We start from the raw sequence: 55661 nt of genomic DNA, 5'->3' as shown, positions 1-55661 counted from the left end.
CCCGGCCGGACAGCGCGTAGGGGTCGGCGGAGAGGTGCGGCTCGGGCAGCTCCGGGCTGTCGTCCGCGACCGACACCCGCAGCGTGCGGGTGGCGAGGAGGACGACGACCACGGTGGGGGCGGGGCTGCCCCCGTGCTTCCAGGCGTTGACGAACAGCTCACAGAGGGCGAGTTCGGCGTCGTGGATGAGGTCGTCCGGCCAGCCGGCGGCGGACAGCGCGTGGCGCAGCGCCTCGCGGGCGGCGGACCAGTCGGGCGGGCTGAAGGCACACATGAGGGACCTCCGGATGAGGTTGAGCGGAGAGGGACTCGGCGTTCACCGGCGGATACGTCACCGTGAGCCAGGCCAGGACATGGCTGCTCTGCGGTGCGAGGGCAGCAGGCGCCTACTGCCCTGGAAACAGGCGTTACTGACGATCCGTCTGATCGACCTGAGAAGGACGATAGCCCACGTAAACTTAAATTTAGGTAGCCTCCGCGGAAGTTCCCTCTCTCGTGGGACCAATGGCCCCGCTCGCAGGCCACACGGCACACTGGTCTCACGAACGCTGAGAGGACGTCATGCCTGGCCGCCACAACCCGACCTTTCGTCAGCGCCGCCTGGGCGCCGAGCTGCGGCGGATGCGCGAGCAAGCCGGCCTCGGCGGCAGCCAGCTCGCCCGCGTACTCGGTGTGAGTGCCGCTCAGGTGACACAGATGGAGAACGGGAAGACCAGCGTCAGCGTGGATCGGCTCCACACGATCACGGCAGCCTGCGACTGCACCAACCAGCCACTCATCAACGCGCTCGCCGACATCATCACGTCACGCGGAAAGGGCTGGTGGGAGGAGTATCGCGACCTACTGCCCAGCACCTTCCTCGAATCCGCACAGCATGAGGATTTTGCCGCAGGGACGATCAGAGTCTGGACGTCGGCGTTCCTTCCGGGACTTCTCCAGACCAGCGACTACGTGAAAGGGGTATTCGGTCGGAGAATTCCCGGTCTCACTGTCGACGAGCTCGACCTGCACGCCACCTTTCGGACGCGGCGCAGAGACATGTTCCTCGGGAGCCCGCAGAAGAACCTTGAGACCTACCTCCACGAGTCTTGCCTCCTCACACGCTTCGGTGGCACCGAGGTGCTGCGGGCGCAACTCAGCTGCCTGGTCGAAGACTCCCTCCGGGACAATATAAGTATCCGCGTGATCCCTTTCAGTGCACACACGTACCCAGGCGCGATCGAGAACATCATCTACAGCTGCGGCGAAGTCCCCGAGCTTGACACGTTGGAAATGGACTAATCGCAAGGCCCCATCTTCTTCGATGCACCGAGCGAACTCGAAACCTATCGAGCCATCTTCGATCGCATCGAAAAGTCGGCACTCACCGAGGATGAGTCACGCGACCTGATCTACGCGACGATCCGAAACTTGAAGGATTGAGATGTTCCCGAGCAACTGGCAGAAGTCTTCCTTTAGCAGCGCCGGTGACAACTGCGTCGAAGTACGCACTGTGAACGGGCTGGTCGAGGTCCGCGAGTCCGACGACGGCGACATCACCATCCGCACCACCCCCGCCAGGTTCGCCGCCTTCCTCCAGGGCATCAAGGCCGGCGAGTTCGACCACCACACCTCCAACGCGTAGCGAATCGTTCCGGCGGCCCCTTGCTCCTCGCACGGGGCCGCCGCGACGTACGCGTGACCGTAGTTGGCCCCTGGTACGTGGAACGCGGCCCACCAGGGACACCCCGCGCTGCACCGCCGCATCGGCGTTACGGTGAATGAGACGGCAGGTGCGGGAAGCCCGTCCGATAGGTTCGATCACATCCCGTGGGAGGACGGGCCCGGACCTAGGCACGAGGGAACTCATGGCCACCATCCATCACACCACAATGACGCCCACCAAGCTGGAGCTGCTCACCGGCTGGCTGCCGAAGCAGAGCTGGTACGTGGGCGCCGCCGAAGCCCCGGAACCGGCGAGGGCCGGTGGGTTCCGCCTTGACGATCCGGAGGGTGCGGTCGGGATCGAGTTCATGGTCGTGGTGGACACCTCCGCACAGGAGCCGGTGGCGTACCTGGTGCCGATGGCCTACCGCGGTTCGGCGCTGGAGGGCGTCCCCGACGAGGCGTTGATCGGCACGTCCGAGCACGGCGTGCTCGGCACCCGGTGGATCTACGACGGCGCCCACGACCCGGTGGTGATGGCGCAGTTGCGCGCGCTCCTGCGCGGCGATGCGGTGCCGCAGCAGCAGAGCATGAGCGACACCCCCGACCCGACCGTCACCGTGCACGGAACGGGACCAGCCGACGGCATCGACGTTCGGCTCAACCGCGTCCTGCAGCCCACGGAGGCCGCACAGAGCTCGTCCGCAGCCCTTGTCGCGGGATGGTCCTGGCCGGACGGAACGGCCGCGCGGGGCGTATTCGCAACCCTCGCGCCCCGCTGACTCGGAACAGTCGACACCACGCGCCCCCTGGAGCGGGAAGTCGGACCCGCCGACTTCCCGCTCCCCAACCGAGCGCCCATGGCGCCCGCGGCGCTAGGGCCGAACGCGTCCCGGCACGGCGACCGGCGACCGGCGACCGGGCCGAGCAAGGCCCCCTCGCCCACCGCCTCCCGGCGGCCGCTGCGCTGCCGGATCTCCGCCGACCGGACGGGGCCAGGAGGCGCGGAGTCCGGCAGGGGTCCGCGGGCGATCAGTGGACGTCCCGGATCTGCCCTTCGGCCCACTCGGCCCACTCGCGGCGCATCGCGTTGAACCGCAGGCCGTACTCGAGCGCGATCCTGCTGTGGACGGCGAGGTCTCCGTCGCCCCGGCCGATCTCCTCTTCGGCGGCCTGCAGTCGTTGCTGGTGGCGTTCGGAGATCCGGGCCAGCCACCGCAGGTAGTCGCGTCCCTGGGCGGGGGTGAGCACGCCGAGGAAGAAGACCCGCAGCAGGAGGTCGCTGCGCGCATGTTGGGTGGGTGTCGTCTCGGTGAGCCAGTGCTGCAGTTCGGCCAGGCCCGCGTCGGTCAGGGCGTATTCCTTGCGGCCTCGCGGTCCGAGGGCGCTGACGGTGATCAGACCGCTGTCGTCCAGCCTGGTCAGTTCCGTGTAGACCTGGCTCTGGGTGGCCGGCCAGGCGAGGGCGAGCGAGCTCTCGAACTCTTTCAACAGGTCGTAGCCGCTGGCAGGTCGGTCCACCAGCAACCCCAACAAGGCGTGTCGAAGACTCATGCCCGCAGCCTACCTTCCACAATTGACAGGTCGTCAGAGGAGGCTCTACGTTGGGCCGTCGCCATGCCGATCCAGGGGGAGACTCACCATGACCTACGTCCTCACATTCCTGCCGTGGATCGTCTACGCCGTCCTGCCGTCCGACCACTGGCAGTGGGCCGCGCTGGCCGGCCTGGTCGTGGCCGTGGGAGTGATCGTCAAGCGGCGTTCGGCGGGAAGCGGCTTTGACGCGCTGATCATCGAGACCGGGTCGGCGGGCTTCTTCGCCGTGCTGGCCGCCGTGGCCTTCGCCGACCCCGACTCGGCCGTTCACGCGTACTCGGCCGCGCTGTCCTCCGGTGTTCTCGCCCTGATCGCCGGCGCCTCGCTGGCGATCGGCAAGCCGTTCACCCTCGGCATCGCCAAGCAGTCCACTCCGCGCGAGGTTTGGCATCAGCCGCTCTTCGTGCGCACCAACCGCGTCCTCACCGGCGTGTGGACCATCGCCTTCGCCGCGACCGCCGCCGTGCTGGCCGCCCTCGCCCACGCCGACCAGGGCCACTCGACCACCGCCACCCTGATCCAGGTCGCCGGCTTCGTGATCCCGATGGTGTTCACCAACCGCTACGTCGCCACCGTCCAGGAGCGGGCGCGACCGCAGGGCTAGACGATCACGATCGCCGCGCAGGGCAGGCCGGCGACTTTCGCCACCTCACACACCACGGCGGCCCCTCGCTCATCCGAGGGTGCCGTCGGTCGCTTCGAGGTCCTGATCACTCCGCCCCGCCGAGCACCGGCTCGGCGGGGCGGAGTACTGCGAAGTGGCTGGTGCGGGTGCGGGCTCCGGGTGGACCGCTGCCCTTCGAGAACCCCGACCAGCCGGACGGTGGGAATCTCAGCGACCGGCCTCCTTGACTACCTCCGCCGACGGGAAGGCGATTGGGTTGCGACACGGGTAGGCCGTGACGGCCCCCTTGGCAGCCTTCAACGCGATGTCCAGCCGGGCCTGGTGCAGCGAGTGCAGCGTCGGATCGGTGAGCCGGCCGTCCCCCCACACGTGGATCTCCACGTACGGGCGGTCCAGGTCGGCGGCCACCGGGTTCTCGCACCGGAACGCCAGGTGAACCGTACCGTCCTGCCACATCCACCCCTGGATGTCCTGGCCGAGGTCCAGCCTCCGCGGCACATGCCCGGTCACCGGAACGGCGGCCGGCCCGTAGTCCATGTTGTAGATGAGGTCGGTCATCAGCCTCACGCTCAGGCCCAGCGGCATGGAACGATCCCGCTGCACCAGGCACGTCTGGTCGTGCTCGCCCGCGCGGAGGCCGGCCCCGCCGCTCCCGTCGTCGGGCCCCTCCTCGTAACGCACACCGAACGTCCCGCTCGCCCTGTCCGTCAACGGCTTCAGGTCGTTCCGGTCGAGCAGTGACCAGCAGGCGGTCGCAGGCAGGGTCAGCGGCTCGCGCGCGGACCACCACCACAGTCCCCCGCCGGCCGCAGTGACGGCGGCGGCGGGCACGGCGGCGATCACCAGCCGGTGCCGGCGGTACCAGGCCATCCTGTGCCCGGCTCCGCCGGCCGGGGACGACGTCGACGCGTCAGCTCCTCACCGTCCCGGGGACGCTGTCCGGCAGCTTCACCGGGTTCGCGCACGGATAGCCGGCCACGACGTCCTTGGCGTACTTCAGCGCGATGTCGAGGACGGCCCGGTGGACCTTCTCCGACCTCGGATCGGTGACGTCCCCGGCCGCGACCCCGACTGCCACGTACGGCCGGCCCATGCGGGCGTTCTCCGGGTTGTCGCACCGGAATGCCAACCCCACCTGCCTCGACCCAGTCCACCCCTGCACGTCCGCGCCGAAGTCCAGCCTGCTCTCACCCTGGTGGGAAACCTCCGAACCCGCACCGTACTTGATCTTCATCGTAAGCTCGTCCATCGACCACACCTGGATCCACAGAAGGCCGTTCGCCGGATTCCTCTCAACCCTGCAATCCTGGTCGCCGCGGATCGGCTGAAGGTGCTCGTGGCTGCCGTCCGTCGAATTACGCTCGACGAACGTCCCGCGCAGGTCATCCGCCAACGGTGCGAGGTCGGCCCGGGTGAGCACCGACCAGCAAGCGCTGGCCGGCAGCTCCGCCGGTGCGTGGGCCGACCGCCACCACCCGAACCCGGCCCCGGCGAGCACCACTGCCGCGACCCCGCCAGCGAGCCACCGCCGCCGGATCCGCTTTCCCTCAGCCATTGACGGCCCGCGTGAAGAGCCCCGAGCTGTCGGCCGCGCCGGCCCTCACCTGGTTCGCGGCCGCCGTGGACAGGGCCTCGATCTGCTGCGGGTTCAACCCGGTCCCCTGCGCGGCCTGCTCCACCGCCGGCTTGGCGGCTTCGGCCGACCCGTTGAGTCCGGCGACGTCCGCGGCCGTGGCCGGGTCCGCGGTGTTCGCTTCGATGTGGTAGTTCGCGGCCAGCTGGTCGATGAAGTAGTTCACCGGACACGACGGTGCGGGCGCGCCGGACGCGGCGGCCGCGAGGTCCGGGAACTGCTTTCTTGCCGCTTCCGTCAGATTTCCGGAACTGTCGAAGAGCCACGGATAGATCCGCCGCTCGAAGTCGAGGTCAACCATGTGAAAAAATCCCCCCGCGAAGTGACCGTCGAAGGGACGGCCCATCCAACCAGCGGCCGTTCTCCGGAGTGGAGGAGAGACGGCCGCACCCCGTTGTGCATTGCTGCAGCCGGGCAAACCCTTCCACGGATGTCCGGTCCGCCGTAGGGAAGTTGAGCGAACTTTGAGGATCACCGTCCGATCGGTGCCGCCCGAGCCGGCGGGAGCCTGTCGGCGGCGCGCCGCTTCGTAGCCGGCTACCCAGGTCACGGGCCCTCGACCGGGGGGGAGCAGACAACCACGGCGGCCCCCCGCTCGACGGTGCGAGTGGGGGGCCGCCGGGTTGCCGGGCGCTGGCGTCAGCTCTCGCTGCTGCTCCGGCGCTTGCGGGCGACCAGGACGAGCGCGCCACCGATCAGCACGACGGCGCCGCCGGCCGCCGCGATGATCGGGGTGGAGTCGTTACCACCGGTCTGGGCGAGCGCCGGCCCGGGGGTCGCGGTGCTCGTCGCCGGGCTGGGCGTCTTGGGCGGAGTGGAGACCGCCGCCGTCGGGCTGGCGGTCGCGGTGGGCGAGGCCGTCCCGGTCGGGGTCGGGGTCGGGGTCGCCGTCTTGGTGGGCGTGGCGGTGGGCGTCGCCGTGGGAGTCGGCGTCGCCGTCTTGGTCGGCGTGGCCGTGGGGGTCGGCGTCGGGGTCTGGCAGACCTCGATCGTCTTGGTCTCGGTCTTGTTCCAGTCGTGGTTCTTCGGGTCCTCGGTGGTGGTGACCACAAAGGTCGCGGTGACCGGCTTGCTGTGCTCCTTGACCGGGTACGTCCCGTGGAACTCCTTGCCGAACTGCTTCTGGTCGAGCACCTTCTCGCCGTCGACGGTCAGGCTGACGGCGTTCTTCACGCCCGACGCGTCGCTGTAGTTGGTCAGGTCGATCACGATCTTGTCGCAGGTCGTGTGCCAGGTGGGCACGTGCGCCGAAGCGCTGGTGGCCATGGCAATCGGGAGCAGGACGGCTGCTGCCGCCGCGCTGGCCAGTGCCGCGCCCCTGATGCCGAGCTGCCGCTGCTGTCGCGCCATTTCGTTGTCCCCTCCGAACGGTCCTGTGCAGCAGGCATGTTGAGTGTTTGACGGTGGCCCGCTACGACTGTCCGGGGGACTCTACCGGCACTCCCGTCCCGCTCTACACCCCGCTGACGACCGGATTTCGTCTGTCCGTCCGGCCTCGGATGTGCATCGCCAGCCCATCACACCCGCGACCTCGGAGGACGCGGATTCGGCACACTTGAATGGACTTCGTCACACTGCCATGAAGAACGGCGCCCCCGGTGATCAGGTTCAATCACCGAGGGCGCCCGCTCAGTCGGTCGACGAACCTTCAGGCCTTCCTCGCCGCCCGGCGACGGGTGGCCACCACGATCGCGCCACCGGCGGCGATCACCACCGCCCCACCGATCGCCAGCGGGACGACCGGGCCGGAGCCGGTGTGCGCGAGATTCCCGCCACCGGTCGCGGTGGCCGTCGGGCCGGCCGAGGCGCCCGGCGCGGCCGCCGGGGCGGAGGCGGACGGGCTGCCGGAGGCACCCCGGCCCGGCCCGCCGCTCGCCGGCGTGGACGGGTGGACGGAGCCGCCCGGGGTCGCCGGGGCGGTCGGCACCACCGGGATGCCCGGCCTTCCCGGCATGGCGGAGCGCAGCTTGGCGAACTCGGCCTTGGAGTCGATCGGGGACGCACCCTGGCCGATCCTGCCCTGATGTGCCTCGATCACGGCACCCGCGGCCTTCGAGCCGTAGACGCCGTTGCCCTTCGCGACCTGGGTGTTGTGCCCGGTCACACGGCCGGCCACGACCAGCGCGTTGCCCCCGGGCAGCGCCGTGGACCAATCCGCACCCTTTCGGCCGGTCGGGCAATTGGTCAAGACCAATGACCACCATGCCCCAACAGTCCCGTTTGCGCCGGCGCTCTTGCCGGAGCGGCAACCGGAGCGACAGCCGGCGGGACAGCAGGAACGGCAGCCCTCCGGGGCCCGCGCGGCGCGCAGCCGCCCCGCCCCAAGATCGGCTGTAAGGCCGCCTACGATTGACCCCGTGCGTACCCCCTTCTCCCTGCTCGCCGAGCGCTGGCAGCCGTCCGCCGCCATGGTCAGGCGCGCCGCGCTCACCGCGCTGGTGATGAGCGTGGTCATCGTGGTCACCGGCGGCGCCGTCCGGCTCACCGCCTCCGGCCTCGGCTGCACCACCTGGCCCCGCTGTACCGACCAGAGCCTGACGCCGACGCCCGAAATGGGCTTCCACGGCATCGTCGAGTTCACCAACCGGATGCTCACCTACGTGCTGAGCGCCGCGGTCGGCTGGGCCATCCTGGCTGCCCGCTGCCACCGGCCGTGGCGGCGCGGCCTCACCAGGCTGGGCTGGGCGCAGTTCTGGCTGGTGATGAGCAACGCCGTGATCGGCGGCATCACCGTGCTGACCGGCCTCAACCCGTACACCGTCGCGGTGCACCTGGTCTCCGCGATGGCCCTGGTCTGGGTCGCGCTGCTGATGTGGGAGCGGTCGAAGGAGGGCGACGGCCCGCCGCAGCCGGCCGTGGCCCGTCCGATCGTGCAGCTCTCGTACGTCCTGGTCACCGTGATCGGCCTGCTGGTGGCGGCCGGGACGCTGGTGACCGGCGCCGGGCACCACCCGGGGACGCCCAGGGACAACAAGATCGTGCCGCGGATCCCGATCGACTACGACCGTCTGGCCCAGGTGCACGCCGACCTGGCGTTCGTCTCGGTCGGCCTGGCGGTCGCCGTCCTCTTCGTCTTCGCCGCGGTGAAGGCCCCGCCGGCCGCCCGTGCCCGGGCCCGCGAGCTGCTCGTGGTGCTGCTGCTCCAAGGCGTGCTCGGCTTCGTCCAGTACTTCACGGACGTCCCGGAGATCCTGGTCGGCCTGCACATGCTGGGCGCCACGCTCACCTGGATCGCCGTACTGCGCATCCCGCTCGCGCTGCGGGTCCGCACGGACGGGGACGCGCCCGCCGCGCCGCTGCCGGCCCGCGAGCCGCAGGCCGCCGCGGTCTGAGCCCGCACGCGAAGGGGCCCCGGGATCACCCGGGGCCCCTTCCGCATGTCCGGGACCGGCGTCAGCCGCCGATCTGGATTCCGGCCATCCGCTTCCACTCGTACGGGCCGGTCTTCACCTTCAGGCCCAGCTCGCCCTCGAAGTCGTCGTGCAGGGTGACCCCGGCCAGCTCGGCGGCCCGGCGGCCCACGGCGTAGCTCGGGGCGACCTGGTCGCCCCAGGTGCCGTCCGCGCCGACCACGACGATCCGGGTGGCCACGGCGCCGACGTACTCGACGACGGCGTCGGCGCTGCCGCCGTGCTGGCGGGCGAAGCTGGAGAGGTGCTTGGCGATGCGCTTGGCGCGGCGCTCAACGCGGGCGTCCGGCGCGGCGGGGGTGGCGGTCTCTGCGCTGCTCATGCCCGCATGCTACCCATCGGTAGCGGAGCTGGCGACGGGAGCGGGCTGTGCACCGGGCCACATACTGGAGGGGTGACCTTCCAAGGCTGGCCCGCTGAGGCCCTCGACTTCTACGAGCACCTGGAGGCCGACAACTCCAGGACCTTCTGGCAAGCCCACAAGGACCGGTACGAGCACGCCGTACGGGAGCCCATGGAGCAGCTGCTCGCCGAGCTGGAACCGGAGTTCGGGCCGGGCAAGATCTTCCGCCCCAACCGCGACGTCCGGTTCAGCGCCGACAAGTCCCCGTACAAGACGCACATCGGCGCCCACCTGACGGCCGGCGGGTACGTCCAGCTCTCCGCCGACGGCCTGGCCTGCGGCAACGGGCTCTACCGGCTCGCCCCCGACCAGCTGGAACGCTACCGCGCGGCCGTCGCCGAGGACGTGAGCGGCGCGGAGCTGGAGCGGGTGGCCGCCCGGGTCCGCAAGGCCGGCCCGGAGGTGGTCGGCCGGGACAGTCTGAAGTCCGCCCCGCGCGGCTACCCGAAGGACCACCCGCGGATCGGACTGCTCCGCCACAAGGGCCTGATCGCCTGGCAGGAGTGGCCGCCCGCGCCGTGGCTCGGCACCCGGACCGCCTACGAGCGGATCACCGGCTTCCTGCGGGCCTCCCAGCCGCTCCGGGACTGGCTGGAGGGCCACGTCGGGCCGTCCGAGCTGCCGCCCCGCTGAGGCGGCGCGCGAGAACCGCTGACGCGGAGCGCGAGAACCGCTCAGGCGCAGCGCGAGAACCGCTGACGCGGAGCGCGAAAAACGGAAGGGCCCCGGTCCGAAGACCGGGGCCCTTCCTCAGCAGCTCTACTTGACGAACGGGTCCACCGCGATCACCACGAACAGCAGCGTCAGGTAGGTGATCGACCAGTGGAACAGCCGCATCTCCTTCAGCTTGGCGCCGACCACCCCGGCCTTGGCCCGGGTGTACAGCCCGTGTGCCTCCTTCAGCCAGGCGGCGCCCAGCACGACGGCCGAGACGGGGTAGAGCCAGCTGGTGTCGGCCAGCGGCCACAGGGCCAGCGAGACGGCCACCATGACCCAGGAGTAGACGACGATCTGCTTGGCGACCGCCAGGTTGCCCTTGATCACCGGCAGCATCGGCACGCCGGCCCGCTCGTAGTCCTCGCGCACCTTCATCGACAGCGGCCAGTAGTGCGGCGGCGTCCAGAAGAAGATGACCAGGAAGAGCACCAGTGCCGACCAGGACACCGAGTTGGTGACCGCCGCCCAGCCGACGAAGACCGGCATGCAGCCGGCGATGCCGCCCCAGACGATGTTCTGCGCGGTCCGCCGCTTCAGCCCCAGCGTGTAGACGAACACGTAGAAGAGCAGTGCCGACAGCGCCAGCAGCGAGGACAGCACGTTGACCAGGGCGCCCAGCCAGATCGTCGAGCCGATCGCCAGCGCGATGCCGAAGACCAGCGCCTCGCGCGGCGACACCATGCCGGTGACGATCGGCCGCCGCTCGGTCCGCGACATCACCGCGTCGATGTCGCGGTCGATGTACATGTTGAGGGCGTTGGCGCCGCCGGCCGAGAGGTAGCCGCCGATGACCACCTGCAGCACCAGCAGCGGATCCGGAACACCGCGCTGCGCCAGGAACATCACCGGCACGGTGGTGATCAGCAGCAGCTCGATGATCCGAGGCTTGGTCAGTGCGACGAATGCGCCGACACGGGCCCCGAACGGCCGGTGCGCAGGCGTCGCCCCGGTGACCCCGGCGGGACGGGATTCGACGGCGGTCACTAACACCCCAACTGAAGATGAATCCTCACAGGCGGCTACAGGAACGAAGGGTCCCGAATCGTCCGCTCTGCGCGTACCACGCCACCTTAGACGCTCCATATCTCCCCACCGGCTCCGGGGTCCCCCGGCGAGGCGGAACGCACACCCCTGGGTGAACCCACGAAGCTTGGCCCGTGCGGCATCGGTCCCCCGTCCTGCCCCCCGGAGGGGCAGAGCCCGCGAAACCAGGAGAGCCTGTGACAAAACAGCCCATCGAGCCCTCGTGGGAATCGCCATATCGAATTCCCTGTTGTCTCAGCACGGAGGGTGAGCCCCGGCCCGGACGGTAGGCTCGCCACGAGAAGCGGGATCTACCCTCCGTGACCGGCACCACCCAAGCGTCCGGCCCCACCGACGTGGCCGACCCGGTCCCCCTCACGGGGTCACTCTTCACAACGGAAGGAGCCCTGAGACAGGGTGAGCACGACGCCGACGAATGCATTCGAGTGGTCCGAACTGGACGAGCGGACTGTCGACACGGCCCGCGTCCTGGCCATGGACGCGGTCCAGAAGGTCGGCAACGGACACCCCGGGACGGCCATGTCGCTGGCCCCGGCGGCGTACCTGATCTTCCAGCGCTTCCTGCGCCACGACCCGACCGACCCGGCCTGGGTGGGCCGCGACCGTTTCGTCCTCTCCCCCGGGCACACGAGCCTGACCCTTTACACCCAGCTCTACTTCTCCGGTTACGGTCTGGAGTTGGACGACCTCAAGGCCTTCCGGGTCGCCGGCAGCCGCACCCCCGGCCACCCCGAGCACGGTCACACCGCGGGCGTCGAGACCACCACCGGTCCGCTGGGCCAGGGCATCGCCAACGCGGTGGGCATGGCGATGGCGGCCCGCTTCGAGCGCGGCCTCTTCGACCCGGACGCCCCGGCCGGCGAGTCGCCGTTCGACCACACCATCTGGGCCATCGTCTCCGACGGCGACCTGGAGGAGGGCATCTCCGCCGAGGCCTCCTCGCTCGCCGGCCACCAGAAGCTGGGCAACCTCGTCGCCCTGTACGACGACAACCACATCTCGATCGAGGGCGACACCGAGACGGCCTTCTCCGAGGACGTCCTCAAGCGCTACGAGGCGTACGGCTGGCACGTCCAGCGGGTCACCCCGAAGTCCAACGGCGACATCGACGTGGCGGCCCTGGCCGACGCGCTGGCCACCGCCAAGGCCGAGACCGGCCGCCCGTCGCTGATCGCGATGCGCACCATCATCGCCTGGCCGGCCCCGGACGCGCAGAACACCGCCAAGGCGCACGGCTCCGCGCTCGGCGCCGCCGAGATCGCCGCCACCAAGAAGGTCCTGGGCTTCGACCCGGAGAAGACCTTCGAGGTCAGCGAGAAGGTGATCGGGCACGCCCGCCAGGTGATCAAGCGCGGCAAGGCCGCCCGCGACGAGTGGCAGCAGTCCTTCAACGCCTGGCGCGCCGCCCACCCGCACCGCGCCGCCGAGTTCGACCGCATCGACGCCGGCGAGCTGCCCGAGGGCTGGAAGAAGACCGTCCCGGTCTTCGAGGCCGGCAAGGACGTCGCCACCCGCAAGGCCTCCGGCGAGACCCTCAAGGCGATCGGCGCGGTGATCCCGGAGCTGTGGGGCGGCTCGGCCGACCTCGCGGAGTCCAACCTCACCACCATCGACGAGGAGAGCTCCTTCCTCCCCGAGGGCAACCCGCTGAAGTCCGCCAGCCCCTACGGCCGGACGATCCACTTCGGCATCCGCGAGCACGCCATGGGCTCGACCATGAACGGCATCGCGCTGCACGGCAGGACCCGCGTCTTCGGCGGCACCTTCCTGGTCTTCGCCGACTACATGCGCCCGGCCGTCCGCCTGGCCGCGCTGATGAAGCTGCCGGTCACCTACGTCTGGACGCACGACTCGATCGGCCTCGGCGAGGACGGCCCGACCCACCAGCCGGTCGAGCACCTGGCCTCGCTGCGCGCCATCCCGGGCCTGGCCATGGTCCGCCCGGCCGACGCCAACGAGACGGCCGTCGCCTGGCGCACGGTGATCGAGCGGCAGACCACCCACCCCGGCCCGGTCGGCCTGGCGCTCACCCGCCAGAACGTCCCGACCTTCGACCGCGAGGTCTTCGGTTCCGCCGAGGGCACGGCGAAGGGCGGCTACATCCTGGCCGAGGCGTCCAACGGCGACCCGCAGCTGATCCTGCTCGGCACCGGCTCCGAGGTCCAGCTGGCCGTCAAGGCCCGCGAGGTCCTGGAGGCCGAGGGCATCGCGACCCGCGTGGTCTCGCTGCCGTCCTTCGAGTGGTTCCAGGAGCAGGACCAGGCCTACCGCGACAGCGTGCTGCCGCCGTCGGTCAAGGCCCGCGTCTCGGTCGAGGCCGGCATCGGCCAGGGCTGGCGCGAGCTGGTCGGCGACCACGGCCGGATCGTCTCGCTGGAGCACTTCGGCGCCTCCGCCGACTACAAGGTGCTGTTCGAGGAGTTCGGCCTGACCTCCGAGCGGGTCGTCGCCGAGGCCCACAACGCGCTGCGCTCGCTCGAAGCCGTCAACCGCTAGCCCCTTGGGCCGCGTACTCGCCCGCACGCGAGTACGCGGCCCCTCTGACGACCCCACGAAGACAGAAGAAAAAAGGACTGAAGCACCATGACTGACGCACTGAAGCGCCTCAGCGACGAAGGCGTGGCGATCTGGCTGGACGACCTCAGCCGCGAGCGGCTGAACACCGGCAACCTCGCCGAGCTGGTGCAGAACAAGCACGTGGTGGGTGTCACCACCAACCCCACCATCTTCCAGAAGGCCATCGGCGGCGGGCACAGCTCGTACGACGGCCAGCTGCGCGACCTCGCCGTCCGCAAGGTCACCACCGACGAGGCCGTCCGCATGATCACCACCTCGGACGTGCGTGACGCCGCCGACGTGCTGCGCCCGGTCTACGACGCCTCCAACGGCCGCGACGGCCGGGTCTCCATCGAGGTCGACCCGCGCCTGGCCCACGAGACCGCCGCCACCATCGCCGAGGCCAAGCAGCTGTGGTGGCTGGTCGACCGCCCGAACGTCTTCATCAAGATCCCCGCCACCAAGGCCGGCCTGCCGGCGATCAGCGAGGTCATCGGCAAGGGCATCAGCGTCAACGTCACGCTGATCTTCTCGCTGGAGCGCTACCGCGCCGTCATCGACGCCTACCTGACCGGCCTGGAGGCCGCCAAGGCCAAGGGCCTGGACCTCTCCCAGATCGAGTCGGTCGCCTCGTTCTTCGTCTCCCGCGTGGACACCGAGATCGACAAGCGCCTGGACAAGGTCGGCGGCGACGCCAGGAACCTGCGCTCCAAGGCCGCCCTGGCCAACGCCCGCCTCGCCTACCAGGCGTACGAGGAGGTGTTCGGCAGCGTCGACGGCAAGGCCGCCGGCAGCGACCGCTGGAAGGCCCTGGAGGCCGCCGGCGCCAAGCCGCAGCGTCCGCTCTGGGCCTCCACCGGCGTCAAGGACCCGGCTCTGCCGGACACCCTGTACGTCACCGAGCTGGTCGCCCCGGGCACCGTCAACACCATGCCCGAGGCCACCCTGGACGCCACCGGCGACCACGGCGTGATCACCGGCGGCACCATCGTCCCGAACTACGCCGACGCCAAGGCCGTGATGGACGCCATCGCCGCCGCCGGCGTGGACTACGACGACGTGGTCCAGGTACTCGAGGACGAGGGCGTGGAGAAGTTCGAGCAGTCCTGGAACGAGCTGCTCGACACCGTCACCGCCTCGCTCGCCTCCTTCGCCGACGAGAAGTGATTCCTGCTCACAGCCAGCGCACGAAAGCGGAGCCCATCAAGTGAGCACTGATTTCCCTGAGTTGACGTCGGACTCGGACGCGGCCGACACCCCGCCGGCTCCCGTCAACCCGCTTCGTGACCCAGCAGACCGACGGCTCCCGCGCATCGCGGGGCCGTCGGGCCTGGTCATCTTCGGGGTCACCGGCGACCTGTCCCGCAAGAAGCTGATGCCGGCCATCTACGACCTGGCCAACCGCGGTCTGCTGCCGCCGGGCTTCTCGCTCGTCGGCTTCGCCCGCCGCGAGTGGAAGGACGAGGACTTCGCCAAGGAGGTCCACGACGCGGTCAAGGAGCACGCCAGGACGCCCTTCCGCGAGGAGGTGTGGCAGCAGCTCGCCAAGGGCATGCGCTTCGTCCACGGCACCTTCGACGACGACGACGCCTTCGACAAACTCCGCGCGACCATCGAGGAGCTCGACAAGGCCCAGGGCACGGGCGGCAACTTCGCCTTCTACCTCTCGGTGCCGCCGAAGTTCTTCCCGACCGTCGTCCAGCAGCTGAAGAAGCACGGCCTGGCCGACCCGCCCTCGGGCTCCTGGCGGCGCGCCGTCATCGAGAAGCCCTTCGGCCACGACCTGGAGAGCGCCCAGGAGCTGAACCGGATCGTCCACGAGGTCTTCCCCCGGGACGAGGTCTTCCGGATCGACCACTACCTGGGCAAGGAGACCGTCCAGAACATCCTGGCGCTCCGCTTCGCCAACCAGATGTTCGAACCGATCTGGAACCGGTCCTACGTCGACCACGTGCAGATCACCATGGCCGAGGACATCGGCATCGGCGGCCGTGCCGGCTACTACGACGGCATCGGCTCGGCCCGGGACGTCATCCAGAACCACCTGCTCCAGCTGATGGCGCTCACCGCCATCGAGGAGCCGGCGTCGTTCCACCCCAAGGCGCTGGTCGCCGAGAAGCTCAAGGTGCTCAGCGCCGTCAAGCTCCCGGCCGACCTCGGCAAGCACACCGTGCGCGGCCAGTACGCGGCCGGCTGGCAGGGCGGCGAGGAGGTCGGCGGCTACCTCGACGAGGACGGCATCAACCCGGACTCCAAGACCGACACCTACGCGGCCATCAAGCTGGAGATCAACAACCGCCGCTGGGCGGGCGTGCCGTTCTACCTGCGCACCGGCAAGCGGCTCGGCCGCCGGGTCACCGAGATCGCGGTGGTCTTCCAGCGCGCCCCGTACCTGCCGTTCGACTCCTACGCGACCGAGGAGCTGGGGCAGAACGCCCTGGTCATCCGGGTCCAGCCGGACGAGGGCGTGACGGTGCGGTTCGGCTCCAAGGTGCCGGGCACCTCCTTCGAGGTCCGTGACGTCACGATGGACTTCGCCTACGGCGAGTCCTTCACCGAGTCCAGCCCGGAGGCGTACGAGCGGCTCATCCTCGACGTGCTGCTCGGCGACGCCAACCTGTTCCCGCGCCACCAGGAGGTCGAGCTCTCCTGGCAGATCCTCGACCCGATCGAGAGGTACTGGGACGCCCACGGCAAGCCCGCCCAGTACCCGGCCGGCACCTGGGGACCGGTCGAGGCTGACGAGATGCTCGCACGAGACGGCAGGAGCTGGCGCCGGCCATGAAGATCGACCTCACGGACACCACGTCCAGCAAGATCAACGCAGCGCTGATGGAAGCGCGCCGGGCCAGCGGCTCCACCGCCGCCGGCATGGTGCTCACCCTGGTGATCGTGACCGACGAGGGCAGCGCGTACGACGCCCTCAAGGCCGCCAACGACGCCTCCCGCGAGCACCCCTCGCGCACCCTGGCGGTCATCAAGCGCGCCGGGCGCTCGCCCCGGGCCCGCGCCGAGACCCGCCTGGACGCCGAGATCCTCGTCGGCACCGACGCCGGCTCCGGCGAGACGGTCGTGCTGCGCATGCACGGCGAGCTCGCCGCGCACGCCCAGTCGGTCGTCCTGCCGCTGCTCCTCCCGGACGCCCCGGTGGTCGTCTGGTGGCCGGAGAACGCGCCGCTGCACCCGGCGCAGGACCCGCTGGGTTCGATCGCCCAGCGCCGGATCACCGACGCCGTCACCGCGGAGTCCCCGGTCGGCCAGCTCGCCCAGCGGGCCCAGAGCTACACCCCGGGCGACACCGACCTGGCCTGGACCAGGATCACCGGCTGGCGTTCGATGCTGGCCGCGGCGCTGGACCAGCGGCCGTCGAAGATCATCTCCGCGGTGGTCGAGGGCGAGTCGTACAACCCCAGCGTCGAGCTGCTCGGCCTCTGGCTGCACAACCGGCTGCACGTGCCGGTCGAGCGGGTCGTCACCGGCGGCCCGGGCATCACCGCGGTGCACCTGCGCACCACGGACGGGGACATCACCCTGGACCGCCCGGACGGCCTGATGGGCACGCTCTCCATGCCCGGCTCGCCGGACCGCCAGGTGGCGCTCAAGCGGCGCGAGACGTCCGAGCTGATCGCGGAGGAGCTGCGCCGGCTCGACCCGGACGACATCTACGCGTCGGCCGTGCGTACGCCCGTCGAGCGGCTGCACGAGCCGGTCAACGCCGAGACGGCGGCGGCCGAGGAGGTCGCCCAGTCGGTCTCCGAGGCCGCGGTGGCCAACCCGTCCCGGGTGACCGCCAAGGTGCCGGGCACCGACGCGCCGGAGGAGGCCGCCGCGAAGAAGGCCCCGGCCAAGCGCGCGAGCAAGAAGGCGGGATCGTGACGGCGGCGACCCCGCAGCTGGTCGTCCACCGGGACAAGGAGCTGATGGCCCAGGCGGCCGCGGCCAGGCTGATCACCCGGATCGTGGACGCCCAGGCCGCCCGCGGCACCGCCTCGGTGGTGCTCACCGGCGGGCGCAACGGCAACGCGCTGCTGGCCGCCATCGCCGCCTCCCCCGCCCGGGACGCGGTCGACTGGGCCCGGCTGGACCTCTGGTGGGGCGACGAGCGCTTCGTGCCCGCCGCCGATCCGGACCGCAACGCCGTCCAGGCCCGGGCGGAGCTGCTCGACGCCGTCCCGCTCGACCCGGCGCGGGTGCACGAGATGCCCGCCTCGGACGGCGTGGACGGTTCGGACGTGGAGGCCGCTGCGGCCCGCTACGCCGAGGAGCTGGCAGAGGCGGCCGGGCCGGGCGACCGGCTCGGCGTGCCCGCCTTCGACGTGCTGCTGCTCGGCGTCGGCCCGGACACCCACGTCGCCTCGCTCTTCCCCGAGCACCCGGGCGTGCGGGAGGCCGAGCTGACGGTGGTCGGCGTGCGCGGGGCGCCCAAGCCCCCGCCGACCCGCGTCTCGCTGACCCTCCCGGCGATCCGGGCGGCCCGCGAGGTCTGGCTGCTGGCGGCGGGCGAGGACAAGGCCGGCGCGGTCGCGCTGGCCCTCTCCGGCCCGGGCGAGCTCCAGGCGCCCGCCTCGGGCGCGTACGGCCGCAGCCGCACGCTCTGGCTGCTGGACCGGGCCGCGGCGGCGCAGCTTCCGCCGCAGCTCTACCCGCCGGCCTCGGCCTAGACCCCGGCTACGCGAAAGGGCGCCACCGTTCGAAACGGTGGCGCCCTTCGTGTTGCCGGCCCTCAGATCTCGCCACGCAGCTTGGCCAGCGCCTCGGCGAGGATCGCCTCGCCGTCGGCGTCGGTGCGCCGCTCGCGCACGTAGGCGAGGTGGGTCTTGTAGGGCTCGTTGCGCGAGGGGGCCGGCGGGTTGTGCTCGTCCTGGCCGGCCGGGAAGCCACAGCGCGGGCAGTCCCAGGTCTCCGGGATGACCGCCTCCGCGGCGAAGCTGGGGCGGGTCTCGTGCTTGTTGGCACACCAGAAGGAGATCCGGCTGCGCGGGGCGGACTCGCCGCGCTCCGCCTCCCCCATCGGACCGGCTCCGACCCTGCTGCCACGGATGGCGTTGCCACTTGCCACGGTCTGACTCCCTGCGTGCTGGTGCGCCGACCCGCCGCGGTGCGCGTCGGTGGCGAAAGTCGTCCTAGTGTAAGCAGGAGTTAAGGATCCACCACCACCGGCTCCGCCCCGGACCGTTCCAGCATAGGCCGCGGGGCGACGGGGCGTCAGAGATACGTCAGCTCTTGTACTTGAGCACCAGGCTGAGCACGATGATGCACGCGAACCAGGCGACACCGACGATGATCGTGATGCGGTCCAGGTTGCGCTCGGCCACCGCCGAGCCACCGCCGGTGGACATCGCGCCGCCACCGAACATGTCGGACAGGCCGCCGCCCTTCCCCTTGTGCAGCAGCACCAGGAGGATCATCAGCAGGCTGAAGATGATCAGGGCAATCGAGAACCCGATAACCACGACGGGACCAACTCTCTCGTATCTTCGGCGAAGGGGCCGGGCCGCACTGAGCGGTCCGGCCCCAAAGCCTACGTTGCTGCGGCGGCGTTAGCCTACTGCCTGCTCACGGTACCGCACGATCTTGACGAACTCGTCGGCGTCCAGGGAGGCACCGCCGATCAGGCCGCCGTCGATGTCGGGCTTGGCCATCAGGCCGGCCGCGCTCGACGACTTGACCGAACCGCCGTACAGGACACGGACCTTCTCGGCCAGCGCGGCGTCGTACAGCTCGGCGATCCGCCGGCGGATCGCGGCGCAGACCTCCTGGGCGTCCTCGGGGGTCGCCACCTCGCCGGTGCCGATCGCCCAGACCGGCTCGTACGCGACGACGATGGACTCGGCCTGCGCGGCCGGGACGTCCTTCAGGCCGCCGTCGAGCTGGGCCAGCGTGTACTCGACGTGGGTGCCGGCCTTGCGGATGTCCAGCGGCTCGCCGATGCAGAGGATCGGGGTGACCCCGCTGCGGTAGGCGGCCTTGACCTTGGCGTTGACGATCTCCTCGTTCTCGCCGTGGTACTGCCGGCGCTCCGAGTGACCGATGACCGCGTAGGTGCACTTCAGCTTGGACAGCATCGGGCCGGAGACCTCGCCGGTGTAGGCACCGGAGTCGTGCTGCGAGATGTCCTGCGAGCCGTACTTGATCTTCAGCTTGTCGCCGTCGACCAGGGTCTGCACCGACCGCAGGTCGGTGAACGGCACCAGGACGGCGACCTCGACGGCCTCGTAGTCCTTGTCGGCCAGCGCGAACGCCAGCTTCTGGGTGTGCTGGATGGCCTCAAGGTGGTTGAGGTTCATCTTCCAGTTGCCCGCCATCAGCGGGAGACGCTCAGTCATTGCCTCAGCCTTCCAGGGCGGCGAGACCGGGGAGGGTCTTGCCCTCCAGGTACTCAAGGCTGGCGCCACCGCCGGTCGAGATGTGCCCGAACTTCGTCTCGTCGAAGCCCAGGATGCGGACGGCCGCGGCGGAGTCGCCGCCACCGACCACGGTGAACGCGTCACTGTCCAGCAGCGCCTGCGCGACTGCCTTGGTGCCCTCGGCGAAGGTGGGGTGCTCGAAGACGCCCACCGGACCGTTCCAGAACACCGTCCTGGCGTCGGCCAGCTTCGCCGCGAACAGCTCGCGGGTCTTCGGGCCGATGTCCAGTCCCTCCTTGTCCGCGGGGATCCTGTCCGCGTCCACGACCTCGTAGTCCTCGACCGGCTTGTGGGTCTTGGTGTCGGGGAAGCTCGCGGACACCGCGACGTCCACCGGCAGCACGAACTCGACGCCGTTCGCCTCCGCCCGCTCCAGGTACTCCAGGACGACCGGGATCTGGTCCTCCTGCAGCAGCGAGATGCCGACCTCGTGGCCCCGGGCCTTGAGGAAGGTGTACGCCATGCCGCCGCCGATCAGGATGCGGTCGGCCTTGCCGAGCAGGTTGTCGATCACGCCGACCTTGTCGGACACCTTGGAGCCGCCGAGCACGACCACGTACGGGCGCTCGACCTCGTCGGTGAGGCGCTTGAGCACGCCCACCTCGGTGGCGATCAGGTCGCCGACGGCGTGCGGCAGGCGGGCCGGCAGGTCGTAGACGGAGGCGTGCTTGCGGTGCACCGCACCGAAGCCGTCGCCCACGTACAGGTCGGCCAGCTGCGCCAGCTCGTCGGCGAAGGCGCCGCGCTCGGCGTCGTCCTTGCTGGTCTCGCCGGCGTTGAAGCGCAGGTTCTCGAGCAGCGTGACCTCGCCGTCGGCCAGGGCGGCGACGGTGGCCTTCGCGCTCTCGCCCACGGTGTCGGTCGCGAACGCCACCGGCCTGCCGAGGATCTCGCCGAGGCGGACGGCCACCGGCGCGAGGGAGAACTGCGGGTCCGGCTCGCCCTTGGGGCGGCCGAGGTGGGAGGCGACGACGACCTTCGCACCGCGCTCGACGAGCTTGGCGATGGTCGGGGCGACGGCACGGATCCGGCCGTCGTCGGTGATCGTGGCGCCGGACAGCGGCACGTTCAGGTCCGCGCGGACGAATACGCGCTTGCCGGCGACGTCGAGGTCTTCGATGGTCTTCACGGTCTTCCGTCTCCTGGGGGGTGGAGCAAGGACGGCACAACGGCGGGCCGTCATAGGGGAGTTGAGGGTGCGCAGACGAGGGCCCGGATGGCGTCGAAGCCTTCCGGGCCCTCCCCCTTACTTCACGTCAGCTCCCGCTGCGTCAGAGCTGCTCACCGACGAGGGTGGTCAGGTTGACGAGGCGGTTCGAGTAGCCCCACTCGTTGTCGTACCAGCCGAAGACCTTGACCTGGTTGCCCTGGACCATGGTCATCAGCGAGTCGAAGATCGTGGAGAACGGCGAGTTCACGATGTCGGAGGAGACGATCGGGTCCTCGGTGTACTGCAGGATGCCCTTGAGCGAGCCCTCGGAGGCCTTCTGGAAGGCCGCGTTGACCTCCTCGACGGTGACGTCGCGCTCCAGGGTGACGACCAGGTCGGTGATCGAGCCGGTCGGGACCGGGACGCGCAGCGAGGTGCCGTCCAGCTTGCCCTTCAGCTCCGGCAGCACCAGCGCGGTGGCCTTGGCGGCACCGGTGGAGGTCGGGATGATGTTGAGGGCGGCGGCGCGGGCGCGACGCAGGTCCTTGTGCGGGAAGTCCAGGGTGACCTGGTCGTTGGTGTACGCGTGCACCGTGGTCATCAGACCCTTGACGATGCCGAAGTTCTCGTTCAGCACCTTGGCCAGCGGCGCCACGCAGTTGGTGGTGCAGGAGGCGTTGGAGATGACGGTGTGCTTGGCGGCGTCGTACTTGTCGTCGTTGACGCCCATCACGATGGTGACGTCCTCGTCGGTGGCGGGCGCCGAGATGATGACCTTCTTGGCGCCGGCGGTGACGTGCTTCTTGGCCGCATCGGCCTTGGTGAAGATGCCGGTGGACTCGATGACGATGTCCACGCCCAGCTCGCCCCAGGGCAGGTTGGCCGGGTCACGCTCGGCGATGACCTTGAAGGTCTTGCCGTCGACGGTGATGCTGTTCTCGGTGTGCGAGACCTCGCCGGGGAAGGTGCCCAGGATGGAGTCGTACTTGAGAAGGTGCGCCAGGGTCTTGGTGTCGGTCAGGTCATTGACACCGACGATCTCGATGTCCGCGCCTTGGGCCTTGACCGCACGGAAGAAGTTGCGGCCGATGCGGCCGAATCCGTTGATGCCTACCCGGATCGTCACGAACCGATCTCCTCGTTAGGTACGCCGGAACTATGCCGACGGGGTGGAATTTGGGATGTCCCCGACCGCCTATGACCCTACCCCTCCGAGGCCTGAGAGGGCACATCAGCCCGGGTCGGACGCCTTGGCGTGGCGTGTCAATAGCTCACGAACAGGCCTTCTCCCCTTGCCGTCGCGGGAGTTGCTCCAGGCCTGCGGAGCGCGTTGTCAACCCCTGTTCGCTGGCGTCCGAACACAGAGCGGCCGGTGTCCGGAATCCGGACACCGGCCGCTCGTACTCACGGACCGTGATCGCTAGTTGAGCGCCATCTCGTCGGTCAGATTGGCCTCGGTGCTCGGCAGGCCCAGCTCCGAGGCGCGCTTGTCGGCCATCGCCAGCAGCCGGCGGATCCGGCCGGCGACCGCGTCCTTCGTCAGCGGCGGGTCGGCCAGCGCGCCCAGCTCCTCCAGCGAGGCCTGCTTGTGCTGCATCCGCAGCTGCCCCGCGGCGGCCAGGTGCTCGGGCACCTCCTCGCCGAGGATCTCCAGCGCGCGCTGCACCCGGGCGCCGGCCGCCACCGCGGCGCGGGCCGAGCGGCGCAGGTTGGCGTCGTCGAAGTTGGCCAGGCGGTTGGCGGTGGCCCGCACCTCACGCCGCATCCGGCGCTCCTCCCAGGCCAGCACCGACTCGTGGGCGCCGAGCCGGGTCAGCAGCGCGCCGATGGCGTCGCCGTCGCGGATCACCACCCGGTCCACGCCGCGCACCTCGCGGGCCTTGGCCGGGATGCCGAGCCGGCGGGCGGCACCGACCAGCGCGAGGGCGGCCTCGGAGCCGGGGCAGGTGATCTCCAGGGAGGACGAACGGCCGGGCTCGGTGAGCGAGCCGTGCGCCAGGAACGCCCCGCGCCACGCCGCCTCGGCGTCGCAGGTGGCGCCGGAGACGACGGCCGGGGGCAGGCCCCGGATCGGCCGACCGCGGCCGTCCACGAGACCGGTCTGGCGGGCCAGCAGCTCACCGTCCTTGACCACCCGGACCACGTAGCGGCTGCCGCGGCGCAGGCCGCCGGGCGCCATCACGACGAGGTCCGAGGAGTGTCCGAAGATCTCCAGCAGGTCCTTGCGCAGCCGGCGCGCCGCCGCGCCGGTGTCCAGCTCCGCCTCGATCACGATGCGGCCGCTCACGATGTGCAGCCCGCCCGCGAAACGCAGGATCGCCGAGACCTCCGCCTTGCGGCAGCAGGCCCGGGTGACCGGGAGCCGGCTGATTTCGTCCTTCACCGCTGGAGTCATCGCCATGGCCCGATCCTTCCATGTGTCCGGAAAATCCGGTCGTACGCGGCTGCCAAGAGCTCCGGGTCGTGTCGCGGCGTGCCGTCGGTACGGGCGACCCGCCCGAGCACCAGGGCCGCGCCCATCCGCTCGGCGGCCTTCTCCAGGCCGGCCAGGTCCGCCTGGCCGAAGGCGCCGCCGGTGACGGCGCGCTCGTCCACCAGGATCGCATCCACCGCAAGGGCGGGGGCGTGGTCGGCGATGACCTCCAGGTGACGCTGCGGGGTGAAGCCCTCCGTCTCGCCGGGCTGGGGGGCGAGGTTCAGGGTGAGCAGACGGCGCGCGCGGGTCTCGGTGAGCGCCTGGGCCAGCTCGGGCACCAGCAGGTGCGGCAGCACGCTGGTGAACCAGGAGCCGGGGCCGAGCACCACCCAGTCCGCCTCGCGGACGGCGGTGACGGCCTCCGGCACGGCCGGCGGCTCGTCCGGCAGCAGCCGGACCGACTCCACGGTGCCCGGCGTCACGGCCACGCTGGCCTGCCCACGGACGGCGGAGACCGCTCCGGGGTGGGCCGGGTCGTGGCCGCGGACTATCGCCTCGATGTCCAGCGGCACCGCCGACATCGGCAGCACCCGGCCCTGGACGTTCAGCAGCCGGCCCACCCAGTCCAGGGCGGCCACCGGATCCCCGAGCTTCTCCCAGAGCGCCACGATCAACAGGTTGCCGACGGCGTGGCCGCCCAGCCCCCCGGTGCCGGTGAAGCGCTGCTGGATCACCTCGGACCAGGTGCGGCCCCAGTCGTCGTCGCCGCAGAGCGCGGCCAGCGCCTTGCGGAGGTCCCCCGGGGGCAGCACCCCGAGCTCCTCGCGCAGCCGGCCGCTGGAGCCGCCGTCGTCGGCCACCGTGACCACGGCGGTGAGGTCGGTGGTGAGCCGGCGCAGGGCGGACAGCGAGGCGGAGAGCCCCTGGCCGCCGCCGAGGGCGGTGATCCTGGGCGCCTGGTTGGACCGGGGGGCCTGGCTGGTGCGGGCGGGGCCGGGGCGGGCCGGGCTGGTCCGGGCCTGCCCGGTCCGGGACCGGACGGGGGTCCCGGCGCGCGCCGGGACCCCCGTCCGGTCGGCGGTCTTGTTCTGGAGCTGCCGCCCGGGCACGTATCCCGTCACACCTACCTCGCGTTCCTCTTGCCCGCCGCCGGCCCTCCGCCGGCGGCCCGGCAGGGGCGAGGCGGCTACTCCCGTCCCATGTCACGGTGGACGAGCACGGTTTCCACTCCGTCCGCGATGAGACGCTTCGTCAGGCGCTCGGACATCGCGACGCTGCGGTGCTTGCCACCGGTGCAGCCTACGGCAAGCGTCATGTAGCGCTTCCCCTCGCGGCGGTACCCCTCGGTCACGATCCGCAGCAGCTCGGTGTAGCCGTTGAGGAACTCGTTGGCGCCGGGCTGCTGGAACACGTAGTCGGCGACGTCGGCGTCGGTGCCGGTGCGGGCGCGCAACTCGGGGACCCAGTGCGGGTTGGGCAGGAAGCGACAGTCCACCACGAGGTCGGCGTCGACCGGCAGACCGTACTTGAAGCCGAAGGACATCACGGTGGCGCGCAGCTCGGGCTCGTCGTGGTCGGCGAACTGGGCGTCGAGCTTGGCGCGCAGCTGGTGCACGTTGAGGTTGGAGGTGTCGATCACCAGGTCGGCCTCGCCCCGCAGCTCGCGCAGCAGGTCGCGCTCCTGGGCGATGCCGTCGACGATCCGGCCGTCGGCCTGGAGCGGGTGCGGGCGGCGGACGCTCTCGAAGCGGCGGACCAGGGCGTCGTCGGAGGAGTCCAGGAAGACGACGCGCAGCCGGACGCCGCGCTTCTCCAGCTCGTCCAGCGAGGTGAGCAGGTCGTCGAAGAACTGCCGGCCGCGGACGTCCACCACGGCACCGATCCGCGCCACGTTGCCCTGGGAGCGGGCGCCGAGGTCGACCATGGTCGGGATGAGGGCCGGCGGCAGGTTGTCCACCACGAACCAGCCGAGGTCCTCCAGGCACTTGGCCGCGGTGGAGCGGCCTGCTCCGGACATGCCGGAGATGATCACCAGTTCCGGGGCGTTCTCTCCCCCAGCCTCCGGCCGGGTGGTACCCCCATGGTCGGACATGGTCACTTCGGTTCCCCGCTCTCGATGGTTCTGCTGAGGAGAACGCGCGTCGCGCGGGCACGCTTCCCCGGCTCACTCGGGCGAGTGAGAGCGGGGCGCGCCGGCTGACGGGCGGCGTCGGCCGTCATGGCGTCTCCTGGGACGGTGCGGTCTGGGGCGCTGCGGCGGCCGCTGGGCCGGCCGCGTCGGCGCTGTCATCGATGATCTCGCCGGTGGCGGTGTTCACAGCCGGTGCCGCGGGTGTACGGGACGCCAACGCTGCCGCAACAGTCTCCGCCGTCCGGCGTCCGATGCCGGGGACGGCGCAGAGTTCGTCGACGGTGGCCGCACGGAGCTTCTTCAGCGAGCCGAAGTGCTTGAGCAGCGCCTGGCGGCGAGTCTCGCCGAGGCCGGGGACGGAGTCCAGCTCCCCGGCGGTGAGTCGTTTGGAACGCTTGTTGCGCTGGTAGGTGATGGCGAAGCGGTGCGCCTCGTCGCGGACCCGCTGGAGCAGGTAGAGGCCCTCGCTGCTGCGCGGCAGGACCACCGGGTCGTCCTCACCGGGCAGCCAGACCTCCTCCAGACGCTTGGCCAGGCCGCAGAGCGCGACGTCGTCGATGCCCAGCTCGTCCAGGGCACGCCTGGCGGCCGCGACCTGCGGCTGGCCGCCGTCGACGACCAACAGCTGTGGCGGGTAGGCGAAGCGGCGGGGGCGGCCCGTGTCCGGGTCGATCGGCCCGGCGGGGATCTCGGAGCCGCCCTCGGCGGGGGTCTCCGGGGCGCCGTCGGCGGGGGTCTCCGGGGTGCCGTCGGCGGCGGGCGCGGCGCCCGGGTCGTCGGCCTCGGGGACGGCCCACTCCCCCGTCTCCTCGCGCTCCTGGAGGTAGCGGCGGAACCGCCGGCTGATCACCTCGTGCATCGAGCGGACGTCGTCCTGGCCCTCGAAACCCTTGATCTGGAAGCGACGGTACTCGCTCTTGCGGGCCAGGCCGTCCTCGAAGACCACCATCGAGGCGACCACGTCCTCGCCCTGGAGGTGCGAGATGTCGAAGCACTCGATGCGCAGCGGCACGGAGTCCAGCTCCAGCGCGTCGGCGATCTCCTGGAGGGCGCGGCTGCGGGTGGTGAGGTCGGAGGCGCGCTTGGTCTTGTGCAGCGCCAGCGCCTGCTGGGCGTTGCGCTGCACGGTGGCCATCAGGTCCTTCTTGTCGCCGCGCTGCGGGATGCGAAGGTCCACCTGGGCGCCGCGCAGGCTGCTCAGCCACTCCTTCACCGGCTCGGCCGGCTCGGGCAGCGCGGGCACCAGCACCTCGCGCGGGACGGACTCGTTCCGCTCGTCCCCCCTGGTGCTGCCGTAGAGCTGCTGGAGGGCGTGCTCGACCAGGCCCGCGGTGTCCACGTCCTCGACCTTGTCGGTGACCCAGCCGCGCTGGCCGCGGACCCTGCCGCCGCGGACGTGGAAGATCTGGACGGCGGCCTCCAGCTCGTCCTCGGCGAGGGCGAGCAGGTCGGCGTCGGTGGCGTCGGCGAGCACGATGGCGTTCTTCTCCATCGCGCGCTTGAGCGCCCCGATGTCGTCGCGCAGACGGGCCGCCTTCTCGTACTCCATCTCCGCGGCGGCCTCCTGCATCTGCTCTTCCAGCCGGCGCAGGTAGTTGCCGGTGCGGCCGGCCATGAAGTCGCAGAAGTCCTCGGCGAGCGCCCGGTGTTCGTCGGCCGAGACCTTGCCGACGCAGGGCGCGGCGCACTTGCCGATGTAGCCGAGCAGGCAGGGCCGGCCGACCTGGCGGGCGCGCTTGAAGACGCCGTTGGAGCAGGTGCGCACGGGGAAGACGCGCAGCAGCAGGTCGACCGTCTCGCGGATCGCCCAGGCGTGCCCGTACGGGCCGAAGTAGCGCACGCCCTTCTTGTGCGCCCCGCGCATCACCTGGACCCGCGGGTACTCCTCGTCGAGGGTGACCGCCAGCTCCGGATAGCTCTTGTCGTCGCGGTACTTGACGTTGAAGCGGGGGTCGAACTCCTTGATCCAGGAGTACTCCAGCTGGAGCGCCTCGACCTCGGTGGCGACCACCGTCCACTCCACCGAGGCCGCGGTGGTCACCATCGTCGCGGTACGCGGGTGCAGCCCGGCGAGGTCCTGGAAGTAGGACGACAGCCGGGGGCGCAGGCTCTTGGCCTTGCCCACGTAGATGACCCGGCCGTGGGCGTCGCGGAACTTGTAGACACCCGGCGAGGTCGGGATCGCGCCCGGCGCCGGGCGGTAGGTGGACGGGTCAGCCATGGGTCCACCGTACCGAGTCGGGCCGGGCCTGCGGAGGGGAGATCAACTGGGCGGAGATCAACTGCTTCAGCTCGGGGTCACCTTGAGGTTGCCGCCCTCGACCGCCACCGTGTACTGGGGCAGTGGGGTGGGGGCGGGGCCGTCCAGCACCGCGCCGTCGGTGATGCCGAACATGCTGCCGTGGCAGGGGCATTGGATCTTCTGGTTCTTGACCTGGTCGACGATGCAGCCGGCGTGGGTGCACTTGGCGCTGAACGCCTTGTACTGGCCCTCGGCCGGCTGGGTCACCACGATCTTCTGATCGCGGTAGACGGTGCCGCCGCCGACCGGCACGGCGGCGGCCGGGCCGACGTCCACCGGGGTCTTGGCGGAGGAGGAGCCGGACGAGCCGGAGGAGGACGAACAGCCGGAGACCGCCAGGGCTCCGCCGCCGGCGGCGAGGACGGCCGCGGCCCCGCAGAGCAGGGTGCGGCGGGAGGTGGCGGGGCTCTCGGCCTGCGGGCTCTCGGGGGCCTCGGACATGGGTTCGCTCCTGGTCTGGCGGCGGGCTCGGCTGCTGCGGTCGCCGGGAAGTCTATGCGGCCCTCACCGGCCGCCCCCTGGGGCGGGGGCGGCCGGTGAGGGCGTCGCGCGGTGCTGCTCCGGGGGCTACTTCTTCGCGGCGGCCCGTTTGCGCGGGGCCTTGACCGCGACCGGGGCGTCGGTGAACTCGCCCGGGAGGATGTCCCGCAGGAACTTGCCGGTGTGGCTCTCCGGGACGGCCGCGATCTGCTCCGGGGTGCCCTCGGCGACCACCATGCCGCCGCCGGAGCCGCCCTCGGGGCCCATGTCGACGATCCAGTCGGCGGTCTTGATCACATCGAGGTTGTGCTCGATGACGATCACCGTGTTGCCCTTCTCCACCAGGCCGGAGAGCACCTTGATCAGCTTGCTGATGTCCTCGAAGTGCAGACCGGTGGTGGGCTCGTCCAGCACGTAGACCGTCCGCCCGGTGGAGCGCTTCTGGAGCTCGGAGGCGAGTTTGACGCGCTGCGCCTCGCCGCCGGAGAGCGTCGGCGCGGACTGGCCGAGCCGGACGTAGCCGAGGCCGACGTCGTTGAGCGTCCTCAGGTGGCGGGCGATCGCCGGGACGGCCTCGAAGAAGTGCAGCGCCTCCTCGATCGGCATGTCCAGCACCTCGGCGATGGACTTGCCCTTGTAGTGGACCTCCAGCGTCTCCCGGTTGTACCGGGCGCCGTGGCAGACCTCGCACGGCACGTAGACGTCGGGCAGGAAGTTCATCTCGATCTTGATGGTGCCGTCACCGGAGCAGTTCTCGCAGCGGCCGCCCTTGACGTTGAACGAGAACCGGCCGGGCAGGTAGCCGCGGACCTTGGCCTCCTGCGTCTCCGCGAAGAGCCGCCGGACGTGGTCGAACACGCCGGTGTAGGTGGCCGGGTTGGAGCGCGGGGTGCGGCCGATCGGCGACTGGTCGACGTGCACCACCTTGTCCACCAGGTCGGTGCCGGTGATCCGGGTGTGCCTGCCCGGCACGCTGCGGGCGCCGTTCAGCTCCCGGGCGAGGTGGGTGTAGAGGATGTCGTTGACCAGCGTCGACTTGCCGGAGCCGGAGACGCCGGTGATCGCGGTGAAGGTGCCGAGCGGGAAGCCGACCGTGACGTCCTTGAGGTTGTGCTCGCGGGCGCCGTGGACGGTCAGCTGGCGCTTCTTGTCCCGGTCGCGGCGGGCGGCCGGGATCGGGATGGACCTCTTGCCGGAGAGGTACTGGCCGGTCAGCGACTCCTTGTTGCCGAGCAGCTGCTTCAGCGAACCGGAGTGCACCACCTTGCCGCCGTGCTCGCCGGCGCCGGGCCCGATGTCGACCACCCAGTCGGCCATCTTGATGGTGTCCTCGTCGTGCTCGACGACGATCAGGGTGTTGCCGATGTCCCGCAGCCGGACGAGGGTCTCGATCAGGCGGTGGTTGTCGCGCTGGTGCAGGCCGATGGAGGGCTCGTCCAGCACGTAGAGCACGCCGACCAGGCCGGAGCCGATCTGGGTGGCGAGCCGGATCCGCTGGGCCTCGCCGCCGGAGAGGGTGCCGGCCGCGCGGTTGAGCGAGAGGTAGTCCAGGCCGACGTCGACCAGGAAGCGCAGCCGCTCGTTGACCTCCTTGAGGACGCGCTCGGCGATCTGCTTGTCCCGGGCGTTGAGCTTCATCGCGCCGAGGAAGTCCGAGCAGTCGCTGATCGACATCGCCGAGACGTCCGCGATCGACCGGCCCTCGACGGTGACGGCGAGCACCACCGGCTTGAGCCGGGTGCCCTCGCACGTCGGGCAGGGCACCTCGCGCATGTAGCCCTCGAAGCGCTCGCGGCTGGAGTCGCTCTCCGCCTCGGTGTGGCGGCGCTGGATGAACGGGACGGCGCCCTCGAAGCCCGTGGTGTACGAGCGGTCCCGCCCGTAGCGGTTGCGGTAGCGCACCTCGACCTGGTGCTTGTGCCCGTACAGCAGCGCCTTCCTGGCACGCGCCGGCAGCCCGGCCCAGGGGATGTCGGTACGGAAGCCCAGCTCGCCGGCGAGGGCGTCGATCAGCCGCTGGAAGTACTCCTTGGTGTGGCCGCCGGACCACGGGTGGATGGCACCCTCGTCCAGCGACTTCTCGTCGTCGGGGACGACCAGCTCCGGGTCCACCTCCATCCGGTTGCCCAGGCCCGAGCAGTCCGGGCAGGCGCCGAATGGCGAGTTGAACGAGAACGAGCGCGGCTCCAGCTCCTCGAACGACACGTCGTCGTACGGGCAGTAGAGGTGCTCGGAGTACATCCGCTCGCGCTCCGGATCCCCCTCCGGGAGGTCGACGAAGTCGAGCACGACCATGCCGCCGCTCAGCCGCAGGGCCGTCTCCACCGAGTCGGTCAGGCGGCGCTTGGCGCTCTCCTTGACGGTGAGGCGGTCGATCACCACCTCGACGGTGTGCTTCTCCTGCTTCTTGAGCTTGGGCGGCTCGGCGAGCTGGATCGTCTCGCCGTCCACCCGGGCGCGGGCGTAGCCCTTGGACTGGAGGTCGGCGAAGAGGTCGACGAACTCGCCCTTGCGCTCGCGCACCACCGGGCTGAGCACCTGGAACCGGGTGCCCTCGGTGAGCTCCAGCACCTTGTCCACGATGGCCTGCGGGGACTGCTTGGCGATCGGGCGGCCGCAGTGCGGGCAGTGCGGCTTGCCGATCCGGGCGAACAGCAGGCGCAGGTAGTCGTAGACCTCGGTGATGGTGCCGACGGTCGAGCGCGGGTTGCGGTTGGTGGACTTCTGGTCGATCGAGACGGCCGGGGAGAGGCCCTCGATGAAGTCGACGTCGGGCTTGTCCATCTGCCCGAGGAACTGGCGGGCATAGGAGGACAGCGACTCGACGTACCGGCGCTGCCCCTCGGCGAAGATCGTGTCGAAGGCCAGCGAGGACTTGCCGGACCCGGAGAGGCCCGTGAAGACGATGAGGGAGTCGCGGGGCAGGTCGAGCGAGACGTTCTTGAGGTTGTGCTCGCGAGCACCGCGGACGATGAGGCGGTCGGCCACTGCTTCTGGCGCCTTTCTCCGGGGCGAGATGGCTGGTGAAAGTGATGCGTACTTCTTCCAGGATGCGGCAGCCAGCCTACTAGCTCACGCGTTCGATTATCGAGCTCGTCCAGCCGGGTCCACCCGAACGAGTGAAGCGCTCATGGGGCGCGGACCCCGGCAGTTCGAGAAAAGCCCTGCTCAGCCGTGGCATCGGCGATAGCGTCACCCTCGTCAACGAGCGAGGGCCTGCCCGGGCAACGCTCGCAGGACCGTCAACCGGAGGCCGTACCCGATGACCACCCCCGAGACCGCCACCGCCGCCGCCGCGCTCGCCCACGAGCGGCTGCGCCTGGTCGTCCAGAGCACCGGGCACCTGCTGCACGGCGTCTCCGGGCTGAAGCCGGAGGCCGTCGCCGAGCCCTCCGCCCTGCCCGGCTGGACCAGGGGCCACGTCCTGGCCCACGTCGCCCGCAACGCCGACTCCCTGGTCAACCTGCTGAACGGCGCCCGCACCGGCACCGACATCCCGCAGTACGCCAGCAACGAGGCCCGCGACCAGGACATCGAGGCCGGCGCGCCGCGCCCGCTGGACGTCCAGCTCGACGACCTGCGCGCCTCGGCCGAGCGGTTCGCCGCGGCGGCCGCTCTGCTGCCCGACGAGGCCTGGACGGCCACACTGCGGCACCGCAGCGGCTACACCTTCCCTGCGCACGACCTCCCCTGGAAGCGGCTGATGGAGGTCGAGTACCACCACGTCGACCTGGACGCCGGCTACACCCCCGCGCACTGGCCCGAGGTCTTCGCGGTGGCCGAGTTCCGCCGCCTGGCGGAGAAGCTGGCCGGCGCCGAGGGCCTGCCCGCGATCGAGCTGGTCGCCGACGACACCGAGGACCGGGCCGGGATCGGCTCCGGGGGCACCGCGGAGCTCACCGCCGAGGGCCCCGTGCGGGCGCTCACCGCCTGGCTCTCCGGCCGCTCCGACGGCGACGGCCTCCAGGTCCACCGGGGCGGCGTCCAGCTCGCCGACGGCCGCGCCGCGCTGCCCCCGCTTCCCCCGCTGGGCTGACGGCGGGACGATGCTGTCAGGGCAGGACTGCGAGGACTCGCCCCAAGGCGATCCATCCACGATTCGAGGAGCGGACGGATGACGTACCACGGAGCGGTCAAGGTCGGCGGACCGCCGGACGTGCGCGAGCTGGCCCATCTGATCATCACGAAGGTGGCCGTCGGGCCGTACGACAACAACGCCTACCTGCTGCGCTGCCGGGCCACCGACGAGCAGCTGCTGATCGACGCCGCCGCCGACGCGCCGGTGCTGCTGGAGACCGTCGGCGAGGACCTGGCCACCGTGGTCACCACGCACCGCCACCACGACCACTGGGGCGCGCTCGCCGAGGTGGTCGCGGCCACCGGCGCCCGCACCGCGGCCGGCGTGCACGACGCCGAGGGCATCGACGTCCCCACCGAGGTGCTGCTGGCGGACGGCGACACCCTGCGGGTCGGCCAGGTGGAGCTGACCGTCCGGCACCTGGTCGGCCACACGCCGGGCGCGATCGTGCTGGTCTACGACGACCCCCAGGGCCACCAGCACGTCTTCACCGGCGACTGCCTCTTCCCAGGCGGCGTGGGGAACACCTGGGGCGACGAGGCGGCCTTCGAGAGCCTCTTCCGGGACGTCAACGAGAAGATCTTCGACGTCCTGCCGGACGAGGCCTGGGTCTACCCCGGCCACGGCAACGACACCACCCTCGGCGCCGAGCGACCCCAGCTGCCCGCCTGGCGCAAGCGCGGTTGGTAGGAGCCGCCCCGGCGGCCGGGAACGACGGCGGGCCCGCGACCACTGTCCGGTCGCGGGCCCGCCGTGCTATGCGTGAGGCGTCACGCGTCACGCGTCACGCGTCAGGCGTCAGGCGTCAGGCGTCAGGCGTCAGGCGTCGATCTTCTCCGACTCCACCGCTTCCCGCTCCTGCTTCTTCGAGGCCATCAGGCTGGTCACGGTGGTGATGGCGAGCACCACCACGATGAAGCCCAGCGAGAACGGGATGCCGATCTCGGGGACGTGCACACCCTGCTCGTGCAGCGCGTGCAGCACCAGCTTCACGCCGATGAAGCCGAGGATCACCGACAGGCCGTACGAGAGGTGGACCAGCTTCTTCAGCAGGCCGCCGATCAGGAAGTACAGCTGGCGCAGGCCCATCAGGGCGAAGGCGTTGGCGGTGAACACGATGTACGGGTCCTGGGTGAGGCCGAAGATCGCGGGGATCGAGTCCAGTGCGAACAGCACGTCCGTGGTGCCGATGGCCAGCATCACGATCAGCATCGGCGTCATCAGCCGACGGCCGTTCTCCCGGATGAAGAGCTTGGTGCCGTGGTACTTGTCGGCGGACGGGAAGCGCCGCTCGATCGACTTGAGCAGGCGGTTCTCCTCGAACTCGTCGTCCTCCTCCTCGGCCCGGGCCTCCTTGATGAGCTTCCAGGCGGTCCACACCAGGAAGCCGCCGAAGATGAAGAACACCCAGGAGAACTGCGCCACGAGCGCCGCGCCGCCGGCGATGAACACCGCGCGCAGCACCAGCGCGATGATCACACCGAACATCAGCACGCGCTGCTGGTAGATCCTCGGCACCGCGAACTTGCCCATGATCAGAATGAACACGAACAGGTTGTCGACACTGAGCGACTTCTCGGTGATGTACCCGGCGAAGAACTCACCGGCCGGCTGCGAACCGGAGTGCCACCAGAGGAACCCGCCGAAGACCGCGGCCAGCACGATCCAGACCGTGGTCCAGATTCCGGCCTCCTTGACCGACACCTCGTGCGGCTTGCGCCCGCCGATGAAGAAGTCGGCCACGATCAGCGCCACCAGCACACCGATCGTGCCGACCCACATGCTTACGGAAACGTCCACTACTGCTCCTCCGGCAGGTAGGCGAGACAGTCATCGTCACTGCCGGAGGTCTCTTCCGCCCGTCGGACCCGCTGGGGCGCGTCCGCGGACCAGTGCCCCGGGGTGCCGCTTCGAGGGCACCCGTGATGACGGGACGACTGCGAGGGAATACTCCCCTCCGCTGCCATCGAGAGTAACAGGAAGTCCAAAGAAAGGTAAAGAAGGTAAAGAACCGCCCCGTGCGCCCCCTCCGGGGGTGCTTTCCGGCCTTGCTGCGGGAGCGGCTCGCTACAGGAACGGCTCGATCGCCGGGAGCAGGTCCTGGAAGGTCCGGCCCCGGGCGGGCGCGCCGATCGCCTCCATGCCCCAGCCGCCGGAGGCCTCGCGGAACACCTTGGCCATGATCTGCCCGGTGTGCGGGCCGCCGCCGGCCAGCTCGTACCGGGCCAGCTCCAGCCCGGTGGACTCGTCCACCAGCCGGCAGTACGCGTTCTGCACCTCGGCGAAGGTCTGCCCGGTGTACGAGCTGACGGTGAACACCACCTGGGTGATGTGCGCCGGCACGTGCACCAGGTCGACCAGGATCGACTCGTCGTCCTCGCCCGCTCCGCTGCCGCCGACCAGGTTGTCGCCGGTGTGCCGGACGGATCCGTCGTTGCTCTCCAGGTGCTGGAAGAAGACCACGTCGGACGGGGTCTGCTCGGCGTACAGCAGCGCCGAGGCGTCCAGGTCGATCTGCCGGGTGCGGCTGCCGAAGAGACCGCGCCTGGGCGCCGCCTTCCACCCCAGCCCCATCCGGACGACGGTCAGCGACTCGCCCGAACCCTTCTGCAGGCTGACCTGCTGCCCCTTGGCAAGGTTCACCGACACGGCGTTGTCCTCTCTGCCCAGCCGCGCGGTCGGTCCCCGCGCCGGCTCCACGGTGGAACACCCCGTTGCCGTCCCCCGGCTGAGGCCCCCTGATGCGACCGCCCCGTCCCGGGGGCGGCACCGCAGGCCAGCCTAGGGCCTGCGGTGGGACGCACCGGCCAGCGCCTACCCGTTTGTGGCGAGCCTGAGACACCGCGGGGCTTGACCGGCGCCAGAACCGGCCAGGCCCGGCGTGGGCCCGCACTCCCGGGGAAATCAGGCGATGCCCGCCTCCCGCATCTGCCGCAGCTCCTTCTTCAGCTCCTTGACCTCGTCACGCAGCCTGGCCGCGACCTCGAACTGGAGGTCCGTCGCGGCCGCGTGCATCCGGTCCGTCATCGACTGGATCAGCTCGGCCAGCTCGGCTGCCGGCAGGGACTTGGCCGGCTTGCGGTCCGCGCCCAGCGCCGGCACCGGGGCCTTGCCCTTGGACGCCGCACCGCGGTACCCGGAGGAGAGCAGCTCGTCCGTGTCCACGTCCTCGCGGGCGAGGGTGTCCAGGATGTCGCCGATCTTCTTGCGCAGCGGCTGCGGGTCGATGCCGTGCTTCTTGTTGTAGGCCTGCTGGACGACCCGGCGCCGGTTGGTCTCCTCGATCGCCTTCTCCATCGAGGGGGTGATCCGGTCCGCGTACATGTGGACCTGGCCGGAGACGTTACGGGCGGCGCGGCCGATGGTCTGGATCAGCGAGGTGCCGGAGCGCAGGAAGCCCTCCTTGTCGGCGTCCAGGATCGCCACCAGGGAGACCTCGGGAAGGTCGAGGCCCTCGCGGAGCAGGTTGATGCCGACCAGCACGTCGTACCGGCCGGCCCGCAGCTCGCGCAGCAGCTCGACGCGGCGCAGCGTGTCGACGTCGCTGTGCAGGTACCGGACCCGGATGTCCAGGCCGAGCATGTAGTCGGTGAGGTCCTCGGCCATCTTCTTGGTGAGGGTGGTGACCAGGACGCGCTCGTCCCTCTCCACCCGCTTGCGGACCTCGTGCACCAAGTCGTCGATCTGGCCCTCGGTCGGCTTGACGATCACCTCGGGGTCGATCAGGCCGGTCGGGCGGATGATCTGCTCGACCTGGCCGTCACCGCGCGACAGCTCGTACGGGCCGGGGGTGGCCGAGAGGTAGACGGTCTGGTCGGTCCGCTCCAGGAACTCCTCCCACTTCAGCGGGCGGTTGTCCATCGCGGAGGGCAGCCGGAAGCCGTGCTCGACGAGGGTGCGCTTGCGCGAGGCGTCGCCCTCGTACATCGCGCCGATCTGCGGGACGGTGACGTGCGACTCGTCGATGACCAGGAGGAAGTCCTCCGGGAAGTAGTCGAGCAGGGTGTTCGGCGGGGAGCCCGGCTCGCGGCCGTCGAAGTGCATCGAGTAGTTCTCCACGCCGGAGCAGGTGCCGATCTGGCGGAGCATCTCGATGTCGTAGGTGGTGCGCATGCGCAGCCGCTGGGCCTCCAGCAGCTTGCCCTGCTTCTCCAGCCGGGCGAGCGTCTGCTCCAGCTCCTGCTCGATGCCGTTGACGGCGCGCTCCATCCGCTCCGGGCCGGCCACGTAGTGCGAGGCGGGGAAGACGTGGACGGAGTCGTCCTGGCTGATGATCTCGCCGGTGAGCGGGTGCAGGGTGTAGAGCGCCTCGATCTCGTCGCCGAACATCTCGATCCGGACGGCCAGTTCCTCGTAGACCGGGAAGATCTCGATGGTGTCGCCGCGGACCCGGAAGGTGCCGCGGGTGAAGGCGAGGTCGTTGCGGGTGTACTGGATGTCGACGAACCGGCGGAGCAGGACGTCGCGGTCGATCTCCTCGCCGACCTTGAGCCGCACCATCCGGTCGACATACTCCTGCGGGGTGCCGAGGCCGTAGATGCAGGAGACGGAGGCGACCACCACCACGTCCCGGCGGGTGAGCAGCGAGTTGGTGGCCGAGTGGCGCAGCCGCTCGACCTCCTCGTTGATCGAGGAGTCCTTCTCGATGTAGGTGTCCGTCTGCGGGACGTACGCCTCGGGCTGGTAGTAGTCGTAGTACGAGACGAAGTACTCGACCGCGTTGTTCGGCAGCAACTCGCGGAACTCGTTGGCCAGCTGGGCCGCGAGCGTCTTGTTCGGCGCCATCACCAAGGTGGGGCGCTGGAGCTTCTCGATCATCCACGCCGTGGTGGCCGACTTGCCGGTACCGGTGGCGCCGAGCAGGACGACGTCCTTCTCGCCCGCGCGGATCCGGCGCTCCAGCTCGGCGATGGCCGCGGGCTGGTCGCCGTTGGGCTGGAAGGGACTGACGACCTCGAAGGGCGTCTCTGACCGCTCAATACTCGTGATGGGTCGCACGTGTCCACCGTACGACCCCTCACTGACAGCCGGCGCCTACTCCGCGCGGTCCCCGGCGCCGGCCTTGGCGCTGTCCCGGGCCAGGGCGACCAGGCGGGAGACGGCCCGCAGGTACTTCTTGCGGTAGCCGCCGCGCAGCATCTCCTCCGGGAAGACCTGGTCGAAGGGGATGCCGGAGGCCGTGATCGGCAGCTCGCGGTCGTACATCCGGTCGGCGAGGACGACCAGGCGCAGCGCGGTGGACTGGTCGTCGACCTGCCGCACCCCGCGCAGGCAGACGGCCCGCACGTCGTCCAGCAGCGCGCCGTAGCGGCTGGGGTGGACGGCGGAGAGGTGGGCCAGCAGCGCGTCGAAGTCGTCCAGCGAGGCGCCCGGGGTACGGGCGGCGACGGCGTCCACGTGGGCGTCGGCGTACGGCGGCGGGGCGTCCGGGAGGCCGCGGTGGCGGTAGTCCTGGCCGTCGATCCGCATCGGGCGGAAGTGGGCGGACAGGCCCTGGATCTCGCGCAGGAAGTCGGCGGCGGCGAACCGGCCCTCGCCGAGCTTCTCCGGCAGGGTGTTGGAGGTGGCGCAGAGCTTGACGCCGTTCTCGACCAGGCGGCCGAGCAGGGTGGAGACCAGAACGGTGTCGCCCGGGTCGTCCAGCTCGAACTCGTCGATGCAGAGCAGCTTGTGCCCGGAGAGGGTCTGCACGGCCTGCTGGAAGCCGAGCGCGCCGACCAGGTTGGTCAGCTCGACGAAGGTGCCGAAGGCCTTGGGGCCGGGCGCGGCGTGCCAGAGCGAGGCGAGCAGGTGGGTCTTGCCGACGCCGTAGCCGCCGTCCAGGTAGACGCCGGCCGGGCCGGTGGGCGCGGGGGCGCTGCGGCGGAACCAGCTGCGCCGGGGGGCGGAGCCGTTGCCGCTGTTGAGCGTGCCGGCGAACTGCTCCAGCACCTGCACGGCCTCGTACTGGCTGGGCTGGGTCTGGTCCGGGATGTACGTCCCGAAGCTCACGTCGGAGAAGCGCGGCGGGGGGACCATCTCGGCGACCAGGCGCTCGGCGGGAACGACGGGGCGCCGGTCGGTGAGCGCGACGGGAGCGGTGGCTATCGACCCGGTCACGGTCGCGGCGTCGGGGTGTGGGGCTGCTGCGGGCACGTTAGTAGAGGGTACGCCTGGTCCTGCACGGCTCAGGGCGGGGCCGTCGGTGGAGCCCGGTGGAAGACTGGCGGTATGCATCAGTTGATCAGCCCGCTGGCCCAGCCGTTCGCCGATCCGGCCTCGCTGGAGTCGCTCGCCGCCGTCTACGCGTACCCCGACCAGGTGAATCACGGCCGCCCGTGGCTGCGCGCCAACATGGTGGCCGGCCTGGACGGCGGGGCCGGGCTGGACGGGCTCTCTGAGGGGCTCTCCGGGGACGCCGACAAGCGGATCTTCGGGGTGCTGCGGGCGCTGTCGGACGTGGTGCTGGTGGGCGCCGAGACGGTCCGCGCCGAGGGCTACCGCCCGGGCCGGGCGCGGGCCGAGTTCGCCGCGGCGCGCCGGGCGGCCGGGCAGGCCCCGGCCCCGGCGATCGCGGTGGTCAGCCGCTCCCTGGGGCTGGACCTCGCGGCGCCGCTGTTCACCGAGCCGCTGGTGCGGACGGTGGTGATCACCACCGAGGACGCCCCGGCGGAGAGCCGGCGCGCGGTGGCCGAGGTGGCCGACGTGGTGGTGGCCGGCAAGGGCTCGGTGGACCTGCGGGCGGCGGTCGCGGCGCTCGCCGGGCGGGGCTGGACGCGGTTGCTGAGCGAGGGCGGCCCGCGGCTGCTGGGACAACTGGCGGCCCAGGGGCTGCTGGACGAGCTGTGCCTGTCGCTGGCTCCGTTGATCACGGCCGGCGACGCGCCGCGCATCATCCACGATGCGGAAATGCCTGACGTGCAGCGGATGCGACTGGTCTCATTGATCGAGCAGAAAGGATTCCTCTTCACCCGCTACCTGCGTCTTCACCCGCACTCGGCCTCGCCGACCCCGTGATCCCCGGAGCGTGATCCCGATCCCGTTCGGGAGCTTTCGTCCGCGTGGCCCGTGTGACGGGTGGGCAGCGTGCGGAAAGCTTCCGCCGGGCAGTATGGGATGCGATGCCGGGGCCCGGGGGCCGGCCACTGGAAGGGATTCACGTGTTCAAGACGGTACTGATGATCGAAAAGGCGCTCTCCGACGCCGATGTGGAGCTGGTCACCACGCTCCACAGCGACGAGAAGGTGTCCTTCGTCGTCCTGATGCAGCCGCGCGGCAAGCAGGACGAGCTGCTGCGGGCGCTGGACGACGTCGCGCTCGGCCACCTCGACAAGGTGGTGCGCGAGCACGACGAGTCCGGCGACGAGCCGACGGTGGCCGGCGAGTCGCTGGAGCACAGCCTGCGCCACCTGCGCCGGGCCGGGGCCGAGGCGGTCGGCGAGCTGGTCGAGGAGAAGCCGCTGGACCGGCTGCGCACGGTGGTCGAGGAGCACCGGGCCGACGAGGTGGTGGTGCTCACCTCGCCGCACTTCGTGGAGGAGTTCTTCCACCGCGACTGGGCCTCCCAGGCCCGGCACAAGGTGGGTGTCCCGGTGCTGCGACTGTTCGCCAGCGACTCCTGAGCCTCCCTGCCTGCCCGCCCTCGGGCACGAGGAGGCCGCCACCGGTGGTGCAGAATCGTCCTTGCGGCCCGTCCGCGAGGACGATTCGCACGTCCGACCCCCGTTGTCCCCCTGTTCCTGCCCCCGCCCGTACGGAGCCCCGCCTTGAACGACGCCGCGCACGACCTGCACGCCCCGCACTTCATCGGCATCGGCGGCGCCGGGATGTCCGGCCTGGCGAAGATCCTCGCGGTCCGCGGCGCCGGTGTCTCCGGCAGCGACTCCAAGGAGTCCGAGACCGTCCTGGCGCTGCGCGCGCTCGGTGCCGTCGTGCACATCGGCCACGCCGCCGAGAACCTGCCCGAGGGCGTCAGCAGCGTCGTCGTCTCCAGCGCGATCCGCGCCGACAACCCGGAGCTGGCCGCCGCCCGCGAGCGTGGCATCCCCGTCGTCCACCGCTCCGACGCGCTGGCCGCGCTGATGGGCGGCCGCCGGGCGCTGGCCGTGGCCGGCACCCACGGCAAGACCACCACCACCAGCATGCTCGCCGTCGCCCTCGGCGAGCTGGGCCTCGACCCCTCGTACGCGATCGGCGGCGACCTCGACGCGCCCGGCTCCAACGCCCACCACGGCACCGGCGAGATCTTCGTCGCCGAGGCCGACGAGAGCGACCGCAGCTTCCACAAGTACGCGCCCGAGGTGGCGATCGTGCTCAACGTGGAGCTGGACCACCACGCCAACTACGCCTCGATCGACGAGATCTACGAGTCCTTCGAGACCTTCGTCGGCCGGATCACCCCCGGCGGCACCCTGGTCGTCTCCGCCGACCACTCCGGTGCGCGCGAGCTGACCTCCCGGGTGGCCGGCCGCGAGGGCCTGAACGTCGTCACCGTCGGCGCCGCCGAGGACGCCGACGTCCGCGTCCTGTCGGTGGTCGCCCGCGGCATGACCAGCGAGGTCACCGTCCTGCTGGACGGCGACGAGCTCGCCTTCACCGTCTCGGTGCCCGGCCGGCACTACGCCCACAACGCGGTCGCCGCGCTGGCCGCCGGCGTGGCGCTCGGCGTCCCGGCCGCCGACCTCGCCAAGGCGCTCGGCGCCTACACCGGCGTGCGGCGCCGGCTCCAGCTCAAGGGCGAGGCGGGCGGCGTCCAGGTGATCGACTCCTACGCCCACCACCCGACCGAGATGACCGCCGACCTGGAGGCGATCCGCGAGGGTCTGGAGGGCGCGGGCCGGGTGCTGGTGGTCTTCCAGCCGCACCTGTTCAGCCGCACCCAGCAGCTCGCCGAGGAGATGGGCCAGGCGCTCGCCCTGGCCGACGCCTCCGTCGTCCTCGACATCTACCCGGCCCGCGAGGACCCGATCCCCGGCGTCACCAGCGAGCTGATCATCGACGCGGCCAAGCGGGCCGGTGCCGACGTCACCGCCGAGCACGCCTTCGACGCCGCCCCCGCCCTGCTGGCCGGCCTGGCCCGCCCGGGCGACCTGCTGCTGACGATGGGCGCGGGGGACGTCACCAACCTCGGGCCGGAAATCCTCGGGCACCTCGCGAACGTTGCCACCAACGTCTGAGTCCACCGCCTCCGGGAGTGCGCTGTCATGAGCTACGAGATCGAGAAGACCGACGCCGAGTGGCGCGCCCAGCTCACGCCGGAGGAGTACCACGTCCTCCGCGAGGCGGGCACCGAGCGCCCCTTCACCGGTGAGTACACCGACACCAAGACGGTCGGCGTCTACAGCTGCCGGGCCTGCGGCACCGAGCTGTTCAGCTCGGAGACCAAGTTCGACAGCCACTGCGGCTGGCCGTCCTACTACGCGCCGCTCGCCGGGGACCGCGTCCAGTACATCGAGGACACCACGCTCGGCATGCGCCGCGTCGAGGTGCGGTGCGCGACGTGCGGCGGGCACCTCGGGCACGTCTTCGAGGGCGAGGGCTACGGGACGCCGACGGACCAGCGCTACTGCATCAACAGCATCTCGCTGACGCTGAAGCCGGCCGAGGAGGCCTGACCCGCGTGCCGGAGGCCCGGGAACCGGTTCGGTTCCCGGGCCTCCGCGCTACCCGGGGACAGGCTGGAAGCGGACCGGGAGGTGGACCAGGGCGCGGTGGAAGGGGCCCGGGCGCCAGAGCAGGTGCTCGGCCGGGGTGGCGAGTTCGAGGTCGCTGAGGCGGCTGGTCAGCTGCTCGATGGCGGTGATCGCGATCAGCAGCGCGGGGTCGCGGGCCGGGCAGGCGTGCGGGCCCGCGGACCAGGCCAGGTGGGCGGAGTGGCCGCTGCCCAGCTCGGTGCCGTCGATGGGCGGCGCGGCCTGGGAGTTGGCGGCCGCGTAGGAGACCAGTACCAGCGAACCGGCCGGGATCTCGCGGCCGTGGAAGGTGACGTCGTAGCGCGGGTAGTGGGCGGAGAGGTTGGCCAGCGGCGGCTCGTGCCAGAGCGCCTCGTCGATCGCCTGGTGCGCGGTCATCGCGCCGCCGAACAGCGAACCGGCGTAGCGGGCGTCGGTGAGCAGCCGCAGCAGGGCGTTGGCGATCAGGTTGGCGGTCGGCTCGTGCCCGGCGATCATCGTGAGGGTGATCTGCCGGACCACCTCGTCGTCGTCCAGCCCGGCCGGGTGGGTGAGGAACCACGAGGTCAGGTCGTGCCGGGGCCGCAGGCGACGGTCGGTGACCATCTCGGTGACCACCGAGACGAGGTGCAGGTAGGCGGCGACCGACTTCTCGGTGGACTCGATCATGTCCGCGATACCGGCCACCAGCCGGGCGCTGTGCTCCTCCGGCACGCCGTACCAGGTGTTGAAGACGGCCACCGGCAGCCGGCGCGCGTACTCGGAGATCAGGTCGGCCGAGCCGGTGGCCGCGAAGGCGTCGATCAGCTGGTGCGCGACCTCGGCGATGCGGCGCTGCAGCAGGTGCGGTTCGAGCAGGGCGAGCCCGTCGGTGATCACCTGGCGGTAGCGGGCGTGCTCGGCGCCGTCGGCGAAGAAGGCGGTGGGGCGGTAGCCGAGCATCGGCAGCAGCGGGGAGTCCGGCGGGACGGTCTGCTGCCAGGGCCGGGGGTCCTTGGAGAAGGTGTCGGTGTCGCGGAGCAGGTCCAGCGCGGCCTGGTAGTCGGTGACCAGCAGGGCCTCGACGCCGGGGGCGAGCTCCACCGGGGCGACGGGGCCGTAGCGGCGCAGCCGGTCGTAGACGAGCTGCGGGTCGGCGGCGAACGCCGGGCCGTGGATCGGGACGGGGCCGCTGTCGGCGGGCGCGGTTGCGGCGCGCACGGGGTCGGTGCCGGTGGCGCGTACGGCGGTGGCGGTGACAGTGGCGGCGCCGGTGACGGTGGTGTCGGCGCCTTTGTCGGTGCTGACGGTGGTGGCGGCGCCTTTGTCGGTGCTGCCGGTGGTGTCGGCGTCCGTGCCGGTGGTGTCGGTGCTGCTGGTGGTGTCGGTGCTGGTCACGGCTGCTCCGGGGCGGCGTCGGGTGCTGCGGGCAGGCCGTGCAGGACGTGCTCGGCCAGCGCGATCAGCGCGTCCAGGCTGGCGCCGCGGTCGCGGGCGTCGCAGAGCACCAGCGGGGTTTCGGCGTGCAGGTCGAGGTGGGCCCGGAGCACCTCGACGGGGTGTGCGGGCGCGTCGGGGAAGCGGTTGACGGCGACCGCGTACGGCAGGCCCTGCTCCTCGACCATGTCCATGATCTCGAAGGAGTCGGCCAGCCGGCGGGTGTCGGCCAGGACGAGGGCGCCGACGGCGCCGCGGGCGATGTCCTGCCAGAGCGGGAAGAATCGGCGCTGGCCGGGGGTGCCGAACATGTAGAGCACCACCTGGCCGGGCAGGGTGAGGCGGCCGAAGTCCACCGCCACCGTGGTGGTGGCCTTGCCGGGCGGCAGCGCGGTGCTGTCGACGGGGGCCCCGGTCTCGGTCATCGCCTCCTCCGTGTGGAGGGTCGGGATCTCCGAGAGGGTGCGGATGAGCGTCGTCTTGCCGACGCCGAACGGGCCGGCGACGACCAGCTTCATCAGCGTCTGGTCCCGGTCGGGCAGGTAGCCCACGCGGCCCGTCCGGGACCGGCTGTCTGCCTGGCCGCCGACGGGGTCACCGGGGCTGCCGGCCGGGGTGCCGGAGCCGCCGACCGGGCCGGCGGGGCCCCCGGCGCTACCGGAGTGTGCGGAGTCCAACGAGGAGCCTCTCGACGATGGAGCGGTCGGTCTGCTGGGCGCGGGGGATCGGGGCGCGGGCGCGCAGACAGCCCGCCTCGACCAGGTCGGCCGCGAGGAAGACGGTGGCGCTGACCGGGAGCCTCAGGTGTGCGGCGGCCTCCACCACGGTGAGTGCGCCGGGTTGCAGCAGCTCCCAGAGCCGCCGGTGCTCGCCCTCCAGGTCCTGCAGGGCCGGTGGCGGTTCGGCGCCGGTGGCGTGCAGCACGGTGAGCCGCTCGAAGCCCTCGGTGCCGGGGCGGGTCCGGCCTCCGGTGGCCAGGTAGGCGGGGACCATCCGCCTGCGGGGTACGGCGGTCATGACCGGGCGCTGGCGTCCTGCCGCCTGGCCGGGCTCGCCAGGGCGTGGCCCAGGGCGGCGACCTGGACCTGCATCTGGTAGGCCACGTTGCCGAGTTGGGCCTCCGAGGTGGTGAACACGGCCAGCGAGGTGTTCTCGCCGGCCGGGACGACGATGGCGAAGCCCAGGTCGGACTCGACCACGGTCTGCGCCAGCCGCGGCTGCTCGGTGTCGGTGAACGCGGTGGTGAACGCGCGGGCGGCGGCGTGCACGGTGGCCGTCATCGCGGCGACCCGCTCGGCGGAGGCGCGGCCGAGGCCGTCCGAGGCGCCCTCGACGAGGCCGTCACCGGTCGCGATGACCGCGTGCAGGACACCCGGCAGCTCGAGTAACGGGGTCAGCACCCACGAGATCTCATCGGTGGCGGTAGGGCTGGGCGTACTGCTCACTGCTCGGCTCCTTCGGAGGGCTGGGCGGGGCGGTGACCGGTCGGGCCCGGGCGGGCGGCCCCGGGGCCGGTGCGGGCGGCGGTGCCGGCGGCGGGGGCCGGGCCGTCGGCACGCTCGGCGTCCGGGGGCGGGGTGTCCGCGTGCGGGGCGGCCGGCTGCGGGGCGGCCGGGTACCCGCCGTCGGAGGCCGCCGCCCGGGCGACGGCGGCCCGTCCGGAGCCGGTGCCCTGTTGCAGCGCCTGCCAGCGGGCGGCGGCCTCTTCGGGGGTCCGGCCGGCCGGGCCGGTGAGCGTGTCGTCCGGCGCGCCCTCGACGGCCCCGCCGGCCCGGGCGCCGGCCGGCTGCCGGGCGAGCGGCTGGCGCCTGCGCCGGCTGGGCAGGCCGCTGCCGTCGGACGGCACCTCGTGCACCGGCGGCACCACGTGCATGGCCGGCACGGCGTGCCGAGGCGGCAGGTCGTGCCCGGCCGGCACGTCGTGCCCGGTCCGGTCACCGGGCTCGGCGCGCGGCGTCGGCACCACCTGGACGGTCGGCGCGGGCGCCGGCCCCGTCCCGGCGCGCAGCGGCAGCGGGGTGAGCACCGAGAGCTGCTGTTCCTCGTCCACCACGGTCAGGAGCCCGGCCGGGATCCGCACGATGGTCCGCATGCCCCCGTACGGCGAGGGCTCGATGTGGCAGGCGAAGCCGTACTGACGGGCCAGCTTGCCGGCCACCGCGAAGCCGGTCTTCGGCGGGTTGCCCAGCTCGGTGAGCAGCACCTCGGGCGGGCCGGCCAGCAGCCGGCGGGCGCGGCGCAGCTGGTCCTCCTCCATGCCGATGCCGCTGTCGTCGATGATCACCAGCGCCCCGCGGCCACCCTGCTGGACGGTGACCGGGACGTCGGTCTCCGGGTGCGAGTACGCGGTGGCGTTGGCGAGCAGCTCGGCGATGGTGATGGCGAGCGGCTCGGCGGCCCGGGCGGCCACGGCCAGCCGGTTCTCCCGCAGGTGGTTGGCCACCTTGATCCGGGCGTAGCCGGGCACCCGGGAGAGCGCGCCGAGCACCACCTCGGCCAGCGGCGAGTCCGTCCGGGCCAGGCCGGGCCAGGCCTCGCAGAGCACCGCGATGGTCTGGATCCGGCGCAGCGCGACCTCGTTGCGGAAGTCGAGCTCCAGCAGCCGGGGGTCGTCGTTGTCGTGCTGGAGCTGCTGGACCAGGCTCTGGATCTGGTACAGCAGGGTCTGGATCTTGGAGGTGGCTCCGCGCATCGCGGCCCGGGCGGCGGCGTCGACCCGCTCGCGCTCGTCGGTGACGGCGGTGGTCGCGGCGTCCAGGACGGCCTGGAGCACCCGCACGGCCTCGGGTCCGACGCCCTGCGGGTCCAGCGCGCCGTCGGCGGGCGCGTTGGGGTGGATGAGCCGCAGCGCGGCGGCGCTCACCCGCTCGGCGGCGAGGTGGCCGACCTCGGCCAGCAGGGCACGGACCCGCTCGTCGGCCTCCGCGGCCCGCCGGACGGCCTCGGCGGTGCGGTCCTCGGCCGCGCGGGCGTGCAGGTCGGCCTCGGCCGCGCGGTGCTCCGCCTCGGCGGTGCGCTGGTCCGCCTCGCGGGCCCGGCCCTCCGCGGCCAGCGCCCGGGTCTCGGTGCGCTGCACCTCCTCGGTGGCCCGGCGGGTGACCGCCTGCGCCTCGCGCAGCTGCTGTTCGCCGCGGGCCAGCCGGGCGTCGGCGGCGCGGGCACGTTCCTCGCCGTGGGCGGCGGCCGTCTCGGCGGCGGCGGCCCGGGCGAGCGCACGGGTCCGTAGGCGGGCCAGGACACCGGCAGCCGCGAGCGCGGCGACCGCGAGCACTGCCAGGGCGAGCAGCGCGATCTGCATCATCGAAGTCCTCGGACGTCCTCGTACGAAGGGGGCTGGGGCGGATCGGCGCGGGCGCCGGGTCAGGCGGGGGCGGGGGCGTCCTGCCGGGGCCGCGGCGGGCGGCCGGCGTCCTCGTCCAGCTCCTTGGCCACCAGGGCGACCTGGCTCATCGCCTCCAGGACGTTCGGCACCTCACTGCCGTCCAGGTGCCGGTACTCGGCGGCGACGGTGAGCACCAGCCGCTCGGGCAGGCCGAGTTCGGGGTGGCGCTGCTCGGCGATGATCCGCCGGGCGGCGTCCAGCGCGGGTATCCCGGCGGTGTGCAGCGCGTGGGCGCGCTCGCGGACGTGGGCGAGGTAGGCGATGTGGTCCCGGACCCCGGCGCGGTCCAGCACCGGGCCGTGGCCGGGGACGAAGATCTCGGCGCCGGTGGCCAGGGCCTGTTCGCAGGCGCCGACGATGTTCTCCAGCGGTCCGGCCCAGTGCGAGGGGTGGTCGCCGGGCTGCTCGGGCGTCGAGCCGAAGATCACGTCACCGGTGAACACCGCGCGCTGGTGCGGCAGGTGGACGATCAGGTCGCCGCCGGTGTGCGCGGACGGCAGCGCGGTGATCTGCACGGGGTACTCCCCCACCCGGAGCTCCAGCTCGCCGCTGAAGACCGTGTGCGGGTGGACGGGCTCGGTCGCCGACCAGTCGAACTGGCCGAAGTGGCGCCGGAGGTAGCCGCCGAGCAGCGACCCCGGATCGCTGCCCGAGACCAGCGCGTGCTGCTGCTTCGGCGTCGGCTCGTAGTGGATGTGGCCCAGCGCCTCGCGGGTGGCGATCACCTCGGCGTCCGGGAGCACGCCCGCGCCCCAGAGGTGGTCTCCGTTGGCGTGGGTGACGACGACCCGGTCGACGGTCACGCCGTCGGCCAGCCGCTGCCGGCTCTCCGCGAGGAACTCCGCGGCGAGGGACGGGTCGTAGGGCGTGTCGATCCAGAGCGCGGTCCTCGGCGAGGCCAGCAGCCCGCAGTTGGCCAGCCCCCAGCCGCGCTTGGGCGGAAGCCACACGTACAGGTCCTCGGCAATCGCGCTCACGTTCGCGCGGCTGATCGTCATGTGCGCGATTATGCCGATGATGTGACAGGTGTGGAGCAAAACCCCTGCGATTCAAGCCATTTCCCGCCCCGGAGCGTCCCGACCTGTCCGACTTCGCACCGGCAAGGTCCTGGGCCGGTCCTGGGCCGCTTCGTCTCAAGGCAGGAGGGGGCCGGCCGACGAAGCAGGGGGCCTGCCGGGCCTGCCGGCCGGCGAAGCAGGAGGCCGGTCATCCTCGCGCCGCGCCCGCACGGCTCTCCGTCACGCCGCCGGCAGGATCCGGCAGACCTCCACCGTCACGTCCACGGTGTCGAGGCCGATGACCCGCCCCTCCACCGCGGCGAATCCTTTCTCCCCGCTGCGGAACAGCGCCGCCAGCGGCGACTTCCGGCCCGCGGCCGCCAGCGCTTCCACCGCCATCGCCGAGCCGAAGGCGAAGACCCCGCACACCACGATGCACGGCGCGTGCCGGGAGGTGCGGGTCACGAAGACGAAGCCGTGGTCCCGGATCAGTTCGTCCGCGGCGTTGTACTGCGCCTCGAAGGTCATCCCGCCCCACCGGGCCCGGGCCGCCTCCGGGTACTCGATGCAGAAGTCCGGGAACGCGGCGCCGAGCACGGTCGCCGAGTACGGGTTGACGCTCGGGCCGCCGATCGAGAACGTCGGCATCCTCGGGTCCTGCGAACCGGCCGCGACCAGTTCGATCGTCGCCTTCCGGTTGACCTTCCGCAGCAGGTCGATGAGTTGGGCGATCGCCCGCGCCTCGGCCATCGGCATGAAAAGGACGTTCTTCGGCCCCCGGCTGGTCAGCCGTCGGCCGTCCTTGGCGAAGGCGAACTCCGCCACCTCGATGCTGGGGGTGATGATCTGCACCCGGCTGTACGGCGCCAGCAGCGCACGGAGGAAGCCGTAGCGGAGAAAGAGCCGGGCGCGGGCGAGGGAACGGGCCGCGAGAAAACCGATCACAGCCGGTACGAACCCGACCAGGACCTGAAGCAGGATCTCCATACCATCCCCCGCACGGAAGACTCGGGCACGAACTGTCTGCCGTGAGGTGATGCCCCGTAGAACACCAGGAACTCCCGGCACTGCAGTCCACCCGGCGCCCACGGCGGGAAATGCGCCCAGTTCACTCCTTCGAGTGAGGCCGCGCCGCGCCCTCCCGTTCCCGCCCGTCGGCCGGACGCTGCGCCGCTCAGCCGTCCAGCCGCTTGACGAACTTCCGCTCGCTCGCGCAGCGCTCGTACCCGAGCCACTCGTTGATCGCGAGCATCGGCGCGTTGGTCGCGTCGTTGCTGGTGTACGCCCGCCGGTAGCCGGCCGCCTGTGCCCGGCGCAGCGACTCCAGCTTGGCGAGCTTGGTCAGGCCCCGCCCCCGGAAGTCCCGCCGGCAGGCCGAGAACGCCGACCAGTAGCGGTCCACGCCGTCCGTCTGCACCGCGCTGAACGCGACCGGCTCGCCGTCGAGGACGGCGACGACGGTCAGCTCGCGGTCCAAGTCCGGCCGGGCCCAGGCGCCGTTGAGGAACTCCTCGTAGTCGGCGGCGTCCATCTCGACCTCGCCCGGCTCGTCGCGGACCGCGTCCGCCTCGACGACGAAGATCGGGTACGGGTCGTCCACCCACTCGCTCGCCGGGCGCAGTTCGACACCGGCCGGCAGCGCGGGGGCGGCCGGGAGCGGGAGCGAGAGGTCACGGCCGGCGAAGTGGGCCGTCCGCCCGGCGGTGAAGCCCCGGTTCGCGGCGAACCGCAGGGAGCCCGGCTCCTCGTCCACCCAGCTGTGCACCTCGGCGACGCCGTGCTCGGCCAGGTACGCCTCGGCGGCGGCCAGCAGCGCGGTGAACGCGCCCCGCCGCCGGTACGCGGGCAGGATGCTGCCGTTGGCGTAGCCGACTCCCCTGGTCGTCGTACCGGTGACCAGGCCGCAGCGCAGTGCACCGGCCACCCGGCCGTCGACCTCGGCGACGAAAGTCCGGTGGTGCTGCCCGGGCGGGAAGTTGGCGTCCATCCACCGGAACACCTCCGGGGTGAGCACCAGGTGCTCACGGCCCGCGCTGTGGGCCGCGGCCACGGCCTCGGCGTCGGCGGGGCGGAAGTCACGGATCGTCAGTGTGTTCATAGGCGCGTCACGGTAGCTCCCCGCAAGGGCGGTTCGCCTCCGTATTTCCGCCCCCACCTGCGGGTCCGTGCTCTGGAGGGACCAAGGTCCCCCATCACCGGGCCGGCAAGCTCAAATAATGCTCTGAGAAGACCGGGTGAGGCTTGGCAGCCGCCGCGCCCGGGGACATCCTCAGCAGAACAGCCCGGTCCGGCCCTGCCGACGACGTCCGCGCCGACCGAAGGCTCCCCGCCCAGCCCTCCGAAGGGGGCGCACCGATGACCTCCCCTGCCCTGAAAGCGCCCGTGAAGCGCACCGCGCCCGCCGGGAGCGACCTCGCCGCCCGGGGCGGCGGCACCCTGGCCACCACGCTCGGCGTGGGCCTCGGCTGGCGTAGCGAGATCGACGTCGTGGTCGAGCGCCAGCCGGGCCTGGACTGGGTCGAGGTGGTCGCGGAGAACGTCTGCGCCGGCCACCTGCCCGAGTCGCTGCGGATCCTGCGGGCGCGCGGCGTCACCGTGATCCCGCACGGCGTCTCGCTGGGCCTGGGCGGTGCCGACCGGCCCGACCCGGCCCGGCTCGGCAGGCTCGCCGAGGCCGCCGGCGCGCTCGGCTCCCCGCTGGTCACCGAGCACCTGGCGTTCGTCCGGGCCGGCGGCCTGGAGGCCGGGCACCTGCTGCCGGTGCCGCGCTCGCGCGACGCGCTGAAGGTGATCGCCGAGAACATCCGGATCGCGCAGGACCAGCTGCCGGTGCCGCTGGCGCTGGAGAACATCGCCGCCCAGCTGGCCTGGCCGGACGACGAGCTGACCGAGGGGCAGTTCCTCGCCGAACTGGTCGAACGCACCGGCGTCCGGCTGCTGATCGACGTCGCCAACCTGCACACCAACCGGGTCAACCTCGGCGTGGACCCGGCCGCCGAGCTGGACCGCCTGCCGCTGGAGGCCCTCGCCTACGTCCACGTGGCGGGCGGGCAGCTGGTGGACGGCGTCTGGCACGACACCCACGCCCACCCCGTCACCGAGCCGGTGCTGGAGGTGCTGGCCGAGCTGTGCGCGCGGGTCGCACCGCCCGGCGTCCTGCTGGAGCGGGACGCCGACTTCCCGCCGCCCGCCGAACTGGCGGCCGAACTGGACGCCATCCGGCGCGTGCTGGACGGGGCCCGGCGCGATGGCTGAACGGTCCGAGCCCGTGGAGCCCGACGCCGCCCGCGCCCGGCTGGCCCGGCGCCAGGAGGAGCTGCTGGCCGCCCTGGTGGCCGGCGGGCCGGTACCGCCCGGCTTCGACCCGGCCCAGGTCCGCGCCCAGTCCGCCGGCCTGGCCGCCAAGCGCCGGGACACCGCCGCCAAGGTGGCGCCGGAGCTGCGCCGGCTGCTCGGCCGGCAGTACGGACCGCTCTTCGTCGCCTACGCGGGCACCCGCCCGCAGACCGGCGGCTACCGCGCCGACGCCCGGGCCTTCGCCGCCTGGGCGCTGGACAACGACCCGCCCCGGGACGGCACGGGGCTCGGCCCGGACGAGCGCCGGGCCCTGGGGCAGTGGCTCCGCGGCCCCGCCCCGGAGCAGCCGCCCGGCCCGCTCACCCGCCTGCGCCGGGCCTTGCTGCCCGCCCGCCGGCCCCACTGACCTTCTCTCCGCCCATTCACCACCCGGGGGAACCGCCCATGTGGCACAACTCGTACTTCCTCGTCCCTGCCGTCCTGCTGGTCGCCGCCGCGCTCTACGCGTCGCAGACCAAGCAGCTGGTCAAGAAGGTCCCGCACGCCAAGGGCCTGCCCGGCCGCGGGCTGCCGCTGCTGGACACCGCGTTCCTCTCCGGCGGTCCCGGCCGGGTCTTCGACACCGCGTTCGTCCGGATGCACCAGGCGGGCCGGGCCGTCGTCAACCGGGCCGGTCTGGTCACGCTGACCTCCGAGCAGCCGTACGACGCCGTCGACCTGGCGATCATCGAGGCCGGCGGACCGGGCAGGCAGCGGGAGCTCGCCGGGCTGCGCCGTGACGTGATGCGCTCGCCCGCCGTCCAGGAGCTGGGCGACAAGCTCGCCGACCGCGGGCTGATGCGCAACCCCGTCCGGCTGCACCGGGCCAGGGTGGCGCGCCGGCTGCTCTGGCTCGCCCTGCCGGCCGTGGTGGTGAGCACCGTCCTCGCCTATGTCCTCGACAACGGCGACGCGGACGCGGACCGTCCGGCGATCTGGATCCCGCTGGTCCTGCTGGCCGTCTGGCTGGTCTCGATGATCGTGACCTGGCCGTTCAAGGGCCGGATCACCCCGGCCGGGCGCCGCCAGCTCACCCTGATGACCACCGGCAGCCCGTGGAAGCCCAGCGCCGGCCTGGCGGCCGGGTCGACCGGCGGCGCGCTGCTCGGCGCGGTCGCGCTCAGCGGGCTGGCCGCGTCCGGGCTGGCCGACGCGGAGCTGCAGGAGGCGATGCTCGCCGCGGCCGCGGCCGAGCAGGCCAGGGCGGCGGTCGGCGCGTCCTCGTACTCCTCCTCCTCGTCGTCCTCGTCCGGTTCCTCCTGCAGCTCCGCGGCCACCTGGTGCGGCGGGTCCTCCGACTCGGGCTCCTCCGGTTCGAGCTGCGGCAGCAGCAGCTGCGGCTCGTCCTCCGGCAGCTGCGGCTCGTCCTCATCCTCCGGCTGCGGCTCGTCCTCATCCAGCTGCGGCTCGTCGTCGTCCAGCTGCGGCGGCGGCAGCTCCTGCGGGTCCTGAGGCCCACCGGCCTCCCGAGTCACAGTTCGGTATCGCGGTCCGGGAATCCGTTCCGCCCGGTGTGAAGGCGGGTCTACAACAAGCCCATGTGGTTGCTCTTCCTGATACCGGCCTGCGCCGCCGCGGTGCTCTCCTGCATCCGGCTGGTCCGGATGACCGCCACCGCCGACGCGCTCGCCGGCCAGGAGGGGCCCCGGCCGCCCGAGGCGGTCGGGATCGGCCTGTACGAGACGGCGTACCTGGCGGGCGGCCCGGACCGGGTGGTCGAACTGGCCCTCGTCCTGATGGCCTCCCGCGGCCGGCTGCACCTCGCCCACACCGGCTGGACCACGGTGGTGGACCCCAAGGGCCGCAGCCGGCTGGAGCGCGCCGTCATCGCCGCCGTCGGCCCGGACGGCCAGTGCCGCACGGACGACCTGCGCCGGGCGATGGCCGCCCACCCCACCGTCCTGGAGATCGGCAGCCGGCTCGCCCTGGCCGGCCTGGCCACCCCCGCGCCGGTCCAGCAGCAGACCGTCCTGGTGATCCGCCAGGTCCGGCAGGCACTGCTGCTCTCCCTGGTCCTGATGGCCGCCGCCGTCGCCGTCGGCGGCATCTCGGACGGTGACGCGCTCGCGCCGCTCGCCTGGTTCTCGCTCCCGCTGGTGCTCACCTCGGGCACGCTGCTGATGGCCCGGGTCGACGTCTACCCCTACACCCGCTGGGCCTCCCCGGTCGGCCAGGAGGTGCTCCGCGAGGTCCGGCCGCCCCGCCAGCACGGCCTCACCGACGACGACGAGCGCGAACTCCTCACCGCCGTCGCCATGATCGGCCCCGCCGCCGTCCCCGACCCCCGCCTCCGCGCGGCCCTGCGCCACCGGCACTGACGGTGCCACCGGAACACACGCAGGGCCGGCTCCCCGTCCGGGGAGCCGGCCCTGCGGAAGATCGGACCGTCGCTCAGACCAGGCCGTTGAGGAGCTCGCTCACCGGCTTGCGGCGGCCGGTGAAGAACGGCACCTCCTCGCGGACGTGCAGCCGGGCGCGGGACGGGCGCAGGTCGCGCATCAGGTCCACGATCCGGTGCAGCTCGTCCGCCTCGAAGGCGAGCAGCCACTCGTAGTCGCCGAGCGCGAACGAGGCCACCGTGTTGGCCCGCACGTCCGGGTAGCCGCGCGCCATCTGGCCGTGCTCGGCGAGCATCGCGCGCCGCTCGGCGTCCGGCAGCAGGTACCACTCGTAGGAGCGGACGAACGGGTACACGCAGACGTAGTCGCGCGGGCGCTCGTCGGCGAGGAACGCCGGGATGTGCGACTTGTTGAACTCGGCCGGGCGGTGCAGCGCCATGTTCGACCAGACCGGCTCCAGCTCGCGGCCCAGGCCGGTGCGGCGGAAGCGGTTGTACGCCTCCTGGAGGTCGTCCGAGTCCTCCGCGTGCCACCAGACCAGGATGTCGGCGTCCGCGCGCAGACCGGACACGTCGTAGGTGCCGCGCACCGTGACGTCCTTCGCGGCGAGCTGCGCGAACAGCTCGTCCACCTCGGCGGCCAGGGCGGTGCGGTCCTCGGGCAGCGCGCCCTTGAGCTTGAACACCGACCACATGGTGTAGCGGATGACCTGGTTCAGGTCGCGCGCCTTCTTCTTCTCGGGCTGCTGCTCCGGCTGCTGCTCAACGGTCTCAGTCATGCGCCCATTGTCCTCTCCGTGACGTTCTCCCCGGTCGGCGGGGTCAACACTTTGTCGAGCGCGGCGACGGCCGCCCGTGCACTCGCGATGCACGCCGGAATGCCCACCCCGTCGTACACGGCCCCGCAGAGCGCCAGCCCGCCCACCCGGCCGGCCGCCGCCCGGATCCGCGCCACCCGGTCGAGGTGGCCCACCGGGTACTGCGGCAGGCCGGCCCGCCAACGGGTGACGGCCGTGTCGTACGGCCGGGCGGTCAGGCCGACAGCCTCGCGCAGGTCTTCCAGCGACTGCGCCACCAGCTCCTCGTCCGCCAGCTCCAGCGGCTGCTCCTCGCGCAGCCGCCCCAGCGAGGTCCGCAGCACGAAGGTCTCGGGGGCCGAACGCTCCAGCCAGCCCCACTTGTTGGACGAGAAGGTGGACGCCTTGATCCGGCGGCCGTCCACCGGCGGCACCAGGAAGCCGCTGCCGGCCGGCGGCTCCGGCAGATCGGTGCGCCGGAACGCCAGGGTCACCAGCGCCATCCCCGCGTACTCCACGGTGTCCAGCTCGGCGGCGGCCCCCGGCGCCTCGGTGCGCAGCAGCCGGGCGGCAACGGGCGCGGGCACGGCCAGCACCACGGCGTCCGCCTCCAGGGTCCCGCCGTCACCGGTCACCACCCGCCAGCCCCCGGCGGTGCGGTGCAGCTCCGCGACGGCGGTGCGGGTGCGCAGCTCGACGCCGGCCTTCGCGCAGGCCGCGGCAACCGCCTCGGGCAGGGTGCCGATACCGCCGCGCAGGCCCTGGAAGACGGGCGTGGAGACGGTCTGCGGCCGGGTGGCCAGCTCGTGCACGCCCTCGACCAGCGAGCCGCCGCCACGGGCGACCGACAGCAGCTGCGGCACCGCGGCGCGCAGCGAGATCTCGTCCGCGTGCCCGGCGTAGACGCCGCCCAGCAGCGGCTCCACCAGCCGGTCCACCACCTCGCGGCCCAGCCGGTCGGCGACGTACCGGCCGATCGCGACGTCGTCCGCGACGCCCTCGCCGGTCCCCTCGTGCCGGGCCCGCTCCAGCCCCTCGGCGGTGAGCACCCCGGCCTTGGCGAGCGCCTCCAGGTCACCCGGGACGCCCATCACCTGGCCGCCCGGCAGCGGCCGCAGAGCGCCGCGCGTCCAGATCGCGGCCTTGGCGGTG

Annotated in this window: 52 protein-coding genes and 2 pseudogenes (2 of these 54 cut by a window edge); 20 read left to right on the top strand and 34 right to left on the bottom strand. The window is 71.9% G+C overall.

All coding sequences use genetic code 11. From position 1 onward, the window contains the following. On the bottom strand, window positions 1–274 hold the 5' portion of the coding sequence (locus ACZ3YO_RS27705; protein ID WP_465574291.1) for an ATP-binding protein. 95 nt of this gene lie to the left of the window's left edge; only the first 274 of its 369 coding nucleotides appear in the window; its start codon is at window positions 272–274; the stop codon falls past the left edge of the window. Window positions 275–561: 287 nt separating this feature from the next. Between ACZ3YO_RS27705 and ACZ3YO_RS27700 the strand changes: the two are divergent. The 3 genes and pseudogenes from ACZ3YO_RS27700 (at window position 562) to ACZ3YO_RS27690 (ending at window position 2426) form a co-directional block, all read left to right on the top strand. Continuing rightward, window positions 562–1422: pseudogene (locus tag ACZ3YO_RS27700) on the top strand (helix-turn-helix domain-containing protein). Window position 1423: 1 nt separating this feature from the next. Further along, window positions 1424–1624: a DUF397 domain-containing protein gene (locus ACZ3YO_RS27695; protein ID WP_465547521.1), complete on the top strand. Its 201-nt coding sequence runs from the start codon at window positions 1424–1426 to the stop codon at window positions 1622–1624. 223 nt (window positions 1625–1847) lie between these two features. Next, the gene (locus ACZ3YO_RS27690; RefSeq protein WP_465574288.1) at window positions 1848–2426 is read left to right on the top strand and encodes a maltokinase N-terminal cap-like domain-containing protein; all 579 of its coding nucleotides are present in this window, start codon (window positions 1848–1850) and stop codon (window positions 2424–2426) included. 250 nt (window positions 2427–2676) lie between these two features. Here the strand turns inward: ACZ3YO_RS27690 and ACZ3YO_RS27685 are convergent, their stop codons facing one another. Then, a complete protein-coding gene (locus tag ACZ3YO_RS27685) occupies window positions 2677–3198 on the bottom strand; it encodes a PadR family transcriptional regulator (protein ID WP_465574285.1) in 522 nt (173 codons plus the stop codon). A gap of 88 nt (window positions 3199–3286) precedes the next feature. Here ACZ3YO_RS27685 and ACZ3YO_RS27680 point away from each other — a divergent pair, with 88 nt between their 5' ends. After that, complete coding sequence (locus ACZ3YO_RS27680; RefSeq protein WP_465574282.1) at window positions 3287–3844, top strand: hypothetical protein; 558 nt, start codon at window positions 3287–3289, stop codon at window positions 3842–3844. Between the two features lie 228 nt (window positions 3845–4072). Here ACZ3YO_RS27680 and ACZ3YO_RS27675 read toward each other — a convergent pair whose 3' ends face one another. The 5 genes from ACZ3YO_RS27675 to ACZ3YO_RS27655 all read right to left on the bottom strand — a co-directional run bounded on the left by ACZ3YO_RS27675 (window position 4073) and on the right by ACZ3YO_RS27655 (window position 7686). Next, entirely contained in the window at window positions 4073–4735 is a 663-nt protein-coding gene (locus ACZ3YO_RS27675; RefSeq protein ID WP_465574279.1) for a hypothetical protein, read from the bottom strand. 40 nt (window positions 4736–4775) lie between these two features. Beyond that, entirely contained in the window at window positions 4776–5420 is a 645-nt protein-coding gene (locus tag ACZ3YO_RS27670) for a hypothetical protein (RefSeq protein WP_465574276.1), read from the bottom strand. Further along, a complete protein-coding gene (locus ACZ3YO_RS27665; RefSeq protein WP_465574274.1) occupies window positions 5413–5799 on the bottom strand; it encodes a hypothetical protein in 387 nt (128 codons plus the stop codon). The genes ACZ3YO_RS27670 and ACZ3YO_RS27665 overlap by 8 nt, the downstream gene beginning before the upstream one ends. A 338-nt stretch (window positions 5800–6137) precedes the next feature. Next, window positions 6138–6848 carry an LAETG motif-containing sortase-dependent surface protein gene (locus ACZ3YO_RS27660; protein ID WP_465574271.1) on the bottom strand — a complete coding sequence of 237 codons (711 nt, stop codon included), beginning with the start codon at window positions 6846–6848 and terminating at the stop codon, window positions 6138–6140. Between the two features lie 298 nt (window positions 6849–7146). Beyond that, entirely contained in the window at window positions 7147–7686 is a 540-nt protein-coding gene (locus ACZ3YO_RS27655) for a collagen-binding domain-containing protein (protein ID WP_465574269.1), read from the bottom strand. A 169-nt stretch (window positions 7687–7855) separates the two neighbouring features. Between ACZ3YO_RS27655 and ACZ3YO_RS27650 the strand changes: the two genes are divergently transcribed. After that, entirely contained in the window at window positions 7856–8830 is a 975-nt protein-coding gene (locus ACZ3YO_RS27650; protein ID WP_465574266.1) for a COX15/CtaA family protein, read from the top strand. Window positions 8831–8891: 61 nt separating this feature from the next. On the opposite strand, the gene ACZ3YO_RS27645 is transcribed toward ACZ3YO_RS27650, so the two are convergent. Further along, complete coding sequence (locus tag ACZ3YO_RS27645; protein ID WP_396320512.1) at window positions 8892–9230, bottom strand: hypothetical protein; 339 nt, start codon at window positions 9228–9230, stop codon at window positions 8892–8894. A 72-nt stretch (window positions 9231–9302) separates the two neighbouring features. Between ACZ3YO_RS27645 and ACZ3YO_RS27640 the strand changes: the two genes are divergently transcribed. Then, complete coding sequence (locus ACZ3YO_RS27640) at window positions 9303–9944, top strand: DUF2461 domain-containing protein (RefSeq protein WP_465547506.1); 642 nt, start codon at window positions 9303–9305, stop codon at window positions 9942–9944. Between the two features lie 126 nt (window positions 9945–10070). Here the strand turns inward: ACZ3YO_RS27640 and ACZ3YO_RS27635 are convergent, their stop codons facing one another. Then, complete coding sequence (locus ACZ3YO_RS27635; protein ID WP_465547505.1) at window positions 10071–11012, bottom strand: heme o synthase; 942 nt, start codon at window positions 11010–11012, stop codon at window positions 10071–10073. Window positions 11013–11468: 456 nt separating this feature from the next. Between ACZ3YO_RS27635 and tkt the strand changes: the two genes are divergently transcribed. The 5 genes from tkt (at window position 11469) to pgl (ending at window position 18289) form a co-directional block, all read left to right on the top strand. After that, window positions 11469–13568: a transketolase gene (gene tkt, locus ACZ3YO_RS27630; protein ID WP_465574262.1), complete on the top strand. Its 2100-nt coding sequence runs from the start codon at window positions 11469–11471 to the stop codon at window positions 13566–13568. A gap of 87 nt (window positions 13569–13655) precedes the next feature. Further along, window positions 13656–14795 carry a transaldolase gene (tal, locus tag ACZ3YO_RS27625; protein ID WP_396320516.1) on the top strand — a complete coding sequence of 380 codons (1140 nt, stop codon included), beginning with the start codon at window positions 13656–13658 and terminating at the stop codon, window positions 14793–14795. Window positions 14796–14856: 61 nt separating this feature from the next. After that, on the top strand, window positions 14857–16413 hold the full coding sequence (gene zwf, locus ACZ3YO_RS27620; protein WP_465574327.1) for a glucose-6-phosphate dehydrogenase: 1557 nt from the start codon (window positions 14857–14859) through the stop codon (window positions 16411–16413). Beyond that, on the top strand, window positions 16410–17504 hold the full coding sequence (opcA, locus tag ACZ3YO_RS27615) for a glucose-6-phosphate dehydrogenase assembly protein OpcA (RefSeq protein ID WP_465574258.1): 1095 nt from the start codon (window positions 16410–16412) through the stop codon (window positions 17502–17504). The genes zwf and opcA overlap by 4 nt, the downstream gene beginning before the upstream one ends. Then, entirely contained in the window at window positions 17501–18289 is a 789-nt protein-coding gene (gene pgl, locus ACZ3YO_RS27610) for a 6-phosphogluconolactonase (protein WP_396320518.1), read from the top strand. Before opcA ends, pgl begins: the two co-directional genes overlap by 4 nt. Before the next feature lie 62 nt (window positions 18290–18351). Here pgl and ACZ3YO_RS27605 read toward each other — a convergent pair whose 3' ends face one another. From ACZ3YO_RS27605 to uvrA, 11 genes are all read right to left on the bottom strand, one after another. Next, complete coding sequence (locus ACZ3YO_RS27605) at window positions 18352–18639, bottom strand: RNA polymerase-binding protein RbpA (RefSeq protein WP_254553118.1); 288 nt, start codon at window positions 18637–18639, stop codon at window positions 18352–18354. Window positions 18640–18844: 205 nt separating this feature from the next. Further along, on the bottom strand, window positions 18845–19081 hold the full coding sequence (gene secG, locus ACZ3YO_RS27600) for a preprotein translocase subunit SecG (protein WP_465574255.1): 237 nt from the start codon (window positions 19079–19081) through the stop codon (window positions 18845–18847). A gap of 87 nt (window positions 19082–19168) precedes the next feature. Next, window positions 19169–19954: a triose-phosphate isomerase gene (gene tpiA / locus ACZ3YO_RS27595; RefSeq protein WP_396320520.1), complete on the bottom strand. Its 786-nt coding sequence runs from the start codon at window positions 19952–19954 to the stop codon at window positions 19169–19171. A 4-nt stretch (window positions 19955–19958) separates the two neighbouring features. Next, on the bottom strand, window positions 19959–21164 hold the full coding sequence (locus ACZ3YO_RS27590; protein ID WP_465574251.1) for a phosphoglycerate kinase: 1206 nt from the start codon (window positions 21162–21164) through the stop codon (window positions 19959–19961). 142 nt (window positions 21165–21306) lie between these two features. Beyond that, on the bottom strand, window positions 21307–22311 hold the full coding sequence (gene gap / locus ACZ3YO_RS27585; RefSeq protein ID WP_465547498.1) for a type I glyceraldehyde-3-phosphate dehydrogenase: 1005 nt from the start codon (window positions 22309–22311) through the stop codon (window positions 21307–21309). A 294-nt stretch (window positions 22312–22605) separates the two neighbouring features. After that, the gene (gene whiA / locus ACZ3YO_RS27580) at window positions 22606–23586 is read right to left on the bottom strand and encodes a DNA-binding protein WhiA (protein ID WP_148642545.1); all 981 of its coding nucleotides are present in this window, start codon (window positions 23584–23586) and stop codon (window positions 22606–22608) included. Continuing rightward, window positions 23577–24710, bottom strand: a complete 1134-nt coding sequence (locus ACZ3YO_RS27575) for a gluconeogenesis factor YvcK family protein (RefSeq protein ID WP_465574325.1) — start codon at window positions 24708–24710, stop codon at window positions 23577–23579. Before ACZ3YO_RS27575 ends, whiA begins: the two co-directional genes overlap by 10 nt. Window positions 24711–24787: 77 nt before the next feature. Beyond that, window positions 24788–25693: an RNase adapter RapZ gene (gene rapZ / locus ACZ3YO_RS27570; RefSeq protein ID WP_396320524.1), complete on the bottom strand. Its 906-nt coding sequence runs from the start codon at window positions 25691–25693 to the stop codon at window positions 24788–24790. A gap of 124 nt (window positions 25694–25817) precedes the next feature. Next, on the bottom strand, window positions 25818–27953 hold the full coding sequence (gene uvrC, locus ACZ3YO_RS27565) for an excinuclease ABC subunit UvrC (protein ID WP_465574246.1): 2136 nt from the start codon (window positions 27951–27953) through the stop codon (window positions 25818–25820). 66 nt (window positions 27954–28019) lie between these two features. Next, a complete protein-coding gene (locus tag ACZ3YO_RS27560; RefSeq protein ID WP_465574243.1) occupies window positions 28020–28475 on the bottom strand; it encodes a Rieske (2Fe-2S) protein in 456 nt (151 codons plus the stop codon). A gap of 126 nt (window positions 28476–28601) precedes the next feature. Then, window positions 28602–31502 carry an excinuclease ABC subunit UvrA gene (uvrA, locus tag ACZ3YO_RS27555; RefSeq protein ID WP_465574240.1) on the bottom strand — a complete coding sequence of 967 codons (2901 nt, stop codon included), beginning with the start codon at window positions 31500–31502 and terminating at the stop codon, window positions 28602–28604. A 274-nt stretch (window positions 31503–31776) separates the two neighbouring features. Between uvrA and ACZ3YO_RS27550 the strand changes: the two genes are divergently transcribed. Further along, window positions 31777–32550, top strand: coding sequence for a maleylpyruvate isomerase family mycothiol-dependent enzyme (locus ACZ3YO_RS27550; protein ID WP_465574237.1), 774 nt, complete (start codon window positions 31777–31779; stop codon window positions 32548–32550). A 78-nt stretch (window positions 32551–32628) separates the two neighbouring features. Further along, window positions 32629–33282 carry an MBL fold metallo-hydrolase gene (locus ACZ3YO_RS27545; RefSeq protein ID WP_465574235.1) on the top strand — a complete coding sequence of 218 codons (654 nt, stop codon included), beginning with the start codon at window positions 32629–32631 and terminating at the stop codon, window positions 33280–33282. 129 nt (window positions 33283–33411) lie between these two features. Here ACZ3YO_RS27545 and ACZ3YO_RS27540 read toward each other — a convergent pair whose 3' ends face one another. The 4 genes from ACZ3YO_RS27540 to zapE form a co-directional block, all read right to left on the bottom strand. Beyond that, window positions 33412–34392 carry a TerC family protein gene (locus ACZ3YO_RS27540; protein WP_465574234.1) on the bottom strand — a complete coding sequence of 327 codons (981 nt, stop codon included), beginning with the start codon at window positions 34390–34392 and terminating at the stop codon, window positions 33412–33414. Between the two features lie 267 nt (window positions 34393–34659). Beyond that, window positions 34660–35241 carry a TerD family protein gene (locus ACZ3YO_RS27535; RefSeq protein ID WP_465547491.1) on the bottom strand — a complete coding sequence of 194 codons (582 nt, stop codon included), beginning with the start codon at window positions 35239–35241 and terminating at the stop codon, window positions 34660–34662. A 255-nt stretch (window positions 35242–35496) separates the two neighbouring features. Continuing rightward, complete coding sequence (gene uvrB, locus ACZ3YO_RS27530) at window positions 35497–37590, bottom strand: excinuclease ABC subunit UvrB (RefSeq protein WP_465547490.1); 2094 nt, start codon at window positions 37588–37590, stop codon at window positions 35497–35499. A 36-nt stretch (window positions 37591–37626) separates the two neighbouring features. Then, window positions 37627–38727 (bottom strand): cell division protein ZapE, encoded by a 1101-nt coding sequence (gene zapE, locus ACZ3YO_RS27525; RefSeq protein WP_396320534.1) that lies wholly within the window; start codon window positions 38725–38727, stop codon window positions 37627–37629. A 75-nt stretch (window positions 38728–38802) separates the two neighbouring features. Between zapE and ACZ3YO_RS27520 the strand changes: the two genes are divergently transcribed. The 4 genes from ACZ3YO_RS27520 (at window position 38803) to msrB (ending at window position 42185) form a co-directional block, all read left to right on the top strand. Continuing rightward, on the top strand, window positions 38803–39588 hold the full coding sequence (locus ACZ3YO_RS27520; protein WP_396320535.1) for a dihydrofolate reductase family protein: 786 nt from the start codon (window positions 38803–38805) through the stop codon (window positions 39586–39588). Between the two features lie 143 nt (window positions 39589–39731). Continuing rightward, window positions 39732–40193 (top strand): indole-3-glycerol phosphate synthase, encoded by a 462-nt coding sequence (locus tag ACZ3YO_RS27515; protein WP_396320536.1) that lies wholly within the window; start codon window positions 39732–39734, stop codon window positions 40191–40193. Window positions 40194–40358: 165 nt separating this feature from the next. Next, on the top strand, window positions 40359–41747 hold the full coding sequence (gene murC, locus ACZ3YO_RS27510) for a UDP-N-acetylmuramate--L-alanine ligase (protein WP_465547538.1): 1389 nt from the start codon (window positions 40359–40361) through the stop codon (window positions 41745–41747). A 27-nt stretch (window positions 41748–41774) separates the two neighbouring features. Next, window positions 41775–42185 carry a peptide-methionine (R)-S-oxide reductase MsrB gene (gene msrB, locus ACZ3YO_RS27505; protein ID WP_465547488.1) on the top strand — a complete coding sequence of 137 codons (411 nt, stop codon included), beginning with the start codon at window positions 41775–41777 and terminating at the stop codon, window positions 42183–42185. 48 nt (window positions 42186–42233) lie between these two features. On the opposite strand, the gene ACZ3YO_RS27500 is transcribed toward msrB, so the two are convergent. The 8 genes from ACZ3YO_RS27500 to ACZ3YO_RS27465 all read right to left on the bottom strand — a co-directional run bounded on the left by ACZ3YO_RS27500 (window position 42234) and on the right by ACZ3YO_RS27465 (window position 50136). Further along, window positions 42234–43619, bottom strand: a complete 1386-nt coding sequence (locus tag ACZ3YO_RS27500) for a cytochrome P450 (RefSeq protein ID WP_465574230.1) — start codon at window positions 43617–43619, stop codon at window positions 42234–42236. Then, complete coding sequence (locus ACZ3YO_RS27495; RefSeq protein WP_465547536.1) at window positions 43616–44176, bottom strand: GTP-binding protein; 561 nt, start codon at window positions 44174–44176, stop codon at window positions 43616–43618. The genes ACZ3YO_RS27500 and ACZ3YO_RS27495 overlap by 4 nt, the downstream gene beginning before the upstream one ends. A gap of 136 nt (window positions 44177–44312) precedes the next feature. After that, entirely contained in the window at window positions 44313–44675 is a 363-nt protein-coding gene (locus ACZ3YO_RS27490; protein WP_396320539.1) for a DUF742 domain-containing protein, read from the bottom strand. Beyond that, a complete protein-coding gene (locus ACZ3YO_RS27485; protein ID WP_465574227.1) occupies window positions 44672–45103 on the bottom strand; it encodes a roadblock/LC7 domain-containing protein in 432 nt (143 codons plus the stop codon). The genes ACZ3YO_RS27490 and ACZ3YO_RS27485 overlap by 4 nt, the downstream gene beginning before the upstream one ends. Further along, window positions 45100–46959 (bottom strand): ATP-binding protein, encoded by a 1860-nt coding sequence (locus tag ACZ3YO_RS27480; RefSeq protein WP_465574224.1) that lies wholly within the window; start codon window positions 46957–46959, stop codon window positions 45100–45102. Before ACZ3YO_RS27480 ends, ACZ3YO_RS27485 begins: the two co-directional genes overlap by 4 nt. Before the next feature lie 59 nt (window positions 46960–47018). Further along, window positions 47019–48038: an MBL fold metallo-hydrolase gene (locus ACZ3YO_RS27475; protein WP_465574220.1), complete on the bottom strand. Its 1020-nt coding sequence runs from the start codon at window positions 48036–48038 to the stop codon at window positions 47019–47021. Between the two features lie 240 nt (window positions 48039–48278). Further along, complete coding sequence (locus ACZ3YO_RS27470) at window positions 48279–49025, bottom strand: hypothetical protein (RefSeq protein WP_465574217.1); 747 nt, start codon at window positions 49023–49025, stop codon at window positions 48279–48281. 187 nt (window positions 49026–49212) lie between these two features. Beyond that, the gene (locus tag ACZ3YO_RS27465; RefSeq protein WP_465574215.1) at window positions 49213–50136 is read right to left on the bottom strand and encodes a GNAT family N-acetyltransferase; all 924 of its coding nucleotides are present in this window, start codon (window positions 50134–50136) and stop codon (window positions 49213–49215) included. 257 nt (window positions 50137–50393) lie between these two features. On the opposite strand from ACZ3YO_RS27465, the pseudogene ACZ3YO_RS27460 reads away from it, so the two are divergent. The 3 genes and pseudogenes from ACZ3YO_RS27460 to ACZ3YO_RS27450 all read left to right on the top strand — a co-directional run bounded on the left by ACZ3YO_RS27460 (window position 50394) and on the right by ACZ3YO_RS27450 (window position 53692). Beyond that, a pseudogene (locus ACZ3YO_RS27460) lies at window positions 50394–51741 on the top strand (multinuclear nonheme iron-dependent oxidase). Window positions 51742–51779: 38 nt separating this feature from the next. Beyond that, complete coding sequence (locus tag ACZ3YO_RS27455) at window positions 51780–52826, top strand: TIGR04222 domain-containing membrane protein (protein WP_465574213.1); 1047 nt, start codon at window positions 51780–51782, stop codon at window positions 52824–52826. A gap of 86 nt (window positions 52827–52912) precedes the next feature. Beyond that, window positions 52913–53692 (top strand): TIGR04222 domain-containing membrane protein, encoded by a 780-nt coding sequence (locus ACZ3YO_RS27450; RefSeq protein ID WP_465574210.1) that lies wholly within the window; start codon window positions 52913–52915, stop codon window positions 53690–53692. A gap of 73 nt (window positions 53693–53765) precedes the next feature. Here the strand turns inward: ACZ3YO_RS27450 and hemQ are convergent, their stop codons facing one another. Then, complete coding sequence (hemQ, locus tag ACZ3YO_RS27445; RefSeq protein ID WP_465547480.1) at window positions 53766–54491, bottom strand: hydrogen peroxide-dependent heme synthase; 726 nt, start codon at window positions 54489–54491, stop codon at window positions 53766–53768. Next, on the bottom strand, window positions 54488–55661 hold the 3' portion of the coding sequence (gene hemG, locus ACZ3YO_RS27440) for a protoporphyrinogen oxidase (protein WP_465574206.1). It continues 263 nt past the right edge of the window; 1174 of the gene's 1437 nt are visible here — the last part of the coding sequence; the start codon falls outside the window, past its right edge — the gene reads right to left on this strand; its stop codon occupies window positions 54488–54490. The genes hemQ and hemG overlap by 4 nt, the downstream gene beginning before the upstream one ends.

This window comes from Kitasatospora sp. NPDC022785, from assembly GCF_055561295.1.
This window is presented reverse-complemented; position numbering and strand designations above follow the sequence as displayed.

Excerpts from the sequence above, each read along its gene's own strand:
- ACZ3YO_RS27480 (WP_465574224.1), bottom strand. The coding sequence starts at position 46,959 with ATGATGCAGATCGCGCTGCTCGCCCTGGCAGTGCTCGCGGTCGCCGCG.
- ACZ3YO_RS27455 (WP_465574213.1), top strand. The coding sequence starts at position 51,780 with ATGTGGCACAACTCGTACTTCCTCGTCCCTGCCGTCCTGCTGGTCGCC.
- ACZ3YO_RS27680 (WP_465574282.1), top strand. The coding sequence starts at position 3,287 with ATGACCTACGTCCTCACATTCCTGCCGTGGATCGTCTACGCCGTCCTG.
- ACZ3YO_RS27665 (WP_465574274.1), bottom strand. The coding sequence starts at position 5,799 with ATGGTTGACCTCGACTTCGAGCGGCGGATCTATCCGTGGCTCTTCGAC.
- ACZ3YO_RS27660 (WP_465574271.1), bottom strand. The coding sequence starts at position 6,848 with ATGGCGCGACAGCAGCGGCAGCTCGGCATCAGGGGCGCGGCACTGGCC.
- ACZ3YO_RS27645 (WP_396320512.1), bottom strand. The coding sequence starts at position 9,230 with ATGAGCAGCGCAGAGACCGCCACCCCCGCCGCGCCGGACGCCCGCGTT.
- ACZ3YO_RS27685 (WP_465574285.1), bottom strand. The coding sequence starts at position 3,198 with ATGAGTCTTCGACACGCCTTGTTGGGGTTGCTGGTGGACCGACCTGCC.
- ACZ3YO_RS27490 (WP_396320539.1), bottom strand. The coding sequence starts at position 44,675 with ATGACCGCCGTACCCCGCAGGCGGATGGTCCCCGCCTACCTGGCCACC.
- ACZ3YO_RS27550 (WP_465574237.1), top strand. The coding sequence starts at position 31,777 with ATGACCACCCCCGAGACCGCCACCGCCGCCGCCGCGCTCGCCCACGAG.
- hemQ (WP_465547480.1), bottom strand. The coding sequence starts at position 54,491 with ATGACTGAGACCGTTGAGCAGCAGCCGGAGCAGCAGCCCGAGAAGAAG.
- msrB (WP_465547488.1), top strand. The coding sequence starts at position 41,775 with ATGAGCTACGAGATCGAGAAGACCGACGCCGAGTGGCGCGCCCAGCTC.
- ACZ3YO_RS27560 (WP_465574243.1), bottom strand. The coding sequence starts at position 28,475 with ATGTCCGAGGCCCCCGAGAGCCCGCAGGCCGAGAGCCCCGCCACCTCC.
- ACZ3YO_RS27545 (WP_465574235.1), top strand. The coding sequence starts at position 32,629 with ATGACGTACCACGGAGCGGTCAAGGTCGGCGGACCGCCGGACGTGCGC.
- ACZ3YO_RS27470 (WP_465574217.1), bottom strand. The coding sequence starts at position 49,025 with ATGGAGATCCTGCTTCAGGTCCTGGTCGGGTTCGTACCGGCTGTGATC.
- ACZ3YO_RS27695 (WP_465547521.1), top strand. The coding sequence starts at position 1,424 with ATGTTCCCGAGCAACTGGCAGAAGTCTTCCTTTAGCAGCGCCGGTGAC.
- tpiA (WP_396320520.1), bottom strand. The coding sequence starts at position 19,954 with ATGACTGAGCGTCTCCCGCTGATGGCGGGCAACTGGAAGATGAACCTC.
- ACZ3YO_RS27475 (WP_465574220.1), bottom strand. The coding sequence starts at position 48,038 with ATGACGATCAGCCGCGCGAACGTGAGCGCGATTGCCGAGGACCTGTAC.
- opcA (WP_465574258.1), top strand. The coding sequence starts at position 16,410 with ATGAAGATCGACCTCACGGACACCACGTCCAGCAAGATCAACGCAGCG.
- whiA (WP_148642545.1), bottom strand. The coding sequence starts at position 23,586 with ATGGCGATGACTCCAGCGGTGAAGGACGAAATCAGCCGGCTCCCGGTC.
- ACZ3YO_RS27675 (WP_465574279.1), bottom strand. The coding sequence starts at position 4,735 with ATGGCCTGGTACCGCCGGCACCGGCTGGTGATCGCCGCCGTGCCCGCC.
- ACZ3YO_RS27520 (WP_396320535.1), top strand. The coding sequence starts at position 38,803 with ATGCATCAGTTGATCAGCCCGCTGGCCCAGCCGTTCGCCGATCCGGCC.
- rapZ (WP_396320524.1), bottom strand. The coding sequence starts at position 25,693 with ATGTCCGACCATGGGGGTACCACCCGGCCGGAGGCTGGGGGAGAGAAC.
- ACZ3YO_RS27495 (WP_465547536.1), bottom strand. The coding sequence starts at position 44,176 with ATGAAGCTGGTCGTCGCCGGCCCGTTCGGCGTCGGCAAGACGACGCTC.
- ACZ3YO_RS27450 (WP_465574210.1), top strand. The coding sequence starts at position 52,913 with ATGTGGTTGCTCTTCCTGATACCGGCCTGCGCCGCCGCGGTGCTCTCC.
- ACZ3YO_RS27465 (WP_465574215.1), bottom strand. The coding sequence starts at position 50,136 with ATGAACACACTGACGATCCGTGACTTCCGCCCCGCCGACGCCGAGGCC.
- ACZ3YO_RS27670 (WP_465574276.1), bottom strand. The coding sequence starts at position 5,420 with ATGGCTGAGGGAAAGCGGATCCGGCGGCGGTGGCTCGCTGGCGGGGTC.
- tal (WP_396320516.1), top strand. The coding sequence starts at position 13,656 with ATGACTGACGCACTGAAGCGCCTCAGCGACGAAGGCGTGGCGATCTGG.
- ACZ3YO_RS27605 (WP_254553118.1), bottom strand. The coding sequence starts at position 18,639 with ATGGGGGAGGCGGAGCGCGGCGAGTCCGCCCCGCGCAGCCGGATCTCC.
- ACZ3YO_RS27690 (WP_465574288.1), top strand. The coding sequence starts at position 1,848 with ATGGCCACCATCCATCACACCACAATGACGCCCACCAAGCTGGAGCTG.
- uvrC (WP_465574246.1), bottom strand. The coding sequence starts at position 27,953 with ATGGCTGACCCGTCCACCTACCGCCCGGCGCCGGGCGCGATCCCGACC.